Origin of the sequence: Micromonospora sp. RHAY321, assembly GCF_023896955.1 — a bacterium.
Lineage (GTDB): Bacteria > Actinomycetota > Actinomycetes > Mycobacteriales > Micromonosporaceae > Micromonospora.
Window position 1 is genome coordinate 115344 of the sequence record NZ_JAMHIW010000010.1, and the last position, 57671, is coordinate 173014.

Here is a 57671-nt window from a genome sequence, read left to right on the forward strand (position 1 = left end):
GCTGGCGCGCCGACGACGCCTCCGGACGCGTCATCCGCGGCCGCTACCCCGGCGGCAACCAGCCCACCGACGACAGCACCTACTACCTCGGCCAGCTGGACGGACCCATCGGACCGATCGCCGCCGACCCGACGGCACTCACCGCGCAGATCGACACCACGCAACCTCGATTCCTCGGACCCACCGCCGTCATCCGCGGCCTCGTCAGCCTGCTCGGCTGGCACACCTCCAACCAAGCCGCCCGCACCGCGATCCTCACCGTCCTACGCGGCACCCCCGGAATCACCTACCACCCATCGGTGACCGACCGGGCAGGCCGAACCGGCATCGGCGTCAGCGCCACCGCGGACGACATCCGCTTCCTGCTGATCCTCAACCCCAGCACTGGCGAACTACTCGCCTACGAAAGGGCCGCACTCACACCGCCAGCAGACAGCGACCGGAACGGCGCCTTCGTCGACGACTAGCACCTGTTCCTCGTCCACACCCACACCACGAGCAGCGACAACTCCTGACCCCGCCCACAACTTCAAGGGAAATGCCATGGACACTGTCCCGCGCATCCGCGCCGCCCGCTGGGCAGACAAAGACCACGTCGCCGCACTCATCGCCGACGCCCTCCATCCCAGCCCTCTCGCCACATGGCTAATCCCTGACCCAAGCCCACGGCGCCGGATCCTCACCGACGTCCTCGCCATCTGGATCGAACACGCCATGTTCTACGGCGACATCTACCTCACCGACGACGCCACCGCCGCCACCGTCGGCTTCCACCGATACCGGCCCATCCCACCCCCCGCGAACTACCCCACCCGCCTCAGCGACGCCGCAGGCCCCCACGCCGACCGCTTCGACCTACTCGACCGACTGCTCGCCAAGGAGCGACCCACCGAACCCCACTACCATCTCGCGTTCCTTGCCGTACAACCCACAGCCAGACGCTCCGGACGCGGCACGGCCTTGCTCAACCACCACCGCAGCCGACTCGACCACGTGAACCTCCTGTCCTGGACCAACACCACCACCGACGCCCAGAACATGCACATCCGTCACGGCTACGCGCCACAACCGACCATCAACCTGCCCGAAGGCCCAACCCTGAGCACCATGCGCCGAAACCCGCGCCATCACACCCCTGGCCAACCAAAGCCAGTCCCACCACAAGGCAACGAACCCGCGCCGCTCCATCCAGTTCCCTGAGCATGCGATCCGCAGGCCAACCGTCGACAGAAAGGACGACGACTCCCCCACCTCTCATCGTGAGCTGCCAGCCCAGTGCTTTGGGGGAACCAGCGCTGGCTCCCGCAGCCGCATCGGCCGATCGGGGAGCAGGTTCACGATCGCCGCGCCTTGTCAGCGGCGGCCCGCCTGGTTGAGATAGTCGGGCGGCGTGGTCACCATCGCTGCTGTGTGCGGCTGTCTGGCATACCGCCCTGCAGATCAGCGAGCCCTACACCGTCGCCTGCAAACAGTTCGCGGGCCACTACGTGCAGCACCGGCCGATCCTGACCGAGGCCATGCAGGACGGCAGCGCCGTCACCTACACACTCGCGGCGCTGCACGGGACCGGCTACCGGGGCGACATGGAATTCTGGGGCGGCGAGGCCAAGTCCTGCTGTCCGCCGAATCCACATCAGCCGGGCACGCAGCAGAGAAGAGACCTGATGCGTAGCGACTGGACCGCCCTGCCGGAGAGTGTCACGGCAGGGATCGCCAAACGGGTCGGCGGAACCTTGACGTCACCTCGGCTTCCAGTGGCAACCACGCCGAGATCGCCTCGACGGTGACCGGACCCGCCGGGCGGAACTTCGTCAAGGCTGCCTCCGGCGAGCTGAGCGTTCGGTCGCTGCGCTACGAACTCGCGGCCACCCAAGCCATCGACCGGCACCCGCCCGCGGTCCTGTGGCAGTTCCAATCCGACGGCTGGCTGGTGGTGGGGACCGAACATCTCGCCGGTCCCCACCCCGACCTGTCACCCGGCAGTAGGCACATCGATCTGCTCCTCGCCGCGCTCAAAGCACTTCAAGAGACGCCTGCGCCTGGCGAGATGTGGTTCACCCCGGCAGCCCGGCTCGGGTTCGCGCACCCGGCGATGAATGGCGAGACACTTATCCACTCCGACCTCAACCCGGCCAACTTCATCGTGACGCCAATCGGCCTACGGATCGTCGATTGGGCGTGGGCAACCAAGGCCGCCGCATGGGTCGAACTCGCGCTGCTCGTCCAGTGGCTGATCGGCAGCGGCCACAGCGCGGAACAGGCAGAAAAGTGGCTAACCCAGCTTCCCGCATGGACAGCGACTGACCGTCAGGTCCTGGACCACTTCGCGTCAAAGAACGCAACGAAGTGGGCCGTCAAGTCCCGGCAGAGCGCCGAACTCTGGGTACACGACCTCGAAATGTGGGCCGGCGAATGGGCCAACCATCGGACCTACGGCCACCAGTCAACCCATGAGCCATAACCGGGGCCACCCTCTTGCCGCGCGGCACCGGCAGCGGTCAGCCCAGCTCCTCAACTAGCCAGCAGGCCCGCTCCGGACCGCACATCAAGTCACTCAACCGGACAGGTCCATGGCGGCCCGAACAGAGAACCAGCCGCGCTGCTCCCAATCGGGACTGGATGGAAGTGCCGCCGACATGTCTGGCAAGTACTTATCCGATGAGGGTCGCGACCCGCCGGGCGGTCAGAAACTCGGTGAGCGCCTCGATCTGTTCGGGCTGAACGGCGATCGTGATCAGGCGCTGTGCCCGGGTGACCGCGACGTACCAGCCGCGTAGGGATTCGTCGGTGTCCGGGTCGCCGTTGATCCAGCGGCTACTCGCGTCGTTGTCGGGTATGAGCAGCATGACAGCTGGATGTTCGTCGCCTTTGACCTGATGAATGTTGTCGCAGCGAAACGACGCCGTTGCAGCGTCTGCGGCACGTGGCGTCGGTGATTTACCGCTGAGCCGGCCGGTGCCGCGGCTCGGTCGCGCGCCCGGCGGCTGCGGCGCGTTCTTGAGTTCGGCGTTCACGTCGGCGATCCAGCCTGCGTGCAGCTCGGGCAACCCGTACAGGAATCGGTACGCGCGCCGAATGATGCCGGTGAACTCCACACCGGCCGCAGTGCAGCGTGCTTCGACACTGCCGCGGGCGGGAGTGTCCGGGTACCAGTACCGCAGCAGCATCCTGGCGGCGAGCCGGCATGCGTCATCGACGAGGGCCTCGTCAGCGGTCCCGGAACGCACAACGTGCCGGGCGTGGGCAAGCATGGTGGCTTTGTTCCCGGACGGGCGCCGGTTCTTGGTGGGCAGGTAGGTCCGGCTGTGCGCGGTGATCAGGCAGTCCGCTGCCTCGATGCCGTTCGCCTGGGCGTGATCGAGGAACACGTCGATGACTGGCCGACCGCTCTGGACGTGCTTCGCTGTGCCGCCTCTCGGGAACCGGGTCGGCAGCAGGATCAACGGCGGCTCGAGCTGCGGCGGCCGGACCGCGGAGTCCGGCGGGCGGGCACCGGAGCGCAGGGTCGCGGCGGCCTGGCAGACCGTCCGGGAGCTGCGCCAGTTCCCAGCGAGCTCGACGGTCTGCCCGAGCTCGGCCGCCAGAGGCCGCAGTACCCCGAGTTCGGCGTTGCGCCAGTTGTAGATCATCTGGTCTGGGTCGGCGACGATGACCAGCGGGATCCCGACGCGGTGCAGTGCCGTCATGATTTCCAGGTCGGTCACCGAGCAGTCCTGCGCCTCGTCAACGACGATCTCGGCGAACCGTGAGCGCAGCGGACCGGTGACGCTCTCCCCGTCGGCGAGGTACTTCAGCGCCAGCAGCCGGCTCTCATGCCCGGTGATGTATCCGTCCTGGTAGTGGGCGTTGCGGACGGTGAACGCCTCCTGCGCCCACCGGTCCCACCCGTAGTTGCTGCCATTGATCAGCAGGGTGTGTTCCTGGGCGAGCAGGTCCTGCCGGATGGACTCCTGGCCGGTGCGCGGGTCCCGCACGAACGTGAATCCGTTCAGCGGAATCTGCCGGTCGAGTTTCACTTCGGCCTGCACCCGGTCCCAGCTGTCGATCAGTTGCAACGGCTGGTTCGACGGCAGGTTCGGTGTCACCAGGGCATCCCAGATGAAGGCGTCCAGGGTGCCAATGTAGTGGGGGAAGGCAGTTGCGTCGGGCCGGCCGTCGCGGTGGCAGCGGCGACGCATCTGGGTCGCCGCGGCCCGGGTGAACGACAGCAGCGCCCGCCCGCGGCGCAGCGTGACCGCAGGTCCGCGCAGGTGCCGGGAGACGATCACGTAGGTTTTCCCGGCGCCGGGGCAGGCTCGGACGAACAGCGGCGCCTTCGCGGTGATCGCCTGATCCTGCGCCGCGACCGCCTGCTCGAACGCCGTCGTCATTGGGCGCTCGTTGGCCAGATCGGAGGGGAAGCCTCGGCGATGTAGCGAATACCGTCCGCAAGGTTGTCGGGCACGACGAACCCGCATCCGGGAACCAGCAGGTCGGCTAGGGCGTGAGCGAACTCCGGCTTGGAGATGGCCGAGCCTTCAGCTGCCGCATTGTCGTAGCTGGAGATGAACAACATCCGAAACATCTCCGGCCGCTGGTCTACGGGAGCGGCAGCGATCGGCGCCCACCGGTGCTCCGACCTGGGCGCACACTCCAGGAACGCCTGGTGCAGCAGTTCCTCGTTTTGTGGGCACATGAGGGTCGGCTCGAGGGTGCGCGGTGCGACGAACCACTCGATGACCTCAGGCCCGGCCCCGAGTCGTGTGGCCTCCGCGCGAGCGTCGATGACCCGCTTCGGTTCGTCGTTCCCCGCCTTGTCGGAGTCGGTGATCACCGCGATCCGCTGGCCGATCCGGGCACCGTTGACGGCGGTCAGCAGCACCTTGAGGTAGGCGCCGAATCCCACGCCGTCGGCGAGGACGATTGTCGCGCCGTGGAAGCGGTCCATGGCCTCCTGCGCGGCCTGGAGTTGCGGTTCGTCGGCGCTGGCTGGCGCGGCCAGCACCAGGTCGCCGAGGGCCGGCAGCAGCAGCGCCTCGGACGGGCCCTCGACCAGGATGATCCGTGCCGCGTAGAGCAGCGCGTTCTTGGTGACGTCGAGGAACCGGTCGAGCTGTTTGATCTGCTTGACCCTGAGGCCCAGGTCGGCGACCGCCACGGCCTGGGCCTGCCATCCGGTGGTTTCCGTGAGCGGGCCGCGGGTCATCACGACGAGATCCTCGACACTGACCGCCGCGGACAGCACCGGTGAGTGGGTGGTCAGCACGACCTGGATGTGCCCGGCGGGCTGGGACGGATCAGTGCCCATACGCTGCCGGGAGGCTGCCGCCCGCCGTTTGAGGTAGCGCAGCAGCAGGGTCTGCAACTGCGGGTGCAGATGGGCTTCCGGCTCCTCGATCAGCAGCAGGGTCAGGTCGGACTCGCGGGCGGTCTCGAGTTCGGCCAGGACGGTGGCGATGTACAGCGCGTTCGCGTAGCCCAGCCCGGAGTTGTCGATCGACGCGGTCAGCGGCAGTTCCGCGTCGCCGAGCAGCATCCGCAGTGCCCGCGAGATCGACGCCAGGTTGGCATCCGTCACCGTGAGACCGGCCTGCTGACGGTGTGCCCCGGAGGTGATCGCCCCGAGTGAGCCGCTGACTGCCGAACCGACGGCTTGAACCGCCTCGTCCTGTGCGAGTGCAGTGAAGTGCCCGGCGGCACGGTCGACGAAGGCGTCGACCTTGTCCTGGCCGCCGAGCAGCGCCTCCAGCATCACCCGGATCCGGGTGCCGCCGGCGACGCCGAGGTCGCGGACGGCATCGCGCAGCGCGGGCAGGTGCACGTGCCGGATCGCGGTGCGCAGGGACGGCTCGCTAGGCGATTCCTTGTCCTCGCCGACCTGCCACTTCGTCGTGCCGCGACGGCGCCCCAGCGGCGGCCGGGTGTAGGTCAAGGCCCACGCCGCCGAGCGTTTGCCGTCGGCGGTCGCGCCGGGAAGAAACGCCGACAGGTAGGCGCCGGCATGGTCCGGGTCGATGTCGGACAGAACGGCCCGCAGCTGCACTTGATCGTCCGGGCCGGCACCGTCGAACATGTCACCGTCGGTCAGTGCCGGGCCGCGCCGTCCGTCGAGAGCATCGGTCAGCTGGCGCAGACTGTCGATCACCGTCGTCTTGCCCGCGTTGTTTTCACCGGCCAGGACAGTGACCTCGGGCCGCAGCCGGACGCTGACCTGCCGGCACGACCGAAAGTTCCCGATCGTGATGTTGGAAACGAACATGACCGTCCCTACGAGTACGAACGTCCATGATCGCAGCGAGCCCGATCATGGACGTCGGACATCAGGTCCGATCCCGGCACCGGACGCACGAGCCGTACTCCGCCACCTGCCGGCAACTATCCGTCTGACGTCTCGCCGACACACAGGCAACGGCAGGCAGCCGAGCGGCGACGGCGTAGACCGGGCCGAACCCCCGAGCGCACCTGGCAAACCGCCAAGTACAACAATGTCCGCCTCGCCATCCCGCTGCCGGGACAACACATGGACGTCGACACCCCGCCACCGGTTGAACCCTGGTGGCTCACCGCGGGCTGACTTGTGGGAACCCGGCTGCGCCGACAAGCGGTCTACGACGTCGAGGTTTGTCTTGCAACACCGTCCCCGCCCTACTTATCCACCGCGTCCGCCCCAGACTCGGCACCCTGCTGAAGAGGTCTCGAAGTCGAGATCCGGGCCAACAGCAAGGCGTAGATCTCGGTACCGAGTCTCAAGCTTGACCTCTTTTGCGACACTGAACTCGATGGATCCGCTCAAAGACTTCGGGCGCAATGACCCCTGCTGGTGCGGTGCACCCCGCAAGTACAAGGCCTGCCACGGATGGCAACACCCTCCGTCCGCACCCGGTCAACCGATCGTCCACCCCGACGACGAAGACCGCGTCTGGCTGTCACCGACCACCTCGATGGCTCGCGGCGCCCTGCGGCAACCGGGCGCAGGCGTCCCCCTGGTCCTGCCGCTCGGGCGTCCCCAGAGCCGCCCTATCGACATCGATGCCGCTGTTCAGGTGCTCCTCGACGCACCCAGGTTCACCACGCAACCGCTACCGGTTCTCGGTAAACACCGCTTCGAGGTTTTCGATCACACGGCGCACGACCGCGATGCCCTCGCCGATGGCGTCGCTGATATCGCTGTTGCTGTTTCTCAAGCCCTTGCTGAGCTAAGCCTTCAGCCCGACCCTCCGCCGACGATCCTCTGGAACGACGAGGTCGATGCTGACCGGTTCGTGGGTCAAACTCTGCTGTTCGCCGATCATGTCTGCGTCCCCGACCGGGTCTTCGCCGCCCTCATCGCCGACCAGGACGACGACGCGGTCCGTGATGCGATTGCTGAACAGCGCCGCCTGCGTCCGCTCATCGAAGCCGGCATCGTCGTGCCCGTCCCCGAAGCGCTCGGCATCGCCGCGCGAGCCGGTGCCGTCGACGCGATGACCCAACGCGACCTGCGGCGCCGCGATCTCACGGACTGGGTTCGCAGCCAACTCATCGTCGAAGGCCCCACCGCCCGCGAAGCCATGTTCATCAGCGCGATCGATGACTTCGACTCACCGCAGATGTGGCTTCTGTCCCGGCGTCTAGTCCTCGACGAGCAGCCCGACCGCAGGGGTGTGTTTACGGCGAGGCTCCTCGCCGCATACGACCCCGCCCACGACTACGAACCCTGGAAACAGCAGAACCTAGACAAGGCCGTTGGCGAATACCTCAGGCACGCCAACGAACGACTCATCGCCGGTAAGGTCTTCGCCGCCGATTACCTCACCACCTCACCCTTCCGGGCTCGGCTCCTTGCCCGCAAGGGTGCACTGCCCGATCAGCCGATTCACTCCGCGGTCTGGGCTGACATCCCCATCCTGCCCGGCGCCGATCCCGCCACCCTGGCACGCGCTGCCGCTGAAGAAGAAGCCGTCGAGGATCTTCGCCAGAAGGTCCGCAACGCTCTGCGCGGAGCCCGTGACCTCGGCACCGGAGCTGACGTCCTCACCGGGCTCGGCGACGAACTCGCCCACGCAAGCCGAAAACTTCAACACGCCGTCCGCACCGAGCGCCGCTGGAAAGTCATTGCCCCCACCCTCGCAGGACTCGGAGCCATCGCGCTGGGTGCGGCGGGCGGTACCGCCGCCATCGTCGGTGGTGTCCTCAGCGCAGTCGGTGGGCTTCTCCCCAACTTGGCTGACAGAGCGACGCGACGACGCGAGGCTGCCTACCTGTTCTACCTGGCCAACCGGACCCCTCGACCTCGGCGGTGACCGCCCCGGCGGCGTGCAGCAACTGGTGCCTCCCCCCGGCAAGCAGGTGGAACTGGCCGACGCCGTCCGTCGGCGTACCCGACAGGGCTAGACCCGTACCTGACGCTCTGGGAGGTGGATCTAACGGCACCTCTCTTTGTCAAGGCGTTGGCAGCAGAGAGGTCTCCGTGTCTTTGATCATGGTGCGGTAGACGACGTCGGACAGGCGCCGGTCAGGCAGCGCACGGCCTCCTTGTGGATGTTGCCTGCGGCTCGTTTGCGCTGGTAGTAGTCCCGGCCGGGGGTCGCTCGTTTGATCTGGGCCATGGCTCGGCGGCCCGACATGCCGGGCTGCGCTAGGCATGTTGGGAGCAGCGAGAAATGACCACTTCGCACGTCGCTGGGAGGTTACGCCGCACCGCTTGACCTCATCACCGCAGTTCAAGCCCTCGTCTCTGTCCAGCGTCGATGAACACTTCGAGCGCGGTGGCCTCTTCGCCAACCTGCACCCAATCTGTTCCCAGTTGCAAGGCGGGGCCAACCAAGGCTCCTTACCGTCTTGGCCTGCGCAAACTCCCCTACCAGCCCGAGCGCCGTCGACCACTGCTCAGAACCGCGGAGCACTCTGCGGTGAACGAAGCGCTCTTCACAGCAATACTGGGCCACCCGGACGCGCAGTAAGCCGCGCCATCGTGCGCTTGCCCCATCTAAGAGACTGCCAACCGGCCTGACAACCGCACAGACGAAACGCCCGCACTACTCAACGAGCGGCCGATGCCCGACGGCACCGGCCGCTTCTTCATGCCCGCCGGAGCAACCGGTACACGACCAACTTCCGAAGGACATCTCCCATGACAACCCACCCACCTGCCACGGCGCGAGTCACCGGCGCATCAAGCTACAGCGCCACGATCCCGCCCACCCACAAAGCCGATGCTGGCATCGCCCTACGGGCCGTCCCCTGTCACATCGAGGTGACTGCGGCCAAGGAGCGAACAATGCACGCCCACCGCCGCAGGTCTCGGCCGGGGCGACCGCCGGACGGAGGCGCATGACGCTGACGCCCGGCCATCAATCTCAACAACGCAAAGAGCCGAATTCGACCGCGCCCTCCGACGAGCGACTTGACCAGCCCAGCGAAGACAGCGGTTCATGGACGGTCGAGACCGTCGACGGCGGCGCAACGTCCGGGGTCAACAGCGTGGCGGCGCCCGTTCAGCCACCCGAGCTGCACCCCGGCGCCGCTGCCGCCCTACTGAAGCTACTCAGGCACGTGAACGACAGCCGCACGGATAACTCGAACCAGGAGAACCGATGACCACCCCTCAACCGAAACCCTTCGCCTTCTACGGCCGTGTGTCGACGGAGGACAACCAGGACCCCGAATCGTCCCGGAGCTGGCAACTCACCCGGGCAACCACACTCATCCTGCCCCACAGTGGACGCGTCGTCACGGAATATTTCGACGTCGGCCAGAGCCGCTCCCTCCCCTGGCAACGCAGGGTCCAGGCCAGTCTCCTTCTCGCGGCGCTGCGCGATCCACGGCGCGGGTTCTCCGCCGTCGTGGTCGGCGAACCCCACCGCGCCTTTTACGGCAATCAGTTCGGTCTTACTGTGCCGCTGTTCGCCCACTACGGCGTCGAACTTTGGGTGCCCGAGATCGGCGGCCCGATCGACCCCGACAACGAGGCCCACGAACTGGTCATGTCCGTCTTCGGCGGCATGAGCAAGGGCGAACGCAACCGGATCAAACTCCGCGTCCGCACCGCCATGGCTGCCCAGACCCTCCTCGAGGGCCGATACCTCGGCGGACGCCCGCCCTACGGCTACACACTCCGCGACCTCGGACCCCACCCCAACCCTGCCAAGGCCGCCGACGGCAAACACCTCAAGGGGCTCATTCCTGACGAGCAGACCGCGCCGATCGTCCGGCAGATCTTCACCGAGTTCCTTGCCGGTATTGGCATGTTCGCCATCGCCGAGGGTCTCACCGCAAATCACGTGCCCTGCCCATCAGCCCACGACCGCGCCCGCAACCGGCACCGCAGCGGCATCGCCTGGTCCAAGAGCGCCGTCCGCGTCATCCTCACCAACCCCCGCTACACAGGGCGGCAGGTGTGGAACAAGCAACGCACGGACGAAGTACTGCTCGACGTCGACGACGTGGCAATGGGTCACACCGGCGTCATGCGCTGGAACGCCCGCGACAAATGGGTGGTCTCCAAGGACATCACCCATGAGCCACTCATCGACGACGCGACCTTCGAGCAGGCCCAAGCGATACTGCAACGACGCGGACGGGGAACCGGCGGACAACACGTCCGGCAGAGCACCCGCAACCCGTACGTCTTCCGGGGCATGATCTACTGCGCCGCCTGCGACCGACGCATGCAGGGCCAGCACAACCACGGCGACGCCTACTACCGCTGCCGCTTCCCCCAGGAATACGCCCTCGCCAACCAGGTCCCACACCCCCGCAACGTGTACCTGCGCGAGGACGCCCTCACCGACCCGCTCGACACCTGGCTGGCCTCCGCCTTCGCGCCCCACCGCATCGAACAAACGATCACCGCGATGGCCGACGCCCAACCCCTAGATCAACCGCCCGCAACGGGCACAGCAGCCCAGACGATCATCACCGAGTGCGACGCCAAGCTGGAGCGCTACCGCGCCGCCCTCGACGCTGGTGCCGACCCAGCCGTGGTCACCGGTTGGATCGCGCAGACCCAGGCCGAACGCGCCCGCGCGGAAGCAGATCTACGCACAATCGCGGGCACCACCCCGCGCCGGATGAGCCGACCAGAAATCATGGCCCTGGTGACCGCGCTCGGCGACATCACCACCGTGCTCCGCGACGCCGACCCAGCCGACAAGGCCGAAGTCTACCGGCAACTCGGTCTCCGGCTGAATTACCAGCCTGAAACGCAAACGGTGCGCGCTGAAGTGGATCTCAGCGCGCACCGTGGGGTAATGGTTTGTGTCCGAGGGGGGACTTGAACCCCCACGCCCTATACGGGCACTAGCACCTCAAGCTAGCGCGTCTGCCATTCCGCCACCCGGACCTGCTCGTTCAGCCTACCTCGCCGACCCGGATGATCTTCACACCCGATGTCGGCCCGGCGGGCCACGGGGAGTTACTGTACACGGCACCCGTGGATCATGCACATCGCCTTCCGCCCCCTCCGTCGAGGCGTTCCCACCGCTGCTCAGACCGCCTCGCCAGCCGTCGCGGAAGCACCACCCAGGGCGTGTCCGGGTAGCGTCCGGCAGCCCTGTGGCGGCAGCATTGCCACCGTGCCCCATCCCTCTCCCCTGGCAGCCGCCCAGCACCGGGCTCTCGCCCTGCGTACCGCGGGCGACCTCAGCGCCGCCCGGCAACTGCTGGCGGAGGCCGTCGGCTCCGCCAGCCCGCCGTACGGCGAGGACCACCCCGAGGTGCTGCACACCGCACACCTGCTGGCCCGCCTGCACCGGGAGGCGGACGATCCGCTCGCAGCACGCCGGGTGCTGGAGGAGGCGTTCGCGGCGGGTGAGCGGCGCTGGGAACACTCCGACCCGGTGATGCTCGCGCTCGCCTTCGAGCTCGCCGAGGTCGCCGAGGAGCTGGGCAACCGGCACGAGGCCCGCCGCAACTACACCCGCGTCGCCACCGCCGGGCCCGCCGTGCTCGGGGAACACCACCCGGCGGTACACGCCGCCCGCCACTACCTCGGCGACGCCGCACCTGGGCGCGCCGAGCCGTACGACTCGCCGCCGACGCCACAGTCGGCCACCGCGCCGACCGATCCCGGCGTCCGGTCGGCGCTGTCCGGCCCGACGCTGTCTCTGGCGACCCTGGCCGCGATGCGTCCGGCAGCGGGCGGCCCACCAGCGGCCGCGTCGCCGTGGGCTCCGCCGCAGACACCGGCGACGCACCAGCCAACCCCACCGGTGGTACGCGAGCCCGCCACGCCCGGCAGCGCCAGCCGACCGCCGGTGGCGGCTCCCGCCCCGAGGATCTCGCCGGAGGCGCGACCGGCACCGAACCCCGTCGCGCCACCGCAGGCCGGTACGCCGCCCGCGACCCTCGCACCTGCCGTGCCGGCGCGCCCGCGTACCCCGGCGCAGCAGCCCTGGCCGACGGCGGATCCAGCACCCCGGCCACCGGCCGACGGCCAGCCGACGAAGCCGGCGCACCAGGTCGGCCAGCAGCCGCCACCTCGGCAGCCGTCCGCCTCGGCGATGCCGCCGCGTCAGCGGACAGGCGACCAACCGACCCGCCCGCCGGTGGACGCGCCGTCCCCGCCGCCACCGTCCTCCGCCCAGGTGTCGGCCGCGGCGCCACCCGCCCCGGCGGTGCCCCAGGAGCCGGTGCCCCGCTGGGACAACCCGACGATCCAGGTACGCCAGATCGAACCGCTGCTGGCCGAGGAGGCCGCTCGCGTCGCGGCCAACCGGACCGACGCGAGCGGGTCAGCCAGCACAGCCCCGGCCGCACCGGTGAGCGGACCGCCGAGCCATGCCCAGCCCGTCTCCGCACCACCCGGCCAGGCCCACCTGGTCTCCTGGCCACCGGCCCAGCCTGTGTCGGCAGCGCCTGCTCAGCCCTATCCGGTGTCCGGGCCGCCCGGCTACGGGCAACCCGTTTCCGCACCACCCGGGTACCCGGTCTCCGGGCCGCCCGGCTACGGCCAGCCAGTCTCCGGTGCGGGCCACCCCTATCCCGTGTCCGGACCGCCGGGTCAGCCCTACCCGGTGTCGGGGCCCCCCGGCTACGGTCACCCTGTCTCGGCGCCCCCGGTGAGCGCGCCACCCGTACCGCCATGGGGGTTGACCGCGCCGCCGTGGAGCCGCACCGCGCCGCCGCAACCGGTGCCCACGGCCGACGGCGAACGGGTGGGCCGCTCCGGGATGGACACGGACGGGACCGACGGAGAGGTGAAGCCGGACATCCCGCCGCAACAGGTGGACGTCGCCGCCTCCGCCCCGACCGAGGTCATCCCGGCCGTCCAGGCGTTCGCCCCGAGCAGGCCCGACGGTGACCCGGGCCAGCCGGTCAACGCCCCGTCGAACCCGGCCACGCGGCAGGCAGGCCCACCCGCGTACGCAGAACCGGTATCGACTCCACCAGCGGTCGGAGGGTCTGCCCCGGATTCGTTCGCGTCACCTGCCGAACCAGCCCCGATCTACCCCGCGCCCCGACCGGCCTCGGAGCCCTATCCATCCCACGAGCCGTACCCGGGCCAGCAGTACCACCCGGGCCAGGCGGTGTATCCGGGCCAGCAGTACCACCCGGGTCAGGGCGGGTATCGGCCGGCGTACGCCGACGAGGGTGGCTCGGCGGGCCGGAGCCGGGCGACGCTGATCGGCGCGGTGGTGGCGGCCGGGGTGGCCGTGGTCGCGGCGGCCGGTCTGGGTGCGGTGGTGCTGACCCGCGACGACCCGCCGCCACCGACCGGGACCGGGACCGCGCCGACGGCGACAGCGCCGACGGCAGCCGGGCCTCCGCCGGGCGACCTGAAGCTGCGGGACGACACGGTCACGATCACGCTGACCTGGACGGACCCGTCCGGCGGTGCGGTGCCGTTCATGGTCGCCGGCGGTCGGGCCGGGCAGGCGCTGGGGGTGATGGCCACCGTGGACCCCGGGCGGACCAGCCACACGATCAACGGGTTGAACTCCAGGGTGGACTACTGCTTCACGGTGTTGGCCGTCTACGCCACCGACAGCTTCGCCACCTCCGGGCAGGTCTGCACCGCGCGGGAGCGCGGCACCCCGACGAACTGACCGGGACCGGATCGACCGTCGCCGGGCTGAGCTGGGCGTCCACAGCGCACACGCTCAGTATCCACAGGGGTGACCGTGCGGGTTCCCCCGTCACCGGCAGGGCCATATGATGGCACCCGGCTCAGGGGAGGGGTCGCCGCGAGGCGCGCACCTGCCACGACTCAGGGGAGGCAGCCGGCTGTGGCCACCATCGACGATGCCGTGGAGACCGACGCCCCCCGTTCGCGGTCCCGGCTGCGCGGTGGGCTGGTGACCGTCGGCACGGTGACGGCGCTGCTGGCCGCCATGGGGCTGACCGTCCTCGGGCTGGGCGCGGCGGACAACGCGGTCGCCAACTACGACGCGAGTTCGTGGCTGTGGAGCGCGGTGCGCAGCGAGCTGGCCCGGGTCAACGGGGTCACCGCCCGGGTCGACACCCGCACCGAGGTCCCCGGCGCTCGCCGGCACCCCATGCAGGTCACCCAGACCGACCGGCTGTTGATCCTGCGCGACCTGCAGAGCGGGCAGGTCAGCTCACTGGACCTGGCCACGCTGCAGCTCACCGCGACCACCCCGACCACCCCCGGCCTGGGTGTGAGCGTCGCCCTGCACGAGGACGCGGCGTTCGTCGTCGACGCCGTGCAGGGCATCGTGCGGCAGCTCGACCCGCGTTCGCTGACGCCGGTGGGCGAGCCGGTGCGCTATCCCCCGGGCATCACCGGCGGCACCTTCGACGGCGAGGGTCGTCTCTGGATCGCGGTGCCGAGCGAGGGCACGGTGTCGGCGGTGACCGCCGCGAAGCTGCCGTCCGCGCCGGCCTCGGCCGCGCCCGCCGGGGGTGGGCTCAGCCCGGAGCGGGTCGAGACGTACGACGTCGCGGAGGCCAGCCACGAGCTGGTGGTCTCCACGCTGGACGACGGGGTGGCGGTGCTCGACCGCACCGCTGGGAAGCTGGTGCGGGTGCAGCGCGGCGAGGTGCGCCCGACGCCGTTGACGCTGTCCGGGCCGGCGGCTCTGCCGGCACGCACCAGCGGGCCGCGCGTCCCGGTCACCGTGCCCGCCGAGCGGCGGGTGCTGGTGGTGGGTGACGCCGGCGAGGAGCGGGCGTTCACCGTGCCGGGCACCGGTGACCGGCTCAGCCCGGCGGTGGCCTGGGCCGACAGGTTCTACTGCGCCGACGAGGCCACCGGCACCATCTACTCCTTCGACGCGGGTGGCCAGTTGGTCGACACCGTCCGCGGCCGGGCGAACGGGCCGTTGGAGTTGGAGGTGCGGGAGAACCACCTGTTCATCAACTCCCCCGACTCGGCGACCGCGCGGGTGGTGGACGACAAACACCAGGTGCGCGAGGTCAACAAGTACGCCAACGACGTGCTCGGCGGTGACCCGCCGCCGGCTCCCCCGCCGCCGCCTCCGCCGAAGAAGCCCCGGGTGGGCAAGCCGAGCGCGCCGCGCAGTGTCACCGCCGCCGCCGGCAACGCCCAGGCCCGGGTGAGCTGGCGGCCGGCCGCCGCGAACGGCGCCGAGATCATCCGGTACGTCGTGGAGGGCGCCGGCCAGCGCCTGGAGGTGGGCGCCAACCAGCGTGCGGTGGAGGTCAAGGGGCTGACCAACGGCGAGACGTACCGGTTCGCGGTGCACGCCGTGAACGCCAAGGGCGACGGCCCGTCGCGCAGCAGCAACCCGGTGACCCCGACGGCCGCGGTGCCGGATCCGCCGGCCAGCATCACGGCGCAGGAGCGGCCGGACGGCACGGTCCTGGTGAAGTGGCCGGCGGCGAACGGGCAGGGCAACAAGATCGCGAAGTACGCGGTGACGGCCAGCTCGGCGGGGACGAACGCGCCGGCCGGCGAGTCGACGAAGACGGAGCTGGTGGTGCCCGCCGGTGAACTGGAGTTCGGCACCCAGTACGCCTTCACGGTGGTGGCGGTCAACGACAAGGGCGCCGGCTCGGCGGCCTCTCCGGTCAGCAACACGGTGGTGCCGTTCGCGGCGCCCGGCCGGCCGGTCGACCTGCAGGCCGGCACGGTCGCCAACCAGCCGGGCGCGGTCACGGTGCAGTGGGCGCCGGCCGAGGCGAACGGCCGTCCGGTGACCAAGTACCTGGTGGACGTCGGTGGGCGCACCAGCGAGGTGACCGACACCCGCACCACCGTCACCGGCCTGGGCAACGGTCAGAACGTCACGGTGAAGGTGAAGGCGGTCAACGAGGCCGGGCCGGGTCCGGAGGCCACGGCCACGGCCCGTACGGTCGCCGAACCGCGGGTCACGGTGACCGGCTCGTCGGCGACGGCCACCTCGGCGACGGTGACGTTCACCGTGGACGCCGGCGGCGGTCAGGCCACCTGTTCGGTGAGCACGCCGGGCGAGCCGGCGAAGGCCGGGGCGTGTTCCAGCATCACGATGCCGGGCCTGACCCCGGGCACGAAGTACACGTTCACCGTGACCGCGAGCAACGCGGCCGGCAAGGGCACCGCGACGAGGGCGCAGGACACGGACGCGCTGTACGGCATCGCGACCTGCCGTAACGGGGCGTCCGGCCCGGAGGCGAGCTACTGCAGCCGGGAGATTCCCGGCGAGCGCAACGGCAACGAGATCTTCAAGGTCACCCGGCAGGACAACGACCAGCAGGCGGGCTGGGTGCCCAACGGCCGCCGGCTGAAGGCGTTCTGCAAGAAGTCGGGCGAAGAGGTCTTCGCCTACATCTACAACAACGACAAGCGCAGCACCTGGTGGGTGCAGGTCGAGTACGAGGGGAAGAACTACATTCCCTGGGCCTGGCTCAACCTGGAGGGCGGCGACAACATCAACGTCCTGCCCACCTGCTGAACCACCCAGGCAAGGAGCACCACCGACCGTGAACACCCACGAGCCGCTCACCCAGCCGGAGGTGCAGGGCTTCGCCGCCCTGGCCACCCGGCTGGCCGAGAACGTCAACGCGGTGGTGCTCGGCAAGCCGCAGGTGGTCCGGCTGGCGCTGACCGCGCTCTTCGCTCAGGGTCACGTGCTCCTGGAGGACGTCCCCGGGGTCGGCAAGACGACCCTGGCGCGGGCCATCGCCGCCACCGTGAAGGGTGAGTGGCGCCGGATCCAGTTCACGCCCGACCTGCTCCCCTCGGACGTGTCCGGGGTGACGATCTTCAACCAGGCGACCCGCGACTTCCAGTTCCATCCGGGGCCGGTCTTCGCCAACATCGTCATCGCCGACGAGATCAACCGGGCGTCGCCGAAGACCCAGTCGGCGCTGCTGGAGGTGATGGAGGAGCGCACCGTCACCGTGGACGGGGTGCGGCACCCGGTGCCGGAGCCGTTCCTGGTGGTGGCCACGCAGAACCCGGTGGAGATGGACGGCACCTACCGGCTGCCCGAGGCGCAGTTGGACCGTTTCCTGGTCAAGCTCTCCGTCGGCTACCCGGACGAGGCGGTCGAGGTGGAGGTGCTGCGCGGCGCGACCGTCCGCTCCCCCGAGGCGCTCGCCCCGGTCACGGACACCGCCACCGTCGGGGAGATGGTCCGGATGGCCCGCCGGGTGCACATCGCCGAGCCGCTCTACGCGTACGCGGTCCGGCTGGCCGCCGCCACCCGTACCCACCAGCACGTGCGGGTCGGGGTCAGCCCTCGGGGTGTGATCGCGTTGACGCGGGCGGCGTGCGCGTACGCGCTGATCGACGGTCGAGGTTGGATCATGCCGGAGGACCTGAAGGCGCTCGCCGAAGCGGTGTTCGCGCACCGGCTGCTGCTCACCCCCGACGCCCAGGTGCGCGGGTTGACCGCCGGGGAGGTGCTGCGCCAGGCCATCGCCTCGGTGCCGGTGCCGCTGCCGTCGGGGCAGCCGGCTCCGGTGCAGGGCTGACCGGCAGCAGCGGCATGGGGATCACCGCCCGGGGAATCGGGCTGCTCGTCGCCGCCGTCGTGCTGCTGGGCGTGGGTTTCCGGTTCGCGTACCCCGAGTTGACGCTGCTCGGCGCGGCAGCCGGCGCGGCCGTGGGCTACGCCGCGCTGACCGCGGCCTGGCGGCCCCGGCTGACGGTGACCCGCCGCGCCGAGCCGGACCGGGTGGCCCGCGGCGAACCGGCGAGCATGACGCTGACCGTCCGCAACACCGGCCGGCTGCGCTCGGCGAACCTGCTGGCCGAGGACCGGTGCGGGGCCCGCACGGTGCCGGTGCCGCTGCTGCGCCTGCGACCCGGCCGGGACACCGAGGTCCGCTACGACGTGCCGACGCACCGCCGAGGCGTGGTGCCGGTCGGGCCGCTGCGGGTGACCCGGCGCGACCCGCTGGGCCTGGTGGCGCTGGCCCGCCCGTACGGTGCGACGACGCCGGTGTGGGTGCACCCCCGGATCCACCCGCTGACGGCGGTGCCGACCGGGGCGGGACGCAGCCTCGACGGCCGGGTGGACGGGGTGCCGCACGGGTCGATCACGTTCGACTCGCTGCGGGAGTACGTGGTGGGCGACGAACTGCGTCGGGTGCACTGGCGGACCAGCGCCCGGGTCGGCGAGCTGATGGTGCGGGAGAACGTCGACACCAGCCTTCCCCGCCTGGTCGTGCTGCTGGACAATCGCGCCGCCGCGCACCCGCAGCGGGTGGACGGGGTGGCGGAGTCGTTCGAGTCGGGCTGCGAGGCGGCCGCGTCGATCGTCACCGCCGCGCACCGCGCGGACCTGCCGGTGCTGCTGCTGCTGGTCGCCGCGGAGCCGGCCGCCCAGCGACAGCGGGCCGACGATGACGTGGACGGCGACGACCCGACCGGCGGGCAGCCGCTCGGGCCACTGGACTGGCTCGCCGCCGCCGGGCTGTCCGGCGACGACGACGCGCTGCGCGCGGCCACCACCCGGCTGCGCCAGGACCGGCTCGGCGACACGCTGATCTTCCTGACCGGGCCGGGTGGCCGCGCCGAGCTGGGGCACGTCGGCGCGTTGCGCGGCGCGTACCCGTCGGTGGTGGTCGGGGTGTTCGGCGCGGCCGAGCCGACACCGCCGGGCACGGCGGGCCTGGTCGTGGTCGACGCGGCCGACGGCGCGCAGTTCGCCGCCGAGTGGGACGGGGTTCGCCGGTGGTGACGGGCGTCGGCCCGCAGCGGCACGGCGGTGCGGGCACCGTCGACCCGACGGACCGTGGAGCGGGCCCGGACGACCGTGGACCGGGGTCGGGCGCACCGCCGGACGGCTCGGCGGCGAGGCGCGCCGGCTGGGCCGGACGGATGCTGCGAGCGGTCGTCGTCCCGCTGGCGTTGATCGGCCTGACCGCGTTGGCCGGGGTGGTGCTCGGCCGGGTCTACGCGGGCAGCCTGCTGACCCTGCTGGTCATCGGCGCCGCGGCCGGTTCGGTGCTGGTCAGCGTTGCCGCGCGGCGGCTGCCGTCCTGGCTGGTCGCACCGGTGTCGGTGGCCGCGATGGCCGGTTGGACGCTCTGGTCGCTGCGGGTGGCGGCCTCCCGCGCGGACCTGCCGGGCGGCCTGCTGGAGGTGACCGCCGACGCCGCGCGCAACGGCATTCCCCGACTCCTCACCGCGATGATTCCGGTGGAGCCCACGCCGGACACGGTGCTGGTCCCGGTGGTCGCCGCCTGGCTGGCCGGGCTGGCGGGCGCGGAGGTGGCGCTGCGCACGGGCCGGGTGCTGCTGGGCTACCTGCCGGCGGCGGGGCTCTACGCCGCCGCCCTCTACGTGGTCGGCCCGAACGCCGAACCGGCGATCGGGGCGACGCTGGCGTTCGTCGCGGTCGCGGCGGTCGGCCTGGCGGCACCCACCGCCGCGTCACCGGCCGGTGGTGATCCGAGCGCCGACCTGGCTCCCCGGGTACGCGCGGCGGTGCGGGTGCGGCTCGCGGTCAGCGCGGCGCTCGGGGTGGCCGTGGTGGTCGGGTTGGTCGCACTGCTCGGCCCGGTGGTCGCCGACCAGGTCGACGGTCGGCCGGTGGATCCCCGCCGGTACGTGGAACCGCCGCAGGTGCAGACGCTGGACGAGAACCCGCTGATCCGGATCTCCGGTTGGGCGCTGCACCCGGAGCAGAAGCTGCTCGACGTGAGCACGGTCCGCTCCGGTGCCGCCGCGCCCAGCGCTGGTGCGGGTCCGGATGGAGGCACCGGCGAGGGGCCGGCCGCGCCGGGCGACGCCGCTGGCAGTGTGCGGATCCGGCTGGCGGTGCTCAGCGACTACGACGGGGTCACCTGGCGGGTCGGCGCGACGTACCGCAACGCCGGCCGGATCCTGCCGCCCTCGACGCCGGCCAGGGACAGCACCGTGGAGACGGTCCAGCAGCAGATCACCGTGGCCGAGCTGAGCGGCCGGCTGCTGCCCGCCGTGGCCACGCCCCGCGAGGTCAGCGGCGCCCGGGTGGCGTACGACCCGGCGACCGGGACGCTGATCCGGCCGGAGGGGTTGACCCCGGGGCTGCGGTACACGGTCACCTCCGCGCGCGAGCGCCCCGACAACAACCTCCTCGCCACGGCGAACGTGCCCGCCGGCACGGAGGTGGCCCGGGTGTTGCGGGTCGCCGACGGGGTACCCGACCCGCTGCGCCGGCTGGCCGCACAGCTCGCCGAGGAGAACGGCGCCCCCTACGCGCGGGCCGCGGCGATCGAGCAGTTCCTGGCCGAGCACTACCGCGTGGTGGCGGACGCCCCGAGCGGGCACGCGTACCCGAACCTGGGTTTCTTCCTCTTCGGGCCGCGCAACGCCGGCGGGCAGGAGGGCACCTCGGAGCAGTTCGCCGCCGCGTTCGCGGTGCTCGGGCGGCTCTCCGGGTTGCCCACCCGCGTGGTGGTGGGCTTCGAGTCCAGCGGGCAGGGGCCGGTACGGGCCGGCGACGCGTACGCCTGGCCGGAGGTGCTCTTCGACGGGTTGGGCTGGGTGGCGTTCAACCCGCTGCCCCGTCCGGACAACGAGCCGAGGCCGGTGGAGGAGGACTTCCGCCCGACGCCGGAGGACCCCCCACCCTCGGAGGCGCCGGCGCCCACCGTGGAGCCGACGGCGTCGCCGGAGCCGGTGGCCGCCCCCGACGGGCCGACCGACCGGGGCGGCGTGTCCACACCGGTGCTGGTGGCCGGGGGCAGCGGTGGCCTGCTGCTGCTGGTGGGGGCGGTGCTGCTCACCCTGCTGGCGATGCGCCGCTCCCTCACCCGCGCCCGACTCGGTCGGGGCGACCCCGGCCAGCGCATCGCCGGCGCCTGGCGGGAGGTCACCGACGCGTTGCATCTGGCCGGTCGGCCGGTCGGCGATGATTTGGCAGCCACCGAGGTGGCCGGCCAGGCCCGGCAGGCCCTCGCCGACGCCCTGATCGCCACCCGCCAGGGCAAGCCCAGTCCACGGGCCGGTGGCACAGCGACCGGCCGCAGCGCCGGTACGGCAGAGGCCGCGGGCATGGGCGCCGGTGGCGTCGACGAGCTGGCGGACCTGCTCAATGTGGTGGGCTTCGCCCCGGGCGCGGCGACCCCCGCCCAGGCGACCCGGGCCGCCGAGGTGGCCTCGGCCTACGTGGCCACGTTGCGCGCCGCCCGCCCCTGGTGGCGCCGCCTGCTCTGGTCCACCCACCCGGCGCCGCTACGCCGCCGCCCGACCGACCGCTCCCCACGGTGATCAAGAGCTTTGCGTCACCGCCGGACCCATCCCTGACGCAAACCTCTTGATCACCGGAAGGACGGTGGGGGCGGGGGCGGGCGTTAGGCCGTTAGGCGGCGGATGAGTTTGCGGAGGCCGGCCTGCCAGCCGTCGGGGTCCTCGGCGCGGCGGCGCGCGTAGTCGGCGACCTCCGGGTGCGGCAGGATCAGGAAACGCTCCTCGGCCAGCCCGGCGATGGCCGCCTCGGCCACCTGGTCCGGGGTGAGCACCGCGCCGGAGGCCTCGATCACCCGGGCGCCGAGATGGCCCGCACGGATCCCGTCGGCGAGCATCGGGGTGTCCACCCCCTGCGGGCAGAGCGCGCTGACCCGGATCCCCCGGTCCCGGTAGGTGATGGCCAGCCACTCGGCGAACCCCACGGAGGCGTGCTTCGTCGCGGTGTACGCGGCATCGCCCACCGCCGTCAGCACACCCGCCGCCGAGCAGGTGTGCAACAGGTGGCCGCCGCCGCGGGAGAGCATCCCGGGCAGCACCGCCCGGGCCGAGTAGACGTGGGCGAGGACGTTGACGCGCCACGCCCGGTCCCAGCCGGCGTCGTCGACCTCCACTCCCCCGCCGGTGGTCACTCCCGCGTTCGCGCAGAACAGGTCGATGCGGCCGTACCGCCGCTCGGTGTCGTCGACCAGCGCACGGACCTGATCCTCGTCGGTGACGTCGAGGGCGGTGGCGTGCGCGACCGGGCCGATGCCCTCGGCGACTGCGCGGGCTGCGTCGGCGTCCAGGTCGGCGATCACCACGGCGGCGGCGCCCTCGGCGGCGAAGCGGCGCGACAGTGCCGCCCCGATACCGCCGGCGCCGCCGGTGACCACCACGATCCGGTCGGTGAGGTTCACGTCGACGCTCCCACGGGGTCGGTGCCCAGCTGGGCGATGAGGGTGGTCAGTGCGGCCGCGCCGCCGGCGGTGACCTCCGGGGTGGGCAGCAGCGCGAAGACGGGTACGTCCACGCCGGCGTCGGCGTAGCGGCGCACCTGGGCGCGGCACTGCTCCGGTGAGCCGTGCAGCACCAGCGCGTCGACCACCTCGTCCGGCACGGCCGCGCTGGCACCACGCCGGTCACCGGCGGCCCAGGCCTCCCACATCGGCGCGAGCACCTGGTCGCGCCCGAGCCAGCGGTGGAACTCCGCGTACGCCGGGACGGTGAGGTAGCTGGTGATCAGCCGGCGGCCGAGTGTCCGGGCGTAGGCGGCGTCCTCGGTGGGGCAGACGAAGATCCGGGCGGCGACCTCGAAGCCTTCGCGGCGCTCGCCCAGCTCGGCGAGGGCGCGCGGCACGTCGTCGGCGCCGAGCCAGTTGAGGATGACGCCGTCGGCTTCCGCGCCGGCCAGCCGGAGCATCCCCGGGCGCAGCGCGGCGAGCAGGATCGACGGCGGCACCGCGGGCGGCCGCTCCAGGGTGAACCGGCGCACGGTGAAGGTGTCGTAGACCTCGTCCACGGTCTCGCCGCGCAGCGCGGCCCGCAGGAAGCGCAGGACGTCCCGGGTCCGCCGGAACGGCTCCTCGAACCGCACCGCGTTCCAGTCCCGGACCAGCACCGGCGAGGAGGCGCCGATGCCGAGCGAGAACCGGCCCGGCGCGGCCTCGGCCAGCGCCGCCGCACTCATCGCCAGCAGCCCGGGCCCCCGGGTGAAGACGGGAGTGATCGCGGTGCCCAGCCGCAGCCGGGGCTGCCACGCCGCGGCGAGCGCCAGCGGGGTGAACGCGTCGGTCCCGGCGACCTCGGACGACCAGACGTCGGTGAACCCGGCCCGGTCGAGCGTCGCGTAGACCGCGGCGTGGTCGGCCAGCGGGATCCCGCCCAGCGGCACCGTCATGCCCCATCGATTCGTCACCGATCGATCGTGCCCGTTGACGGGGTCCACGAGCAAGATCTCCGGGATGGCCGGATTTACCGGTACCGGGCCGCCCGGACACCGGGCGGTGCTACGACTGCCACGTGGAGCGAACCGACGGCGCAGGCCGCTGACCATGGGTTCTGAGGCATCGAGACGCCTGCAACCGGTGCGCGCGGGCGCCGCTCCCGACCGGGCGACCTTCCTGGAGCTCTTCTTCGACCTGGTCTACGTCTTCGCGCTCACCCGGATCTCGGCGCGCGCGTTCGAGGACCTGACAAGCGAGCCGGGCCGGGTGCACGGCTGGGCGGCGATCACCGGGAGCGGCAAGACACTGCTGTTGCTGCTGGCACTCTGGGCGCTCTGGCAGGGCACCGCGTGGACGACCAGTCGCTACGACCCGTACAAGGTGCCACTGCAGGCCGTCGTGATGATCGCGTTGGTGTGCAGCATGGTGATGGGGGTGGCGACCCCGCGGGCGTTCAGCCAGACCGGGTTGATGTTCGCGCTGGCGTACGTGGTGGCGCAGGTGTCCCGGCCACTGATCCTGTCGCTCACACTGGGACCGCACGAGTACCGCCGGCTGAAGGTGCGGATGACGGTGGTGTACGCCACCAGTGGCGTGTTCTGGATCGGTGGCGCGCTGCTGCCGACCAACGCGCAGGTGGTGCTCTGGACGCTGGCGCTGGCCATCGAGTACGTGGCGGGCCGGTTGGGCTGGCCCGTGCCGGGACTGGGCCGGTCGTCGATGTCGAAGTGGGACATCGCCGGAGAACACCTGGCCGAGCGTTACCAGCAGTTCTTCCTCATCGCGCTCGGCGAGACGATCCTGGTGGCGGGCTTCGCGTACAGCAAGGGGCCGTACCAGCCGGCGCACGCGGCGGCGTTCGCGTTCGCGCTTGCCAGCTCGATCGTGCTGTGGCGGATCTACTTCCAGCGCGCCGGGCAGATCCTGGGCGAGGCCGTCGCGCAGGCCCGGCACCCGGCCAACATCGGCCGGTCGGCGGCGGACACCCACCTGCTGATGGTGATCGGCCTGGCCGCCAGCGCCGTCGGCTACGAGCTGATCATCGAGCATCCGATGGAGCGCATCACCGGTTCGTGGCTGGCGATGGTGCTCGGCGGGCCGGCGTTGTTCCTGGCCGGCCGGGCCCGCTTCGAGTACGAGGTGTTCGGCCGGGTCTCCCCGTCCCGGTGGCTCGCCATCCTGGCGCTGGCGGCGGTGGCGGTGCCGCTGCTGTTCCTGCCCGGGCTGGCGGCGACCGGCACCGGGGTGGTGGTGCTGGCCGCCGTGGCGGTCACCGACGCCCGCCGAGCCCGTGGCACCCCGCCGGAGGCGGCGGCGACACCGTTCTGAGTCATCGATGCACGGCGATGTCATGTCCGGAGGGCAGGTTAATCTCGGCGGGTGACCTTCTCCCTCGTGGCCCGCTCTGCCGACGGCCGTACGCACGGCGTCGTCGTGGCCAGCAAGTTCCTCGCCGCCGGGGCGCTGGTGCCGGCCGCGGAGGCCGAGATCGGCGCGCTGGCGACCCAGGCGCACGTCAACCTCGCCTACCGCCCGCAGGGGCTGACCCTGCTGCGCACCGGGGTGCCGGCTGCCGACGTGGTGGCCGGCCTGGTCGCCGCCGACGCCGAGCGGGAGCACCGCCAGCTCGGCGTGGTCGGGGCCAGCGGGCCGGGCGCCAGCTGGACGGGGCCGGCCTGTCACCCGTGGGCCGGCGGTCGGACCGGCGACGGTTGGGCCGCGCAGGGCAACATCCTTGCCGGCCCGGAGGTCGTCGACGCGCTGGGCGACGCCTGGCTGGCCGGTGCGGCGCTGCCGTTCGCCGAGCGGCTGGTCGCCGCGCTGCGCGCCGGTGACGAGGCGGGCGGCGACCGCCGGGGCCGGCAGAGCGCCGGCCTGCTGGTGGTCGAGCGCGGCGCCGGGTACGGCGGCAGGAGCGACGTGCTGGTCGACCTGCGGGTCGACGATCATCCCGATCCGGTCGCCGAGCTGGGTCGGCTGCTCGCCGTGCACACCCTGCTGTTCAGCCGGCCCGACCCGGCCACGCTGCTCGACCTGAGCGGTGCCGTCGCCGACGAGGTGGCGACGTTGCTCACCGCGCTGGGCCACCCGGTGGCCGGCGACGGGCCGGAGGCGGCACTGGTCTCCTGGGCGGGGCTGGAAAACCTGGAGGAGCGGCTCGTGCCGGGTCGGATCGACCCGGTGGTGCTGACGCACCTGCGCCGCGTCGCCCCGCACGTGCCCGCACCGCGCTCCGCGAACTGATCGGGGTCAGCTGCCGAAGGCGAGCCAGCGGAAGCCGGCGGCGTCGACGGCCGCCCGTTCCGCGCCGCTGAGCGCCGCCCGCCCGGTGGTCTTGCGGATCAGTGTCAGCCGGTCCCAGCGCAACTCGGCCGGCACCGCCCGCCCACCGGTGAGCAGGTCGGCGATCACCTCCGCCGCGGGCGCGGTGAGCCAGGGCGGCCGGTCCAGCGCGGCGGCCAGGTCCAGGCCGTGCACGCCGACCTCGACGACCCGGGTCCGCAGGAACTCGGTGAGGCGCATCGCGTCACCGTGCCGGGTCCGTACCACCCGCTCGGGCGGGGCTGCGGCGACCGCGGCGTCGGCGGCCCGCCAGACCCGGTCGAGGTGGGTCAGCGCCTCCTGGTCCACCTGCCGGGCGTCCCGCCGGCCTCCGGCGATCCGGGCCGCGTCCACCTCCGGGGTGAACTTCGCCGCGCCGAAGTAGGCGGCGGCGTCCACCTGGGCAGTGGGCGGGGCGGGTGCGGCGAGCATGTCGGTGACCCGGCCGACGCCGGTGCGCACGTGCGCGATCAGCTCCCGCACCGTCCACGGCGGGCAGCCGGTCGGCCGGTCGAGGTCGGTCTCGTCCAGCTCGGTCAGGATCCCGGCCAGTCGGGCGCACTCGGCGCGGAACGCCGCACGGACCGGATCCACGCGCCGCTCAGCCCTTGACCCGCGGCACCAGCCGGTGCACGACGCTGAGCACCAGCGCCATCACCACGGCCATCGTGCCGGCGATACCTGCGGCGCTGCCCGCGTACGCGATGAAGAGCGGTCGGCGGCTCAGCTCGTCCGGCCCGGTGCCGCGCAGATCGACCAGCCAGGACAGGGCGAGCCCGCAGGTGATCAGGGCGAGCACGCCGGCCGCCCCGAGCAGCAGCGCGGCGAGCCGGTGCGCGTCGCCCGGGGCGACCTCGGCCTGCTCGCGCTGGGTGATCAGCAGGACCAGCCCGGCCAGCGCCGCCCAGACGCCCACGACCAGGTACGCGGCGACCGCGTCACTGGGCCGGTGCCAACCGGCGGAGAGGGTGGCCACCCCGGCGGCGGCGGCGTACGCGGCGGCGAGGAAGGCACCGACGGCCCGCACCTTGCGCGGCAGCACGAGAACCAGCGCGACCGCCACCGCCGCCGCGACCGTCGTGTGCCCGCTGGGCAGGCTGTTGCCCACGGCGGCCCGCTCGGGGTCGAGGCCGTAGTCGGGTCGGCTCAGCCCGTACTTGAGCAACTGGGTGGAGACGTTCGCTCCGGCGATCAGCAGGGTCGCGGTGATGGCGAGGGCGATCCGCCCCCGGATGAGGGCGATGAACCCGATCATCGCGGTGGCGGCCAGCAGGGAGACCACCGACATCGCGTTGAGGAGCTTGTCCACCGGGCCGTCGATGCGGTCCTGGCCGATCCGGTTGCCGGTCAGGGCGACGGTGTCGACCCACTGGCCGATCTCGGTGTGCACGGCCACCCGCCAGACGACGACGAAGATGACTGTCTGGACAAGGGCCAGCACGACCAACCAGACCGCCGTCCAACCCCTTGCCGTCGCACGCATCCGCACACCGTAGCGGCAGGTGTCGGCACGCCGGCGGGTGGCCCACCGACGGTCGGTGGATAGGTTGGAGCGGAGGCGAGGAGGTGGCGGTGGGCGGCACACCGGAGCAGGACGCCGGCCGGGCCGCGCCGGGCGCGGACAAGCAGACCGGGGTCCCTGGCGGGCCGGCTGGCGGCGAGTCGTTGGCGGATCTGCTGGGCGGCCGGCGGGGTGCCGTCGATGCCACGCTGCCACCGCTGGCGTTCGCGGCGGGCTGGCTGCTCGGCGGCGAGTCGCTGTGGGCCGGGGTCGGCGCGGCGGTGGCCGTCGGCGGGGTGGTGGCCGGTGTGCGGCTGCGTCGCGGTGACCGGCCGCGCTCGGTGCTGATCGGCCTGCTCGCCGTCTGCGTCGCGGCGTTGATCGCGCTGCGCACCGGCCGGGCCGAGAACTTCTTCCTGATCCAACTGCTCTCCAACGCCGCCAGCGCGTTGGCCTGGGCGGTCAGCATCGTGGTGCGGTGGCCGCTGCTCGGCGTGCTCGTGGGTGCGGCGCTGGGTCAGCGGACCAGGTGGCGGCGCGACCCGGTGCTGCTGCGCGGGTACGGCCGGGCGAGCTGGGTGTGGACGGCGACGTACGTGCTGCGGGTGGCGGTGTTCGTGCCCCTGTACCTGAGCGGGCAGGTGCTCGCGCTTGTGGTGGCCCGGGTCGCCCTGACCTGGCCGCTGGTCGCGGCGGCTCTGGCGCTGAGCTGGGTGGTGCTGCGCCGGTCGCTGCCGCCCGGGCACCCGGGGTTGCGTCACCCGGTCACCGATCAGCCGGCCCCACCTCCCGCGCCGAACCCGGGGGCGTTGCCGAGGGGCAAATAAGTGGAGAGGCCGCCACGGGGGGAGCGGCCTCTCCGGTGACGTACGTTACTCCGTCGCCGTCACCGGTGTGATCCCGTGACGGCCCGAATTTCTGGGCTTTTTCGCGGCAGCCTCCAGTCCGGGCGGTGGGGCGGGCCGACCGATCCGCTGCGTTGGCCGGATGGCCGGCCCACCCCGGCCTGACCGTGGGAGTCAGGCCGTTCGCCGGCCGGGTCCCGTTCCCCCGGCCCCGGCCGGACCCCGGGAGTGGGCGGCGCGCACGCCACCCACTCCCGGAGGGCTGTCAGCCGTTCGGGAACAGGTTGCCGTAGTCGGCGTACGCCATGGCGACGTCGGCCTGCGCCCAGAACCGGTGGTAGTTGAAGCTGGGCTCCGCCCCGCCGTTCAGGTACGCCTGCACCTTGGGCCAGTCCGGGTCGTTCTTGTAGAAGGACCGGATGTCGAGGAAGCTCTTGCCGGCGGCGATGGCGTCGCCGTTGGGCATCTTCCCGGTCCAGCCCGGCGGGACGTAGAGGCCCTGCCCGCTGGCGGCGTCGTAGGTGTCATCGAAGCGCCGGTAGTCGCCGCGCTTCTCGGTGGTGGAGACACCCTTGGCGTCGCTGGCCGCGTGGAGCGCGTCGAGCAGACCCTTGGCGGTGTTCTTGGCCGCCACGTTGCCCGACCTGGCGGCGTACGCGATGAGGGTTCGGGCGTAGGCGGCGGCGACGCCGACGTCCTGCCCCTTGACGGTGACCTCGACGTGCAGGTCGGTGTTGGGTTGCGGGCTGGCCGGGTTCCAGGTGGTCGGCTGGCCGGTCCACTTCATGTCCGACGGGATCGACCAGTTGGCGCCGACGGTGGTGTTGGCGATCGCCCAGGGCACCCACTTGTCGAGCAGCGCCTTGGCCTTGGCGTTGCCGGTCTGCTGGTACAGCTCGGCGATCCGCTGCATCGACCAGGCCTGCATGCCGAACCACTGGTTGGACGGCGGGTCGTTGTAGACCGGGTCGACGTCGTAGTACATGCCGTAGAAGGTGCTGGTGCCGGCTGGCGGCTGGCCGTAGTTGCCGCCCCAGCTGTTGGTCGCGCCGCCGGCGATGCCGCCCTCGGCGGACTGCAGCCAGGTGTAGAACTCCAGCTGCCGTTCGAAGCTCTTGGTCCAGTCGGCGACGGCGGTCGGCGACTGGGGCTTGAGCTCCGGGGTGTTGGTCAGCGCCCAGGCCGCGAACGGGTTCTGGTAGCCGAAGTGGTTGTGGCTGGAGCCGATCCGCCAGGACCAGTTCTGGCTGGTCTCGTACGCTCCGCCCCAGGCGTAGTACCAGGACATCAGGTAGTGCGCGGAGTCCTTGCCGCTGCCGGCCGGGCAGGCGCTGGCGCCGACGCAGTTGCCGATCTTCTTGAAGTACTTGTCGAACATCGAGTAGCGCAGGTAGTCGCCCATCTTGGCGGCCTTCGCCACGGTGGCCGCGACGTCGGCCTGCTTGCCCTGCGCCTTGGCCCAGGTCAGTGCCCAGTACGCGGCCTGCACGGCGCGGGCGTCGGCGTCCGGGGCGTTGGTGTACTTCCACTGCTTGGCCGGGGCCGCCGACTCCTTGACGAACAGGTCGAGGTAGCCGTACTGACCGCCGGCGGTGAACGTGTCGCAGGACGGCTGCGGAACGGTCTCCCAGACCGACTCCTGGGTGCCCCGCTGGAACGTGTTGATGTACGCGGGCCGGGTGGTCTTGTCGCCGCAGCGGCCGAAGCCGTACGTGTTGTCCACGTCGATCAGCCAGTGCATGCCGTAGATGTCACCGGTGCCGTAGGTGGACTGGAGTTCGCCGCGCAGCGGGTCCTGACCGACCGGCACGTTCGCCTCCAGGGCGGACGGGTACTGGCTGGGCAGGTCGTGCTCGGCGGCGTACTGGGCCGTGCCCGCGGCGCCGGCCGTGGGCTGATCGGCGTGGGTCGGGATGATGTACTTTTCCATCACCGTCCAGGCGTTGTTGAACGGTGCCCAGTTCTGCGTGACGCGGCCGTACTGGGCCTCCAGCCAGAGCCAGAAGCTGAACGCCTCCGAGGTGGTCTCGTGCCCGTGGTCGGGCGCCTCGACGATCAGCGTCTCCACCGAGTGGTACGGCACGCCCTCGGGGCTGAAGTACCCCGAGTTCTTGATCTTGCCGTACTGGTCGAGGAAGCGCGCGGTGTAGACGTTGTCGCCGCCCGGAACGTCGTTGTCCGCCTCGGTCGCGGTGACGGCGAGCGGGGCGTAGCCGGTCGCCGAGGCGGTGACGGTGGCGGTGCCGCCGGCGGTGTCGGCGTCCTCGGCCGCCGCGACGGTGACCGCGACCCCGGTGTTCCAGTTGCTCGGGGTGAGGCTGACCGTGGCGGGCGAGACGGTGATGTCGGCGTCGCCGGTGCGGGTCAGGGTGACCGGCACGGTGGCCGCCGGGGCGGCACTGAGCTTGAGGTTGACCGTGGAGCTGCCGCCCTCGGCGACGGTGACCGCCGACGGCGTGGCGATCAGGGTCGGCCCGGAGGCCGCGCCCACGGTGAACGACTTCTCGGCGGTGGCGCTGAGGTTGGCGTTGTCGTACGCCTTGGCCTGGACGGTGTAGGCGCCCGCCGGCAGGTCTTCGAGGGTGTAGCCGTACGGGGCGGTGGTGTCGGTGTTGACGAGCAGGCCGTTGCGGTAGAACTCGACCTTGCTGATGGTCCCGTCCGGGTCGCTGGCGGTGGCGGTCAGCGGCACGTCGGCCGGCGCCTCGAACGGGCCGGCCGGCACGGTGAGGCCCACGGTCGGCGGCTGTTGCGGCGCGCCGCCGCAGGTGACCCCGTTGACGGCGAACGAGGTGGGCTTGGCGTTGGTGCCGGTGTAGGAGCCGTTGAAGCCGATGTTGGTGCTGGCACCGGTACCGAGGTTGCCGTTCCACGACTCGTTGGTCGCGGTGACCTGGTTGCCGGTCTGGCTCCATCGCGCCGACCAGCCCTGGGTGACCCGCTGGTTGCCGGGGAAGGCGAACGTCAGCGTCCACCCGGTGACCGGGTCGCCGAGGTTCCTGATCGTCACGTTGGCGCTGAAGCCGGTGCTCCAGTCGTTGGTCGCGTAGACCACGTCGCAGGCGGGTGCGGCCTGCGCGGCGCCGGCGGGCAGGGTCACCCCGCCGGCGGCGAGCGCGGCGGCGGCGATGATCGCCACTCGACGGCGTCGTGCCAGATGTCTCATGTGCGCGGTGTCTCCTCGGACCAGGCCGGGTTGGTCCCGGCGAGGCGCCTGCCCGCGAGGGTGGTGGTGCGCGGGGAATTCGAGGCGCCGGGAAGGTGGTCGCCCCGGGCCCGGCCGGGGATCGGCGGTGCGGCCGGCGCGGGACGGGTCCCGTCGGCCGTGTTCGGGTGACCGTGACCGGAGTACGTGCTCCCGGCTGCCCTCGGTGGACCCGCGCCACGCGATGTGGCTCCTGTCGCGTTGAATCGACAGTCTGCCATGGAAGCGCTCCCACAACAAGCGCGCGACGGGACGCAGCAGAGCCTTGTTTCGATCTCGTTTTGGGTCTTTCACAAAGCCGTGACGGGGGTTACAGTCGCAGCATCGTCGATGGGAGCGCTTCCATCGATGAAGGTTCCAACAAGAAGATCACCGGGACCGTCTCTGACGGGCCCCGGGGAACCAGCCCGAGGGCCGACGACGGGCCAGCCCGGACGCCGTCGTCAGCCATCATCCCGCCACAGGGAGGGAGGTGGAACCAGAGCCACTCGCGTGGCCCGGCTCCCGCGCGACACGCACGGCAGGACCGACATTCCGCCCGTGTGTGTGCAGTTACGGTGGGGACGGGGGTTGCCCTCCCCCGTCCCCACACTAAACCCCCGTACACGATGGGAAAAGAGGCCGACGGGACAGGCGCACCGCGCCGCCCGGTCGGCCTCGTTCGCTGTCCGGGGTCCGCAGCACCTCAACCCGCCACTGCCGGCCGACACGACGGCCGGCTGACCGGGCTCGCCGCCCCTGGCCTATCCTGGGAGCGCTCCCGAATCTCGGCGGTGGCCCCGTATCCACGAGGAGAATCCATGTCGATACCTACCGGGCCCGCCGGCCCGCTGCGTTTTCCCCGCGACTTCGGCTGGGGCGCGGCCACCTCCGCGTACCAGATCGAGGGCGCCGCCAAGGAGGACGGCCGCGGCGAGTCGATCTGGGACACCTTCAGCCGCGCCCCCGGGCGTACCCGCAACGGCGACACCGGCGACGTCGCCGCCGACCACTACCACCGGTACGCGGAAGACCTCGACCTGATGCGCGACCTCGGGCTGCGCAGCTACCGCTTCTCGATCTCCTGGCCGCGGATCCAGCCCGACGGCACCGGCACGCCCAACCAGCGCGGGCTCGACTTCTACCGCCGCCTCCTGGACGGTCTGCACGAGCGCGGCATCGCGCCGATGGCCACCCTGTTCCACTGGGACCTGCCGCAGGCCCTGCAGGACGCCGGCGGCTGGGAGTCGCGCGACACCGTCCACCGCTTCGCCGACTACGCCAACGCGGTCTTCCGTGCCCTCGGCGACCGGGTGCCGGTCTGGCTCACCGTCAACGAACCCAAGACCGTGGTGCAGAACGGCTACCTCAGCGGCCACCACGCGCCCGGCCGGCAGGACCCGGACGCCGCCTACCTCGTCGCCCACCACCTGCAACTCGCCCACGGGCTCGCGGTCCGCGCACTGCGCGCCGCCGGCGGCACCGGCCGGATCGGACCGGCGCTCAACCTGCACCCCTGCTACGCCGCCGACGACTCGCCGCAGGCCGCCGCGGCCGCCCGGCTCTACGACGGGTACGAGAACCGCCTCTACCTCGACTCACTGCTCAAGGGCAGCTACCCGCAGGACGTGCTGGCCGACCTGGGCCCGCAGAGCCGAATGGTCCGCGGCATCCAGGACGGCGACCTGGCGATCATCTCCTCGCCGGTCGACCTGCTCGCCGTGCAGTACTACACGCCCATCTACGTCACCGCCGACGGCGGCACCGAGCACCGCTGGTCGACCTCCGAGGCCGAGTGGCAGCAGATCTACCCCGACGGGATGTACGACATCCTGACCCGGGTCACCCGCGACTACGGCCCGATCCCGCTCACCGTCACCGAGAACGGACTGCCCACTCCGGACACCCTGGCAGCGGACGGCACCGTCGACGACACCGGCCGGATCACCTTCCTGCGCGACCACCTCGCCGCCGTCCATCGGGCCATCGCCGCCGGGGTTCCGCTGGAGAGCTTCCACGTCTGGTCGCTGCTGGACAACTTCGAATGGGCCGAGGGGTACGACCAGCGCTGGGGACTGGTCTATGTGGACTACGCCACCCAGCGGCGGGTGCTCAAGCGCAGCGCCCACTGGTACCGGTCGGTCATCGCCGCCGGCGGCCTCTGAACGGGGCCGCCCGGTGCGGCCGGACCCGGACGGCTCGGCTCAGGTGAGCCGGTGACCGTCCGGGGCACGGCCGGGCCTTCTCAGCGGGGCAGCGCCTGCTGCAACTCCGCGCGCAGCGCCGGGGTGAGCATCTCCCCCGCCTGCTTGGCCAGCCGGGCCATCTCGTAGCCGACCACGCCGATGTCCGCGTCACCCGCGGCCAGCGTGGCGAGGATCGACCCGTCCCGCACCTGCATCACCAGGAAGTAGCCCCGGCCCATCTCGACCACCGTCTGCTTGACGACGTCACCGTCGAACATCTGGGCCGCGCCCGCGGTGATGCTCATCAGGCCGGAGGTCACGGCGGCGAGCTTGTCCGCGTTGTCGCGGGGCAGGTTGTCGGAGATCGCCACCAGCAGCCCGTCGGAGGAGACCACCACCGCGTGCGCCACGCCCGGCACCCGCTCCGCGAAGGCGCTCACCAGCCAGCTCAGGTCCCGTGCCTCCTGGCTCAACGTCGTCACTGTCGTCGTCCCCCTTCATCGTGCCCCCCGGACGGTGGCACGGGTATCTCGGTGGTGTCCTCGGCCTCGGCACGCCGTACCCCGTTGTAGAGCCGGGAAAGCATGCCACTGACCGCTTCCGGGTCCAGGTCGTCGCGCACCGGCGCCGATTCCGGGCGGGCCGGGCGGGTGACCGCCGAGAGCTGTGCCATCGGCACCCGGACCGGCAGGCCCCGCTCGTTCGTGCCGGCCGTCACCGGGGTGGCCGGCGGCACGAGCGGCTCCCGCCTCGCCGGCTCGGCCGGACCCTCCCCGGACCACCAGCCGCCACCGTTGCCGGCCGGGGCCGGAGCGAGCACGTCCTCGGCGCGGACCGGTACCCCGCGGCCCTGGCGCGGCACGGCGACCCCCGGCGGCCGACCCGCCACCGGCAGGTCCAGTGGCGCCATCGCCGGCCCCGGCACACCGCCCGCACGGGTGGCCCCGGGCACCCGCTGCGCTCCCACGCCCCGAGTGCCGCTCGCCGCCAGCATCCGGGCCGGCGCCGGTGGATCCAACTCCACCGCGCCCCGCGGGGCCAGCAACGCGGCGGGCAGCATGAGCCGGGCGACGAGACCGTCCTGGCCACCGTCCAGCCGCACCCGCACGCCCAGCCGGGCGGCCAGGTGGCTGACCACGAACAGGCCCATCCGCTCGACCGCCGCGACGTCCGCGGCCGGCGGGCTGGCCAGCACCGCGTTCGCCTCGGCCAACGCGGTCGGGCTCATGCCCAGGCCGCGGTCGGCGATCTCGATCAACGCAGCGGCGGCCTCGACCCGGGCGGTCACCACCACGACGGTGTCGGGGCGGGAGAACGCCGTGGCGTTCTCCAGCAGCTCGGCCAGCATGTGCACCAGCTCACCGACGGCGTGCCCGACCACGTGCACGTCGCCGACCGACTCCAGGCGGACCCGCTGGTACTGCTCGATCTCGGCGGCGGCGGCCAGCAGCACCGCACCCAGGCCCACCGGCCGGTTCCAGCGGCGGGTCGAGTCGGTGCCGGCCAGCACCAGCAGACTCTCGTCGTTGCGGCGCATCCGGGCGGCCAGGTGGTCCAGCTTGAACAGGTTCTCCAGCTGGTCGGGGTCGCTCTCCTCGCGCTCCAGATCGTCCAGCAGCTCCAACTGGCGCTCCACCAGCACCTGGCTGCGGCGGGCCAGGTTGACGAACATCGCGTTGACGTTGCGCCGCATCGTCGCCTGCTCGACGGCGACGGTGACCGCGCTGCGGTGCACCGCGACGAACGCCTCGGCCAGCTCGCCGATCTCGTCGAGCGAGCGGACCACCGCCGGTGCGACCTCGATGCCGGGAACCCCGCCGGTGACGGTCCGCAGCCGGTCCAGCGCGTCGGGCAGCTCGACCTGCGCGATCCGCAGCGCCTGGCTGCGCAGCAACCGCATCGACCGGGCGACCGACCGGCCGACGAGCAGTGAGATCAGCAGAGCCACCAGCAGCACCGCGACGATCCCGCCGACCACCAGCAGCGTGGTCCGCAGCTGCCCGGCGCTGACGTCGTCGGCCTGCCGTACGGCGTCGTCCAGCACCCCCGCCTCGACCTGCCGCAGCAGCTCCTGACGCTGCTGGCTGGCCGCCCACCACTGCTCCGACGGCAGCACCTCGGGCGGCGCGTCACCGGCCGGCAGGCTGCGCTCCTCCAGCCGGGTGGCGACCAGGAACATCGGATCCACCGAGCTCTCGTCGTACCGGCGGATCTGGTCGGTGGTCGCGGCCACCCGGAACGCGCCGAGCGCGGTCAGTTGCTGGGCGCGCAGGTCGGTGAGGAGCACGCGGTCCTCGGTGCCGTACCGGCCGGCCCGCGAGGCGGCGTAGAGCTGGGCCCGCACCCGGGAGGACAGCTCCTTGACCCGGGCGAGCTGGACGTAGCGCAGCACCGCGTCGCTCAACGCCGGCTGCTCCTGACCCGGCGTCGGCTCCGCCAGCAGGTCGAGCAGCGCGTCGACGGCCCGGTGGTAGTTGCTCAGGATGGTGTCGTTGCTGAGCACCGCGGGCGGGATGGCCGGACGGATGTCCTCCACCTGGTCGTACGCCTCGAGCACCTCGGAGAAGGCGACCCGCCAGGACGCGTCGGCGTCGGCCAGCGGCTCGGCCGCCCGGCGCAGGTCCACGATGGCCCGGTCGGTGGCCGACTGCAACGGCTTCAGGGCCGTGGCCGCGGCCTCCCGGTCGCCGCCGCGGCGCAACTCCCCCAACTCCCCCGCCGAGCGGTCCCGCTCCTGCTGGAGCTGGTGCACCACCGCGGTGATCTGCCGGCCGATGCCGACCTGCCGGGCGAAGTCGTTCAACGCGGTCGTCCGCCCCACCAGTGCACTCGTCTGCACGCCGGCGAGCACCAGGAACGCCACCGACGGCACCACCAGCACGGTGGCCAGCTTGGTGCTCATCCGCCAGTCCCGCAGCCGGAACGGCGAGCGGCGGCGGTGCGGGACAACACGGACGTCGAAGCGGCGCCGGCGATGGTTCGACACCGCGCCGTTCGCCGGGTCGGGACCTACCGCCACCCCTGCCTCCTCCGTCCTGCCGCGTCCACCGCGGTCCGGGGAGCGCAGTCCATCCAACCAGGCTCGGGAGCGCTGTCAACGGCCCGAACGTGGGGGAAGTTCAGGAAGGATACTGCGGGTGGGAACGTCATGTCGTGGTCGGTAAGACCAGCTCGTCCGTCCGGCCGATGTCGGCGAGCTCGACGGCCTCCTCGTAGCGCCCCAGCGCCACCAACGCCGCGCCGGTCGCACCGATCTCCGGGTTGCGCTGGTGTGACACCGGTCGCGGCGCGAGGGCGCTCGCGAAAGCCTGCCGCCACCACACCGAGGCGGCCATCGCGCCGCCGCCCAGCACCACGTCCACACCTCTGTCGATCGTGGACTCCAGCACCGTGAGGTCCTCGGCGACCAGCTCGCACAGCCCCTGCATCAGACCGGCCAGGATGTCCACCGCGGTGGTGCCGAAGCTGAGCCCGCGCAGCTCACCCGTCCCCGCCGGGGCCAGCCCGGGCGCCCGGTCGCCACCGAAGCGGGGATCGGCCGGCCGACCGCCGCCGGCGGGCACCAGCGCCAGCGCCGCGTCCAGCTCGGCGCCCCGGGGCAGCCGCAGCTCCCGGTCCGCCCAGGCGAAGAGGTTGCCGCCACTGGAGTACGCCGCACCGGTCACCACGTGGTCGTGGTCGACGCGGTAGCGCCAGAGCCGTTCGGGCAGCCGGGGCAGCGGCTCGCCGGCCGGGATCCGCTGCATCAGGCGTACGGCCGCGGAGGTGCCCACGGTGACGGCGACGCGGCTGGGGTCCACGCAGCCCGAGCCGACGTTCGAGGCCCCGCCGTCGCCCACCGGCGGCGACCAGCGGGCCTCCGCCAGCTGCGGCCAGCGGCGGGCGCGCTCGGGCCGTAGCCGGCCGTGCCAGTCCAGCTCGCCCAGGTGCGGCAGCTCCTGCGGACGCGCCCCGGCCAGCGCCAGGGCCTCGTCGTCCCAGGTCAGGCTGCCCAGGTCCAGCAGGCCGGTCCCCGACGCCTGGGAAACGGACATGGGTGCCGCGACGAGCAGCTCGCCCAGCACGTACTCGGGCAGGCCGACGAACCGGGCGATCGGCGTGCCGGACCGCTCACGCAGCCAGGGCAGCCGCACCGTCCAGTAGTTGCGGTGCCACCAGCAGCCGGTGCGCTGGTGGAAGTCGTCCGGCTCGGCCGGGCCGGGCGCCCCGTCGAGCGGCGTCGGCCGGGTGTCCAGCCAGGTGAGCACCGGGCCCAGCGGGGTGCCGTCGCGGTCCAGCGGAAGCACCGAGTGCCACTGCGCGGACACCGCGACCAGCTCGACGTCGCGCAGGTACCCCGCGGCGGCCAGCTCGTCGAGGCACTCGACCAGGCAGGCGAGGTAGGCGGGGCCGGAGAGGGTGCCGGTGCCGTCCTGGCCGATCGTGAGGCTGACCTTCCGCCGGGCCAGGGCGCCGGGCAGCGGTTGGGTGTCCCCGTCCAGCACCAGCCCGCGTACCGAGGAGGTGCCCAGGTCGAGCGCGAGAATGTTCATCGCCGGTCAAGTTACCCGGTGCCGACCGTGCCGGAACGTCGGTCGGGCGGGGAGCGCCGGGACACGCTGATCGGGTTCCGGGGCGGGCCTCGGGCGCGTAGGGTGATTGGCATGCTCGCGCACCTGACCTGCTGGTGGCCCGCCGACCCGGCGGCCACCCCCCGCGCGTAGCTCCATCCACGCGGCCGCCATCGAGGCGGCCGCCGGATCTCCCGGCCCGGATGGCCGCCCCGCTGGCGGCGCCCGGCCCGACGGAGAACCCGATGACCCACCTGTCCGACCTGCTCGCCGCCGTCGCACGCGGCGTCGACCCCGGCCCCTTCGCGCTGTTGCGCCGCGAGGGCACCGACGAGCTGGAGCTGTTCACCGGCCCGGTCGACACCGTCGACCGGCTGGCCGACATCCCTCTGCCGCCGGGCGCGCCCGGGGCGCGGACGCTCGCCCTGGTGCCCTACCGGCAGATCACCGAGCGTGGTTTCGCCTGCCGCGACGACGGATCACCGCTGGAGTGCCTCCAGGTCCGCGAGCACCGACGGATCCCCCTGGCCGACGCGCTGGCCGCGCTGCCCGCCGAGCCGGTACGCACCGTGGGCGCCGCGTTCGACGTCAGCGACGAGGAGTACGCGCGGACCGTGCAGCGGGTGCTGACCGAGGAGATCGGCCGCGGCGAGGGCGCCAACTTCGTCATCCACCGCACCCTGCACGCCACCGTGCAGGGCGCGCCGCTGGTGGCGGCGCTGGCCGCGCTGCGCCGGCTGCTGGTCGCCGAGCGCGGCGCGTACTGGACGTTCGTGGTGCACACCGGCTCCCGGACCCTGGTCGGCGCCAGCCCGGAACGGCACGTCAGCGTCGACGACGGCCTGGTGATGATGAACCCGATCAGCGGCACCTTCCGGCCGGCCGGCGGCACGCCGGACCGGGAGGCGCTGCTGCGCTTCCTCGCCGACCCCAAGGAGGTCGAGGAGCTGTACATGGTGCTCGACGAGGAACTGAAGATGATGGCCACCGTCGCCGAGCACGGCGGCCAGGTCATCGGCCCGTACCTCAAGGAGATGTCGCACCTGGCGCACACCGAGTACCTGCTCGCCGGGCGGGGGACCCGCGACGTGCGGGAGGTCCTGCGGGAGACGATGTTCGCACCCACTGTCACCGGAAGCCCGATGGAGAACGCCTGCCGGGTGATCGCCCGGCACGAGCGCGTCGGCCGGGGCTACTACGCGGGCGTGCTGGCCCTGCTCGGTCACGACGAGGCGGGCCGGCAGACGCTGGACGCGCCGATCCTGATCCGTACCGCGGAGATCTCCCCCACCGGCCGGCTGCGGGTGCCGGTGGGCGCCACCCTGGTCCGGCATTCGACGGCGGCCGGTGAGGTGGCCGAGACGCACGCCAAGGCGGCCGGGGTGCTGGCCGCGCTCGGCCTGGGACCGGCGGCGTCCGCCGGCGGCGGCGGGCCGGTGGCGCGCCTGGCCGACGACCCGGCGGTACGCGAGGCGCTGGCCGCGCGGAACGCGCCGCTGGCGCGGTTCTGGCTGGACCAGCGGGCGCCGGACGCGCCAGGGCTGCCCGGGTTGGTCGGCCGGCGGGCGTTGATCGTGGACGCCGAGGACACCTTCACCGGCATGCTGGCGCACCAGTTGGGCGCGCTGGGTCTCGCGGTCACGCTGCGGCCGTGGCACGCCAGCGGCCCCGTCGACGGCTACGACCTGGTGGTGGCCGGCCCCGGGCCGGGCGACCCGGGCAGCGCGGACGCGCCGAAGATGGTGGCGTTGCGAGGGTTGCTGACCGGGCTGCTGGCCAGCGGTCGGCCGACCCTGGCGGTGTGCCTCGGCCACCAGGTGCTGGCCGGCCTGCTGGGGCTGCCACTGCACCAGCGGGAGGCGCCCTACCAGGGGTTGCAACGGGAGGTGTCGCTGTTCGGCCACACCCGTCGGGTGGGTTTCTACTCCACGTTCACCGCCCGCGCCGAGGTCGACCGGCTGGGCACCGCGTACGGGCCGGTGGAACTGGCGCGGGACCCGCGCGACGGCGCCGTGCACGCGCTGCGCGGGCGTGGCTTCGCCGGGGTGCAGTTCCACCCGGAGTCGGTGCTCAGCCCGGACGGACTCGCCGTGCTGGCCGAACTGCTGGGCGACCTGCTGCCGTCTCCGCACCCGGACGAGCTGTCCGCCACGGGCGGACGGGCATAGTCACCCCCCGCGGGGGTAGGGGCTGGGTGGACCGGTGGTGCGGGCGGGCCGAGAGCCCCCGTTCGCGCCGCCGGTCGCCGGTCGTCGTCAGCCGGCCATGCCCTTCTTCAGCGCGGTGCCGATCTGCACCGCCCGCCGGGCGGTGAGCGCGGCGGCGCCCAACGCGACGGCGTCCGGGGCGATCTCGCCGTTGTTGCTGGTGTGCGAGGCGCCGTACGGGTTGCCGGCGATGAACTGGCTCGTGTCGGTGTAGCCGGGGGTGACCACGATGCCACCCCAGTGGTAGAAGACGTTGAACAGCGAGGTCAGGGTGGTCTCGTGACCGCCGTGCGCCGTCCCCGTCGAGGTGAATCCGGCGTAGACCTTGTTGACCAGGCCGCCCTGGGACCAGAGCGGACCGGTGGTGTCGATGAACTGCTTCAGCTGGGCGGCGATGATGCCGTACCGGGTGGGCGCGCCGAGGATCGCCACGTCCGCCCAGGCCAGGTCGTCGATCATCGCCTCGGGCACGTCCTGGGTCTCCAGCTGGTGCGCCTGCCAACCGGAGTTGGAGCGGATCGCCTCCTCCGGAGCCAGCTCGCGCACCTTGCGAAGGCGGACCTCGGCGCCCGCGTCCCCGGCGGCCTCGCACACGGCCTGCGCCAACTGGTACGTCGTGCCGGTGGCGCTGTAGTAGATCACCGCTACCTTGGTCTGGGCAGCCATCAGATGTCCCCTTCTCGTCTGAGTCAGCTCCGGCGACTACCCCTTGCTTGCACCGTCAAACGCCAGCCGGCGCTCGCTGCCCCGGCCGGCGGATCGGTCCCCTGCTCAATTTTTCCGCAAGTTCCGCAGCCTTCCGGTCCTCCGGCCCTCACGGACGGCGATCCTGATGTCACCGGCGCGGACGGGAGCGATCCGCCACCCCGCGCCGGGGCACCTGAACGGGGGATCGCGCTCCGCCCGCAACGGAGCTGGCGTAGCGCGATCAGGGGCTCGTCGCCCGGCCGTCGCCGCTCAGTGGACCAGCGCCGCCATCAGCCGCTCCAGCTCGGCCGCCGGGTCGGCGGTGAGCCCGGTGTGCACCGGCCCGGTCTGGATCATCGTGCTGCGCGGCGCGACCAGCCAGTGGAACCGCTCGCCGAGCCGCATCCGGGTCGCCGGTCCGTCGCCCGAGCAGGTCCGGTCCCAGGAGTCGAGCACCGCGGCCACCGCCGGCAGGTCCACGTCGGGCGCGAGCGCCCGGACCCGGTCGGCGTCCAGGTGCGTCCGCGCGGCCAGGAAGTCACGCTGCTGGCAGTAGAGCAGCACGCCGACGTTGATCTGCTCGCCCCGCTCGATGCGGGGCACCAGTCGGATGACGGCGTACTCGAAGGGCTGCCTCACGCCGTGCCTCCCTGCGGCAGCCAGTCGACGGTGCGGGCGACCCGGGCGGACAGGTGGGTCAGGTACGCCTCCCGCGCCGCGTCGGCGGACTCGAAGTCGGCGGCCGTCAGCCACTCCCCCGGCACCAGCGCCAGCACCTCGCGGAGCAGCTCCGGGGTGACCCGGGGGGCCAGCTCGGCGTCGGCCTCGGCGAGCCGGTCGGCGTACGGCGCCAGCACGTGGTCCTCGGCCCGGTACGCCCGGTGCACGGCGGCACCGGCGCGCGGCCAGTTGTGATGGAAGTACAGGCAGGCGCCGTGGTCGATCAGCCACAGCTCGCGGTGCCAGACCAGCAGGTTCGGGTTGCGCCAGCTTCGGTCGACGTTCTCCACGTACGCGTCGAACCAGAGCACCCGCGAGGCCAGCGTCGGGTCGACCGGATGCGCCACCGGGTCGAAGCCCAGCGCCCCGGGCAGGAAGTCCATCCCCAGGTTGGCGCCGCCGCTGTTGCGCAGCAGCTCCTGCACCTCCTGGTCGGGCTCGGCCCGCCCGATCACCGGGTCGATGTCGAGCACCACCAGTGGCGGTACGCGCAGCTCCAGGCGACGCGCCAGCTCACCGCAGATCACCTCGGCGATCAGCGCCTTGGGCCCCTGCCCGGCGCCGCGGAACTTCGCCACGTACGTGCCGAGGTCGTCGGCCTCGACCACGCCCGGCAGCGAGCCACCCTCGCGTAGCGGGGTGACGTAGCGGATCGCGGTGACCTGGCGGAGCACGCCGCCCACCCTACTGTGATCTCCGGCCGCACCCGCGGGACGTGTCGAGCGGGGCGGCCCGGCGAGCGGGCCTTCGCCCGGCGCACCGCTGGTGCGCCGGCGACGGAGACCCGGTTGGTGGCTGTCAGTCCAGCCTGTCCCGCAGGTCGTCGACCTGCTGCTGGAGGCGGTCCACCGCACTCTCGTTGTTGATGAAGGTGGTGATGCCCGCGGCGAGGCCCAGACCGATGAGCACCGCCAGGATGCTCAGCACCAGGCCGCCGATCGCCACGCCCCGGCCGGTCACCCCTGGCCGGCGGGCCATCTTCAGCCCCACGATGCCGAGGATGATCCCGATGATGCCGAGCACCAGCCCGAGCCAGGCGAGGATGGCGGTCAGCACGCTGATCAGTCCGGACACGCCGAAGACCAGCGCGAAGGTGGCGGCCGCGCTCGTCTTGGCGCTGGTGCCCGCCCGATGGGTCTGGGACCCGGCGGTCACTCCGGAACCCCGGGCCGGTTCGCTTGCGGCAGTCATGACACTCCCTTCCGCACGCGCGGCGCGCGCACTTCCGGATGGGCGGCTTCCCACTGCGCGGGCCGTTATGCCCCGAGCGGCGGTCGTACGCCGGGGGTCGCCTCCGGAGGAGACGTCGGTGGTTGGTCCTAGGCTGACGGCCCGGCAACCGGAAGGGGCGACCGATGCCTGTCGACCTGAGCGCTACCGACGCTCTGGCGATGCGGATGAGCAGCCTGCTGCTGCGCCCGCACCCGAGCGTCCGGCCCGGCGGTGTCGCCGAGGTGGTCGAGTGGTTCGGCGGGATGCAGGCACAGGACCTGGCCAGCGGGTTGTGGTCACTGGGCGCCCGGCTGCCCGGGCGGACGGTGGCCGACGTGCAGGCGGCCCTGGAGCGGCGGGAGGCGCTGCGCACCTGGCCGATGCGGGGCACCGTGCACCTCGTTCCGCCCGCTGACGCGCGCTGGATGCTGGAGCTGACCGGCGTCCGGTCGCTGGCCGGCGCGGCGACCCGCCGGGCGCAGCTCGGACTCACCGACGCCGACGCGGACCGGGCGGTGGACGTGCTGGGCTCCGCCCTGGCCGGCGGCGGCCGGCTCACCCGGGCGCAGTGCCTGGCCGCCCTTCGCGCGGCCGGCCTGGCCACCGACAGCCAGCGCGGCTACCACCTGCTCTGGTACGCGAGCGTCCGCGGGGTGACCTGCCTCGCGCCGAACATCGGCACCGAACAGACGTTCGCGCTGCTCGACGAGTGGGCGCCCGACTCCCGGCGGATGGACCGGGACGAGGCGCTGGCGGTGCTCGCCCACCGCTACGTGCGCGGGCACGGGCCGGTGACCGCCCGCGAGTTCGCCGGCTGGACCGGCCTCACCCTCACCGACGCGCGGCGCGGGCTGGCCGCCGCCGGCGAGGCGCTGACCGTGGTCCGGGTCGACGGCGAGGAGATGTCCGTCGACGCGGCGCTGGCCGACGCGCCGCGCGCCCCGGTCGACGACGTGCTGGCGCTGCCCGGCTTCGACGAGTATCTGCTCGGCTTCCGGGACCGCGCGTTGATGCTCGACCCCGCGCACCAGGCGGCCGTCGTGCCCGGCAACAACGGCATCTTCCAGGCCACCGTGGTCCGCGCCGGCCGGGTGGTGGGCCTGTGGAAGCGACGCGTCGCCCGGGCGGCGGTCACCGTGACGATCCAGCCGCTGACGCCGCTGGACGTCGTCCAACGCGCCCGGGTGGAGCAGGCCCTGGGCCGGTACGCCGACTTCCTCGGGTTGCCGCCGCGCTTCGACTGGCCGGCCTGACCGGCGGGCGTTCAGTCCTCGGCTGCGCCGGTCTCCCGCGGGCGGGCCGGTCGCGGGCGGGCGGCGGTGAGCAGGTCGACGATCCGGGCCACCCGGGGGTCGGACCGGATCTCGGCCACGGTCGTGGGCAGCGGCAGTCGCCAGTTCGGATACTCGTCCACCGTGCCCGGCATGTTCGGCTGCCGCACCTCGCCGAGCACGTCGTACAGGGAGACGCCGAGCAGGCGGGTCGGGCTGCCCGCGAGGGCGGCGTGCATGGCGACCACCACCGCGTTGTCATCGGGCACGCCCTCGTCGGGCAGCAACCCCTCGGCGCGCAGCATCGCCAGCAGCCGCTCCCGCTCGTCGACGGCCCGGGCCCGCTCCACCGCCACGTCGGTGCTGAGCAGCTTCAACTCGTCGCGCACCCGGACGTGCTCGCCCGTGAGGAACCCCGGCGCGGTCGGTAGGTCGTGGGTGGAGATGGTGGCCAGCGCGTTGCGCGGCCACCGGGACGGCGGGACGAAGTCCCCGTCGCCGTCGCGGGCGAACCACAGCACGGTCGAGCCGAGCATGTTGCGCCCGCGCAGACCCCGGGTCACCGCCGGCTGGACCGTGCCGAGGTCCTCACCGACCACCACCGCCCCGGCCCGCTGGGCCTCCAGCGCCAGGATGCCGAGCATCGCGTCGGCGTTGTACCGGACGTAGGTGCCCTCGGCGGCCCCGGCACCCGGCGGCACCCACCACAGCCGCCACAGACCGGCGACGTGGTCGACCCGCAGGCCGCCGGCGTGCCGCAGGGTCCGCCGCAGCATGTCGCGGTAGGCCGCGTAGCCGGTGGCGGCGAGCCGGTCCGGCCGCCACGCGGCGAGCCCCCAGTCCTGCCCGAGCTGGTTGAAGTCGTCCGGCGGGGCGCCGACCCGCACGCCCTGGGCGAGCACGTCGGCGAGCTGCCAGCCGTCCGCGCCACCCGGGTCGATGCCGACGGCGAGGTCGTGCACCACGCCGACCGGCATCCCGGCCGCCCGGGCCGCCGCCGTGACGGCGTCGAGCTGCTCGTCGCAGAGGTGTTGCAGCCAGGCGTGGAAGGCCACCCGGTCGGCGAGCTGGCGGCGCTGCTCGGCGACCGCCGGGCCGTCCGGGTGGTGCAGCTCCTCCGGCCAGGCCCGCCAGTCGTTGCCGTGTCGTTCGGCCAGGGCACACCAGGTGGCGAACGTGGTCAGCGCCGGGTCCGCGTCCAGGTCCAGTGGCCGGGCGTACGGGTGCAGCAGCTCCAGGGCGTGCCGCTTGGCGGTCCACACCTCGTCGTAGTCGATCAGGTCACCCCGGTCGGGGCGCAGCGCGTCGACCACCGCCCGGGTCGCCGGGTCGGCCGCCTGGTAGGCGGCGGTGTCGCTGACCCGCAGGTAGAGCGGGTTGACGAAGCGCCGACTGGCCGGCGAGTAGGGAGAGGCGGCCACCGGGTGCGCCGGCCCGACCGCGTGCAGGGGGTTGAGCAGCACCAGGCCCGCGCCGCTGTCACCGGCCCAGCCGGTGAACTCGGCGAGGTCGCCGAGGTCGCCCATGCCCCAGGAGCGCTCCGAGGTGAGCGCGTAGAGCTGGAGCATCCAGCCCCAGGTGCGCGGCGGGACGGGCAGCCGGCGGGGCACCACGACCAGTGTCGCCTCGCGGTCGGCGCAGGCCAGCCGGTGCCAGCCCAGCGGCAGGTCCGCCGGCAGCTCGCCGTCGACCGCGCGGCGGCCGCCGTCCTCCAGGGTCACCACGCCCGGGCCGGGGAGCACCCGGGTGGCGCCGTGGGTGAGCACCACCGTCTCCGGCAGGGCCGTCCGGTCGACCGCGCGGGCCGTGGCGAGCGCGTCGGCGATGGCCGCCGGGCTGGTGGCGTCCACACCCAGCAGGCCGAGCACGCCGACGACGGTCTCCGGCGCGACCTCGACACGGCGGTGCCGCCAGTCCTCATACCAGGTGGACACGCCGTGCGCGTTGGCCAGCGCGACCAGTCGTCGGTTCATCCGTCCCCCGCTTCACGACGCGACCTGCGACCACCTTGCCACGACCGGAGGCACGGCGCAGGACACGACGGGGCCGGCGGGTGGAACCCGCCGGCCCCGCCACGGTGGACGTCGTCAGTCGGCGAGCGCGCCGGCCGCCCGGCCCTCGTGCAGGGTGAGGTTGCGCCCGTTGGCCGGGTCGAACAGGTGGATCTTCTCCAGGTTGAACCAGACCCGGCGCGACTGCCCCTCGGCCACCGGTGACTCGGCCGACAGCCGGGTGACGAGATTGCTGCCGGCGCCGCTGAAGTCGGCCGCGCCCGCGTCCGCGGCCAGCTCCTCCAACTCGGCGGCGCTGGCCTTCTCACCCTCGACGGTGAAGTAGACGTACTTGTCCGAGCCCATCGACTCGACGATCTCCACCGGCGCCTCGAACTCCAGGCCCCGGCGGCGGCTCTCCTCGTCCACCAGCTCGGCGTCCTCGAAGTGCTCGGGGCGGATGCCGAGGATCAGCTCGCGCGGCGCGTCCGCGGCCTCCAGCTCACGGCGGACCCGGTCGCCCAGCGGCACGTCGCCCAGCGCCGTCCGCAGCCCACCGTCCTGCACGGCGGCGTGCAGGAAGTTCATCGACGGCGAGCCGATGAAGCCGGCCACGAAGAGGTTGCGCGGGTGGTCGTAGAGCTCCTGCGGCGGGCCGACCTGCTGCACCGCCCCGCCGCGCATGATCACGACGCGGTCGCCGAGGGTCATCGCCTCGGTCTGGTCGTGGGTGACGTAGACGGTGGTGGTGCCGAGCTGCTTCTGCAGGCGGGACACCACCGTGCGCATCTGCACCCGCAGCTTGGCGTCCAGGTTGGACAGCGGCTCGTCCATGAGGAACGCCTTCGGCTGCCGGACGATCGCCCGCCCCATCGCGACCCGCTGGCGTTGCCCGCCGGAGAGGTTGGCCGGCTTGCGGTCCAGCAGCGGGGTCAGCTCCAGCACCTTCGCCGCCTCGTCGACCTTCTGGTTGATGGTCTCCTTGTCGAGCTTCGCCAGCCGCAGGGGGAACGCCATGTTCTCCCGCACGGTCATGTTCGGGTAGAGCGCGTACGACTGGAACACCATGGCGATGTCCCGGTCCCGGGGGGCCTTGTCGTTGACCCGCTGGCCGCCGATGCGCAGCTCCCCGGAGCTGATGTCCTCCAGCCCGGCGATCATGTTGAGAGTGGTGGACTTGCCGCAGCCCGAGGGGCCGACCAGGATCACGAACTCGCCGTCGGCGATCTCCAGGTCGACGTCCTGCACGGCGACGGTCCCGTCCGGGAACTTCTTGTTCACCTTGTCGAGCACGATGTCAGCCACGAGTACCCACCTATCCCTTGACTGCGCCGGAGGTCAGGCCGGACACGATGCGGCGCTGGAAGAAGAGGACGAACAGAATGATCGGAATGGTGATCACGACGGCGGCTGCGCAGATCGCCCCGGTGGGGTCCTCGAACTGCGACTCGCCGGTGAAGAACGACAGCGCGACCGGCACCGTACGAGCCCGCTCGGTGGAGGTCAGCGTGATGGCGAACAGGAAGTCGTTCCAGCAGAAGATGAAGACCAGGATCGCCGTGGTGAACAACCCGGGCGCGGCCAGCGGCGCGATGACCCGCCGGAACGCCTGCCCCTGGGTGGCCCCGTCCATCTTCGCCGCCTTCTCCAGGTCCCACGGGATCTGCTTGAAGAACGCCGACAGCGTGTAGATCGCCAGCGGCAGCGCGAAGGTGATGTACGGCAGGATCAGCCCGGGCCAGGTGTCGAAGAGCCCGAGCTGCCGCTCGATCTCGAACAGCGGTGACACCAGCGACACCTGCGGGAACATCGCGATCAGCAGGGACACGCCGACCAGCAGCCGCTTGCCGGGGAAGTCCAGCCGGCTGATCGCGTACGCCGCCATCGCGCCGAGCACCACCGCGACCAGCGTGGCGATCAGCGCGATGCCGATCGAGTTGACCAGCGCCCGGACGAACTGGTCGGTGTCGAAGATCGTCTTGTAGTTGTCCAGCGTCCACTCCCGGGGGATGAAGTTCCCGTCGGTGAGGGTGGCCGGCGTCTTGAACGACAGCGACGCGATCCACAGCACCGGGACCAGCGCGAAGACGACCACGAAGACGTCCAGGAGGCCCCAGCGCAGCCGGGCGCGGGTGGTGGTTTCGGTACCGGTGGCCATGTCAGCGCCTCTCCCCGTCGTCGCTGCCCGGGGCAGCGGTGCCGAACAACTTCACGAAGACGAACGCGATGATCGCCACGGTGATGAAGATGAGCACCGACATCGTCGAGCCGATGCCGAGGTTCAGACCCCGGATCAGGTTGTTGTAGGCGAGCATCGACACCGACGAGGTCTCGTTGCCGCCGGCGGTCAGCACGAAGATGTTGTCGAAGACCCGGAACGCGTCCAGCGTGCGGAACAGCAGCGCGACCAGGATCGCCGGCTTCATCACCGGCAGCATCACTTTGGTGAACCGCTGCCAGGCCGTCGCGCCGTCGGTGGAGGCGGCCTTGAGCAGGTCCTCCGGGACCAGCGCCAGCCCGGCCATCAGCAGCAGCGCCATGAACGGCGTGGTCTTCCAGATCTCCGCGAGCATGATGATCGCCAGCGAGCTGGCCCGCTCGGTGAGCGGCGCGCCGTCACTGAACAGGTTGGCCAGGTAGCCGGTGCCCGGCGTCCAGGCGTACCGCCAGGAGAACGCGGCGACCACGGTGACGATCCCGTACGGGATCAGCGCCGAGGTCCGGACCAGGCCGCGGCCGATGAGGGTGCGGTGCATGATGATCGCCAGCCCCATGCCGAGCACCAGCTCGACGGCCACGGTGACCACCGTGATCAGCATGGTCACACCGAACGCGGTCCACCAGAACTCGTTGGTGAGCACGGTGACGTAGTTCTCCAGCCCGATGAACTCGCGCTGGTCGGGGAAACGCAGGTCGAAGCGCTGGAGTGACAGCCAGACCGAGTAGATGATCGGGTACGCGGTCACCGCGAGCATGACCAGCGCGGCGGGCGCGCAGAGCAGCCAACCGAGCTTGCGTTCGGCCTTCTTGTTCTCGCTCAGCGGCGCCTTGCGACGGCCGCTGCGCTGGGTGGGGACGGTGGCGTGCCGGCCGCCGGGCCGCTCCGCCCCGGCGCTCACCTCGGCGCCGGCCGGTGTGGCGTTGATGCTCACGGTGCCACCTTCTTTCGCGACTGCGGGGCTCGCAGGATCGGCTCACTCCTCGCGCTCACGGTGCCACCTTCTTTCGCGACTGCGGGGCTCGCAGGATCGGCTCACTCCTCGCGCTCACGGGAGCACACCCTTCGACTGGAGGGCGTCGGCGATGGCGCCGCGCAGCTCGTCCGCGGTCTGCTGCGGACGGATCGCCGACGGCGGCGACAGGATCGCCGACATCACCGTGGAGATGCTCTGGTAGGCCGGGGTCAGCGGGCGGGTCGCCGGCTCCTTCAGCTCCTCCAGAATGGTGTCCTTCATGGGGTACGCCTCGGCCATCTCCGGTTCGTCGTAGACCGCCTCGATGGTGGGCGGCACGCCGTCGTTGATCGCGGAGAACTTCTGGTGCTCGGCGTTACGGATGCAGCGGGCCGCCTCGAAGGACAGCTCCGGGTGCTTGGAGTAGGAGCTGACCGCCATGTTCACCCCGCCGATGGTGACCTTGCTGGGGGTGTTCTCGTCGATGCCCGGCACCCGGGCCCAACCGACCTGCTTGGCCAGCTCCGGGTTGGCCTCCTGCAGCGCCGGGTAGACGAACGGCCAGTTCACCTGGAACGCCCCCGCGCCGGACTGGAACTCCAGCCGCACCGGGTCCTCGGTGGCGTTGCTGAACGACGGCGAGGTCACGCCCGACGCGGCGAAGGTCTGCAACTGCTCCAGAGCCCGGACCGTGCCGGCGTCCATCACGGCCTTCGTACCGTCGTCGTTGAGGATCTTTCCGCCGGCGCTCTCGGCCAGGGTGTTGTAGAGGACGACCAGACCCTCGTACTGGGCCCCCATCGTGAGCACCTGGTACGGCTTGCCCTGGTCCTTGAGCTGCTTCGCCGCCGTGATCATCTGATCCCAGGTCGTCGGCGGCTGCGGCACCAGGTCCTTGCGGTACCAGAGCAGCTGGACGTTGGTGTTCTTCGGCGCGGCGTAGAGCTTGTCCTCGTAGCGGGCGGTCTCCAGCGGCCCGGCGAGGGTGCCCTGCTCCACCTCGGCCTTGTCCTGGCCGGTCCACTCGCGGATCCAGTCGGCGCTGGCGAACTCCTGGGTCCAGGTGACGTCCAGACCGAGCAGGTCCATTCCGCTGTCCTCGGCGGCCAGCCGGCGCACCATCTGCACCCGCTGGTCGTCGGCCTGTCGGGGCAGCACCCGGTAGGCGATCTCGTAGCGCCCCTGGGCCTGCGCGTTGCAGTCGTCGACGACCTTCTGCAGGTTCTGCTCGGGTGGGTAGTACAGGTTGAGCGTCGGTGGGCCACCAGCGTCACCGGAACCGCAGGCGGCCATGGGCGCCACCAGCGTCAACGCGGCGGCAGCCGCGACCGCACGCACCCGCGGTCGCCGTCGACGTCGAGCCTCGTCAGGGTCGCTCATCACCCCTCCCCTCTTTGTCGGCCAGCAGCCGGGGGAAGGCACCGTGCCCCGGCGCACGGCGAAACAATCGGGACCCTGCGGTTGCGTCGCGACGGCCCCGGACGTTTCGTGGCCTTCACACTGCCCGAGCTGGGAACTCGCGAAACCTGACGCTGGCGGGACGGGGTCCGCCCGGGTGCGTGTGCGCCAGATCACGCCGCTCGGTGGTAACCGGCGGGCGCCCGGGCTTCGGACCGGGCATCCTGAACCGGTGATCGCGCACTTCAAGGACCTCTGCCTGGACGCCACGAACGCCCGCCTGCTGGGCGCCTTCTGGGCCCGGATCCTCGACGCGGACGTGGCCGACGCCGGCGGCGACGACACCCGGGTGGACCCCCGTGCCGCGCGCTCGGGCGCCGAGTCGATCTGGGTCAACCAGGTGCCGGAGCCACGCACCGGCAAGACCCGCGTCCACCTGGACCTGCGGCTGGCCGGCGCGGAGCCGTCCGCGCTGATCGCGGCCGGCGCCCGGCTGCTCCGCGAACCGTCCGGCGACGTGACGTGGTGGGTGCTGGCCGACCCGGAGGGCAACCCGTTCTGCGCGTTCCCGGCCCGCGACGGCACCCGACCGGGCCCCTTTGAGCTGGTCGTGGACTCCGCCGACCCGGCCGCCCAGGCGGCCTGGTGGGCCGGCGTGGTCGGCGGCACCGTCGAGTACGGGTCGGGGACCGCGTCGGTGGCCGGCGCGGCCGGGTTCCCCTGGGACCACTGGGTGTTCGACGCGGTGCCCGAGCCCAGGACGGTCAAGAACCGGCTGCACTGGGACGTCGACCTGGTCGAGCCGGAGCCGACGGCGCTCATCGGGGCGGGCGCGACGCTGCTGCGCGAGCCGACCGACCAGAGCCGCTGGTGGGTCCTGGCCGACCCGGAGGGCAACGAGTTCTGCGCCTTCGCACCGCGTCCCACCGGGTGAACGACCGACTACCCTCCGCGCCCGCGGCGGACTAGCCTTTCCCTAGCTCCGCAGCCAGCGCGTTCGCCGCCGACGTCGACACGCCTCCGGCCGACCCCAGCCCGCCCGAACGGTTGGTAATCGCGGGAACGTCCCACTGCCGCTCCACCGGTTGGGCAGGATCGTCCCCAACGAGGAGGTGCCGTCGTGCAGGACACCCGCGCTCTCGCCCTGACGTTCGAGGTGAGCGGCCTGCCACCGGTCAAGACCGAAGCGCTGTCCATCTTCGCCGCCGGGCACCGGCAGGCGACGAGGGTCCGCACCCTGCTTCAGGCCGCCCTGATAGCGGCCCAGCGCACCGGCTGGACGCCGCTGCCCGGGCCGATCGAGGTCGACCTGGTGCTGCGCTGCCCGCCCGGGCACCGCACCGCCGACGCCAGCACCCTGCTCGGCGGCGTGTGCGCCGTGCTGCAGGACAAGAAGCGGGTGTCCAGCATCGGCCTGGCCCACCTCGGCGTCCTGGTGGACGTCGCCCTCTACGACGACGACCGGCAGATCCGCCGGCTGTCGTACCAGGAGGAACCGGCGGAGGACTTCTCGTACCAGGTGCGGGTCGCCGCCGTACCGACCGGGGTTTGACCGACGCCCGCGGTGGGGTACCGCGGACGCCGACGAAGGGAGCACCGATGTCGGAGCCACATGTCACGCTCGACCCGCGCGGGCTCGATCCCGTGCAGCAGAAGCTGCGCGGCCCGCTGGAGGATCAGCTGACCTCGGCGCTCCAGGCGGCCATCGACCGGGTCCGCGGCGACTACGCCGGTGAGCCGGTCGAGCAGGTCTGCCAGCGGCTGCTGGACGAGACCCGCTCCGGGCTGCATCCCGACATCGCCGCCGGGTTCAACCCGGACATGGACGAGTTCTGCCGGGTGGCGGTGGCGATCGTCCGGGGCAACGACGGCTGACGCCGTCGCCGCCCCGGCCGATCGTTGTCCGTCAGTAGCGGCCGAGCTGGGCGTAGGGACTGAGCACGATGCGCGGCGACAGCGTCGGGTCCAGCCAGCTCAGCACGTCGACCAGGTTGTCGTGGGAGAGGGACACGCAGCCGGCGGTGGCGTTGCCGGCGCTGGTGCTGAACTGGTGCAGGAAGATGCCGCTGCCCGCGTTCGGCACCGGCTTCGCCACGTTCGGCACCATGTTGTAGGTGATCACCGCGAAGTGGGTGTACGCCGGCACCTCCGTCCACAAAGCCTCGCTCGCCCCGCCGGGGTTGGTCGAGGTGTGCTGGAAGGAGTTGTACTGCGCGGACGACGGGTTCTCGTTCCACCAGTCGCCACTGACCAGACGGTGGTACGGGTAGCGGACGCCCGGGTTCGCGGCGATGCCGTACATGGTCGGGCCGATGGAGTAGACCCCGGTGGGAGTGGTCGGCACACCCTCGACGTGGTTGTCGCTGAAGCCCTTGGAGCCGATCCGGGCGGGCAACGATGCCGAGGCGGGCTGCCAGCGACCCCGGACCTTCACGTACGCCTCCAGGGTGGCGTAGGTGGTGGTGTAGCTGGTGGAGCCGACGACGATGACCTGCTTCGTCTGCACCGGCAGGGTGGTCAGCTGGGCGGCCAGGTTGCGGCGCGGCATCGTCGGCCGGGTGGAGTGCGGAACCGGCGCTGTGCCCCAGGCCGGCCCCGGCCGTGTCGCGCCGAGCGCGGGAGCCGTCGGGGCGAGCACGGCCGGTGCCGCCAGGCCCACAGCAGTGCCGAGCAGGAGGGATCTGCGCTTCATTCCGTCATCCTGACAGTCGACCCGGCTCACGGTCTGCCCCGCTCACCGGGGGTGGTCGATTCGTGGGCCGGGTCAGGACCGGGTCCGCAACTACCCGGCCCTGACCCCCGGCGGACCGGCAGGAGAGCGGACAGCTCCGGCATCCTCGTCGCACCACGCGGGGCGCGGCACGACGCCTCGCGGCACGACGGGGAGAGCCGGCCGCTCTGCACTCAGCTCCACGGTGCCCACCTGCCGGACGCCGGTGCGCCCCCGGCACACCCCGAAGGGCCGTGAGCGCCGGCCCAGGTTAGGCGGGCCACGACGGCCCGGACAAGCCACAGCGAGGCGTTGACGGCGTGACTGATCTCAAGGTGAAAAAGCGGCATGTCGGCGTAACGCGACCATGATCGCGAGCGCTGTTCCCGGTCGGAAGGTCAGAAGTGCCGCAGGAGGTCGCGGAACTCGGCCAGCCGCAGTACGCCCGCGTCGGTCGGGTCCAGTTCGTCGTCCTCCAACACCCAGGTGTTCTCGTTCGGAATGAACACCGCGTTCAGCCCGGCCGCCCGGGCCGGCAGGATGTCCGACTTCGGGGAGTTGCCGATCATCCAGGCGCCGGCCGGGTCGAAGCCGTGCTCCCGGAGCAGCCACTGGTACACCTCGACGTTCTTCTCGGCAACGATGTGCGCGGCACGGAAGTGGTGCAGCAGCCCGCAGGCGTCCAGCTTGCGTTGCTGCTCCACCTGGTCCCCCTTGGTCAGCAGCAGCAGCTCGTGCCGGCCGGCGAGTTCGTCGAGCGCGTCGGCCACCCCGGGCATCAGCTCCACCCGGTGCTCGACGAGGGCAACGGCCAGCCGGTCGATCTCCTGGCGCTCGGCGTCGGTGGCCGGTCGCTCACGCAGTCGCTCCAGGCACTCCCCGAGGCTGCGCAGGAAGACCTTGCTGCCGTAGCCGTGCGCCACCGCGTTGGCCCGCTCGATGTCGTCGAGGACGGCACGGATCTGCACCCGGTCCAGGGTGGGATGGTCGAGCCAGGCCAGGAAGTCGTCGATCACCCGCTCGAAGACGACGTTGTTCTCCCAGAGGGTGTCGTCCGCGTCGAAGATCAGCACCTGCGCCTGCCGCCGCGCCGTCGCGTCCACCGTCATGCCGCCAACTCCTCGTGATCAACTCCTCCGACGATCGGGGACTTTAGGGCATATCGTCCGACGTACCCAACGACTTTCCGCCCACCGGGCGGGGCCACCGCAGCAACCGTTCCGCGATCATCGTCTCCCGTTCCTCCTGCGCCTCGGGGCGCAGCCGACCGCCCCTGGTCAGCATCACCACACCGTGCAGCAGGCTCCAGCCCATCTCGGCCAGCGCGTCCGGGTCACGCCCCTCGGCCAGCGGGGTCAGGGCCGCCCGCAGCTCGGCGAACACGGCCCGGGGCGCGGCCGGCACGCCGTCCACGCCGAGGGCGAGGTCGGGGGTCAGCGCGAGCATCGCGTCGTAGACCTCCGGGTTCGTGTACGCGAAGTCGAGGTACGCGCTGACCACCGCCGGCCAGGCCCGTTCGGGATCCCCGGCTGCCTCCGCGTGCGCCTCGGCCAGATCGGCGGCCAGGTCGGCGAAGGCACACACCGCGACGGCCGCGAGCAACGCCTCCTGATCGGCGAAGTGCCGGTAGAGATCGCCGACGTCGACCTCGGCCCGCTCGGCCAGCCGCCGCGGGTTCATCCCCGCCCAGCCCTCGACCTCGGCCAACTCCCGGGCCACCGTGACGATGAGGTCACGTCGGTCCTCTTCGGTGGCTCCCTCGGCTGGTCCGGACACGCCCACGAGCGTAAGTGGCGGACACGCCTCGTAGCGACGCGGTGACGGATTGGTGACTACGTCCCGGCTCGGCATTCGGGATGGTCAGGACCGGGCGCGGGCCCAGGAGAGGAACCGATCGGTCAGGTCCGGCACCTGATGGGCGTTGAGCTGGGCGAACTGCTGAGCCGCCTCGGCCATCACCGTGCCCAGATGGATCAGCAGTGCGGTCCGGTCGTACCGGAACTGGCTGAGCAGCGACAGCCGCGCCGGCTGGCACGGCCAGTCGGCGCCGCAGTTGCGGCACCGCCAGAGTGGACGCATCGGGGTGTGCGGGCGACTCGGAGGGGCGGTCATCGGCGCAGCCTCAGGGCCGTGGCGCGCGCCTCCTCGGGCGTTGAGGTCCAGGAACCACAGGAAACGCTGCACGATCTGTGGCGGCCGGGGACCTTCCGGCCGGCCACGCAGGTCGTGGATCGCCTGCCGCAGCACCGGCACCAGACCGGGCAACAACCGGCCCGCCCACTCTCCCGGCGCTGGCGGCAGCGCACGGAACGCCGGACACGGCCACGGATCGGCACAGCGGACGCACAGCCAGTCCGGCCGGCATGCGAGATGACCGTCGGCCGCCTCGACCAGCAGCCTGGGTGACGGCTCGATGGTGGCGCATCTCGACCACCAGGTCCGCGCGCAGGTAGTGAACCACACCGATGACCTTGCTACTCTCCAGCGGACCTGGGTAGCGATCCGGAGTGAGGCCCTATCCCGTCGGCAGTCACTCGACCTGACGAAGGAAGCGGCGCAGACATGGACATGACCGAAGCCCGGTGGCACAAGTCGACCCGCTCCGGCTCAAATGGCGGGTCCTGCGTGGAGGTCGCCGACAATCTGGCCGGCGTCGTACTTGTGCGCGACACCAAGGACCAGGACGGCGGCATCCTCCAGTTCGACCCTGCCGCCTGGCGGTCCTTCGTCGCCTTCGCCAAGCGGCACTGACCGCACCAGCCCCCGTCAGGCTCCTCGTTCGAGGACACGTTCGCGGCCAGCGGCAGGGCGTGTCCGCGTCCGCACCCGGTCACGCTGAGGAGGCGGGGATGGTTCAGGTCGGGCCTCATGGCGCGTTCTCCGTGAACAGCATGGGACTCGACCGCGCACCCTTCCCTCTGAGCTTCAGCGTTCACGAGGCCATGGGGTGCGGCATCGTCTACGCGGCCGCCGCGCAGGCCGCAGAGCTGGCCGATGTCCTCATGTCCACGGCGAATGGCACGTTCATCGTCGTTGGCCTGGAAACGAACAGCTTTCTGGACGACGAGTACCTCCCCTGGCGGCCGTCGCGGATCGCGGCGGAGCAGGGTGTCGACTGCGAGGTCCACTCCCTCGATGTGCTGACGTCCGGCGTCATTGGCCTCAGCGAGGAGGCCCTCGTGATCCGCCGGGACGATCTACCCCGATTCCTGGCCGGCTGGTCACCGTACGAACTGACGCTGATCGACGTTCCGGGCACACCGACTGCCGAGCGTGTGGACGAGATCGTCCTCGCCCTCGGCACGGCCTTACACGGGGAACCGGTCCTGCCCGCCCTCGCCGGCTCGCGCCTGTGGTTCTCCGGCCACGACGACTGCTACGTCGCTGTGGAGTCGACGGACCCGGTGATGCCGGCGGCAGTCCTGAGCCGTCTGCTGGCCCTGCTGGCCGGTTCGGCCCTGTTCGACGCGTCGGCGGTGGACGTGACCGATCCCGACGTTGAGACGATGGAGAGCCTGATCGAGGAGAGCCCGCACTGGATAGGCGTACTCGGCACCCGGTCAGACGGCTCGATAGCTGTTGATCTCTCCGCCACGTCCGAGCCGTGGCGGCTCGGTCAGTCGGCCCCGGAACAGGTCGATCGCACCGCGATCTACGACATCGCGTACGGGGCCTGGCGGCTCACCGGTCCACTGCACCGGTGATGGACACATAGGCTGCGCGGCGTGCTTGAAGGTCTTGAGGCGATCGCCTGGGGTGAGCTGTCACATGCGTACGGCAGCGCGCACGATACGCCGGGACTGCTCCGACAGGCAGGCTCGGCGGACAGCGAAGTGGCGTCAAAGGCGATCTCCGAGCTGCACGGCAGCGTCTTCCATCAGGGCACGGTCTACCCGGCCACGGTGGCTGCGGTGCCATTTCTCGCGGAGCTTGCCGCAGGGGCCGCGAACCGCCGTGACGAGGTCGTCTGGATGCTCGGCATGCTGGCCGACGAACGGCATGCCTACGGTGTCGATTCCGCGAAGGTGCGGGCAGCGGTCGCCGACCAATTGGAGTCTCTGGTGGCCCTGCTGGACGACGCCGACCCCCAGGTCCGCGAGGCTGCGGCCTACGCCACAGCGAAGGCCGGTGTGACAGCCGAACCGTTGTGGCGGCGGTGGGCTGCGGAGGATCATCCGGCGGCGCGAGCGGCCCTGGCACTCGCCTTGGGCGAGGTCGATTCCGCTGCCGCCGAGACGGTGCTGAGTG

Annotated in this window: 46 protein-coding genes, 1 tRNA gene and 1 pseudogene (2 of these 48 cut by a window edge); 24 read left to right on the forward strand and 24 right to left on the reverse strand. The window is 72.1% G+C overall.

Annotated elements, in window-relative coordinates; genetic code table 11:
- The 3 genes from M8C17_RS21165 to M8C17_RS21175 all read left to right on the forward strand — a co-directional run.
- On the forward strand, positions 1 to 467 hold the 3' portion of the coding sequence (locus M8C17_RS21165) for a hypothetical protein (RefSeq protein WP_252418258.1). 367 nt of this gene lie to the left of the window's left edge; the window shows 467 of its 834 coding nt (coding positions 368-834); its start codon lies off the left edge, out of view; it ends in the stop codon at positions 465 to 467.
- Positions 468 to 543: 76 nt separating this feature from the next.
- Complete coding sequence (locus tag M8C17_RS21170) at positions 544 to 1200, forward strand: GNAT family N-acetyltransferase (RefSeq protein ID WP_252418259.1); 657 nt, start codon at positions 544 to 546, stop codon at positions 1198 to 1200.
- A gap of 583 nt (positions 1201 to 1783) precedes the next feature.
- Complete coding sequence (locus M8C17_RS21175; protein WP_252418260.1) at positions 1784 to 2461, forward strand: aminoglycoside phosphotransferase; 678 nt, start codon at positions 1784 to 1786, stop codon at positions 2459 to 2461.
- Positions 2462 to 2651: 190 nt separating this feature from the next.
- Here the strand turns inward: M8C17_RS21175 and M8C17_RS21180 are convergent, their stop codons facing one another.
- Complete coding sequence (locus M8C17_RS21180; protein ID WP_252418261.1) at positions 2652 to 4457, reverse strand: UvrD-helicase domain-containing protein; 1806 nt, start codon at positions 4455 to 4457, stop codon at positions 2652 to 2654.
- Complete coding sequence (locus M8C17_RS21185; protein WP_252418262.1) at positions 4367 to 6238, reverse strand: ATP-dependent endonuclease; 1872 nt, start codon at positions 6236 to 6238, stop codon at positions 4367 to 4369. The genes M8C17_RS21180 and M8C17_RS21185 overlap by 91 nt, the downstream gene beginning before the upstream one ends.
- Positions 6239 to 6758: 520 nt before the next feature.
- Here M8C17_RS21185 and M8C17_RS21190 point away from each other — a divergent pair.
- From M8C17_RS21190 to M8C17_RS21200, 3 genes are all read left to right on the forward strand, one after another.
- On the forward strand, positions 6759 to 8261 hold the full coding sequence (locus M8C17_RS21190; RefSeq protein ID WP_252418263.1) for an SEC-C domain-containing protein: 1503 nt from the start codon (positions 6759 to 6761) through the stop codon (positions 8259 to 8261).
- A gap of 1030 nt (positions 8262 to 9291) precedes the next feature.
- Positions 9292 to 9558 (forward strand): hypothetical protein, encoded by a 267-nt coding sequence (locus M8C17_RS21195; protein ID WP_252418264.1) that lies wholly within the window; start codon positions 9292 to 9294, stop codon positions 9556 to 9558.
- Positions 9555 to 11237, forward strand: coding sequence for a recombinase family protein (locus M8C17_RS21200; protein WP_252418265.1), 1683 nt, complete (start codon positions 9555 to 9557; stop codon positions 11235 to 11237). Before M8C17_RS21195 ends, M8C17_RS21200 begins: the two co-directional genes overlap by 4 nt.
- On the opposite strand, the gene M8C17_RS21205 is transcribed toward M8C17_RS21200, so the two are convergent.
- Positions 11219 to 11302 (reverse strand) — tRNA-Leu (locus M8C17_RS21205). The two genes, M8C17_RS21200 and M8C17_RS21205, sit on opposite strands and share 19 nt — an antisense overlap.
- Positions 11303 to 11534: 232 nt before the next feature.
- Between M8C17_RS21205 and M8C17_RS21210 the strand changes: the two genes are divergently transcribed.
- The 5 genes from M8C17_RS21210 to M8C17_RS21230 all read left to right on the forward strand — a co-directional run bounded on the left by M8C17_RS21210 (position 11535) and on the right by M8C17_RS21230 (position 21565).
- Positions 11535 to 14006: a tetratricopeptide repeat protein gene (locus M8C17_RS21210; RefSeq protein WP_252418266.1), complete on the forward strand. Its 2472-nt coding sequence runs from the start codon at positions 11535 to 11537 to the stop codon at positions 14004 to 14006.
- Positions 14007 to 14186: 180 nt separating this feature from the next.
- Positions 14187 to 16814, forward strand: coding sequence for a fibronectin type III domain-containing protein (locus tag M8C17_RS21215; RefSeq protein WP_374558780.1), 2628 nt, complete (start codon positions 14187 to 14189; stop codon positions 16812 to 16814).
- 28 nt (positions 16815 to 16842) lie between these two features.
- Complete coding sequence (locus M8C17_RS21220; protein ID WP_252418267.1) at positions 16843 to 17838, forward strand: MoxR family ATPase; 996 nt, start codon at positions 16843 to 16845, stop codon at positions 17836 to 17838.
- A gap of 14 nt (positions 17839 to 17852) precedes the next feature.
- Positions 17853 to 19049 (forward strand): DUF58 domain-containing protein, encoded by a 1197-nt coding sequence (locus tag M8C17_RS21225; RefSeq protein ID WP_252418268.1) that lies wholly within the window; start codon positions 17853 to 17855, stop codon positions 19047 to 19049.
- A 140-nt stretch (positions 19050 to 19189) separates the two neighbouring features.
- Positions 19190 to 21565 carry a transglutaminase domain-containing protein gene (locus tag M8C17_RS21230; protein WP_252418333.1) on the forward strand — a complete coding sequence of 792 codons (2376 nt, stop codon included), beginning with the start codon at positions 19190 to 19192 and terminating at the stop codon, positions 21563 to 21565.
- 83 nt (positions 21566 to 21648) lie between these two features.
- Here the strand turns inward: M8C17_RS21230 and M8C17_RS21235 are convergent, their stop codons facing one another.
- Together M8C17_RS21235 and M8C17_RS21240 are read right to left on the reverse strand one after the other, a co-directional pair.
- Complete coding sequence (locus tag M8C17_RS21235) at positions 21649 to 22440, reverse strand: SDR family oxidoreductase (RefSeq protein WP_252418269.1); 792 nt, start codon at positions 22438 to 22440, stop codon at positions 21649 to 21651.
- On the reverse strand, positions 22437 to 23420 hold the full coding sequence (locus M8C17_RS21240; RefSeq protein ID WP_252418334.1) for an LLM class F420-dependent oxidoreductase: 984 nt from the start codon (positions 23418 to 23420) through the stop codon (positions 22437 to 22439). Before M8C17_RS21240 ends, M8C17_RS21235 begins: the two co-directional genes overlap by 4 nt.
- A 154-nt stretch (positions 23421 to 23574) precedes the next feature.
- On the opposite strand from M8C17_RS21240, the gene M8C17_RS21245 reads away from it, so the two are divergent.
- Together M8C17_RS21245 and M8C17_RS21250 are read left to right on the forward strand one after the other, a co-directional pair.
- A complete protein-coding gene (locus M8C17_RS21245; RefSeq protein WP_252418270.1) occupies positions 23575 to 24795 on the forward strand; it encodes a low temperature requirement protein A in 1221 nt (406 codons plus the stop codon).
- A 51-nt stretch (positions 24796 to 24846) separates the two neighbouring features.
- On the forward strand, positions 24847 to 25710 hold the full coding sequence (locus tag M8C17_RS21250) for a DUF1028 domain-containing protein (protein WP_252418271.1): 864 nt from the start codon (positions 24847 to 24849) through the stop codon (positions 25708 to 25710).
- A 6-nt stretch (positions 25711 to 25716) separates the two neighbouring features.
- Here the strand turns inward: M8C17_RS21250 and M8C17_RS21255 are convergent, their stop codons facing one another.
- Both M8C17_RS21255 and M8C17_RS21260 read right to left on the reverse strand, forming a co-directional pair.
- The gene (locus M8C17_RS21255; protein WP_252418272.1) at positions 25717 to 26382 is read right to left on the reverse strand and encodes a maleylpyruvate isomerase N-terminal domain-containing protein; all 666 of its coding nucleotides are present in this window, start codon (positions 26380 to 26382) and stop codon (positions 25717 to 25719) included.
- A gap of 7 nt (positions 26383 to 26389) precedes the next feature.
- A complete protein-coding gene (locus M8C17_RS21260; protein WP_252418273.1) occupies positions 26390 to 27277 on the reverse strand; it encodes a phosphatase PAP2 family protein in 888 nt (295 codons plus the stop codon).
- A 185-nt stretch (positions 27278 to 27462) separates the two neighbouring features.
- Here M8C17_RS21260 and M8C17_RS21265 point away from each other — a divergent pair, with 185 nt between their 5' ends.
- On the forward strand, positions 27463 to 28116 hold the full coding sequence (locus M8C17_RS21265; protein ID WP_374558812.1) for a DUF3159 domain-containing protein: 654 nt from the start codon (positions 27463 to 27465) through the stop codon (positions 28114 to 28116).
- Positions 28117 to 28399: 283 nt separating this feature from the next.
- On the opposite strand, the gene M8C17_RS21270 is transcribed toward M8C17_RS21265, so the two are convergent.
- Positions 28400 to 31300, reverse strand: coding sequence for a glycoside hydrolase family 48 protein (locus tag M8C17_RS21270; protein ID WP_374558786.1), 2901 nt, complete (start codon positions 31298 to 31300; stop codon positions 28400 to 28402).
- 839 nt (positions 31301 to 32139) lie between these two features.
- On the opposite strand from M8C17_RS21270, the gene M8C17_RS21275 reads away from it, so the two are divergent.
- Positions 32140 to 33483, forward strand: coding sequence for a GH1 family beta-glucosidase (locus tag M8C17_RS21275; protein WP_252418274.1), 1344 nt, complete (start codon positions 32140 to 32142; stop codon positions 33481 to 33483).
- 80 nt (positions 33484 to 33563) lie between these two features.
- On the opposite strand, the gene M8C17_RS21280 is transcribed toward M8C17_RS21275, so the two are convergent.
- The 3 genes from M8C17_RS21280 to M8C17_RS21290 all read right to left on the reverse strand — a co-directional run bounded on the left by M8C17_RS21280 (position 33564) and on the right by M8C17_RS21290 (position 38036).
- A complete protein-coding gene (locus M8C17_RS21280) occupies positions 33564 to 33977 on the reverse strand; it encodes a roadblock/LC7 domain-containing protein (protein WP_256483091.1) in 414 nt (137 codons plus the stop codon).
- A gap of 5 nt (positions 33978 to 33982) precedes the next feature.
- Entirely contained in the window at positions 33983 to 36523 is a 2541-nt protein-coding gene (locus M8C17_RS21285) for a nitrate- and nitrite sensing domain-containing protein (RefSeq protein WP_252418276.1), read from the reverse strand.
- Between the two features lie 127 nt (positions 36524 to 36650).
- Entirely contained in the window at positions 36651 to 38036 is a 1386-nt protein-coding gene (locus M8C17_RS21290; protein WP_252418277.1) for an FGGY family carbohydrate kinase, read from the reverse strand.
- A gap of 263 nt (positions 38037 to 38299) precedes the next feature.
- Here M8C17_RS21290 and M8C17_RS21295 point away from each other — a divergent pair, with 263 nt between their 5' ends.
- On the forward strand, positions 38300 to 40222 hold the full coding sequence (locus M8C17_RS21295) for an anthranilate synthase family protein (RefSeq protein WP_252418278.1): 1923 nt from the start codon (positions 38300 to 38302) through the stop codon (positions 40220 to 40222).
- An 87-nt stretch (positions 40223 to 40309) separates the two neighbouring features.
- Here the strand turns inward: M8C17_RS21295 and wrbA are convergent, their stop codons facing one another.
- The 4 genes from wrbA to M8C17_RS21315 all read right to left on the reverse strand — a co-directional run bounded on the left by wrbA (position 40310) and on the right by M8C17_RS21315 (position 42859).
- Positions 40310 to 40927, reverse strand: coding sequence for an NAD(P)H:quinone oxidoreductase (gene wrbA / locus M8C17_RS21300; RefSeq protein WP_252418279.1), 618 nt, complete (start codon positions 40925 to 40927; stop codon positions 40310 to 40312).
- A 291-nt stretch (positions 40928 to 41218) separates the two neighbouring features.
- Positions 41219 to 41587 (reverse strand): DUF3037 domain-containing protein, encoded by a 369-nt coding sequence (locus M8C17_RS21305; protein WP_252418280.1) that lies wholly within the window; start codon positions 41585 to 41587, stop codon positions 41219 to 41221.
- Positions 41584 to 42342: a HipA family kinase gene (locus M8C17_RS21310; protein WP_252418281.1), complete on the reverse strand. Its 759-nt coding sequence runs from the start codon at positions 42340 to 42342 to the stop codon at positions 41584 to 41586. Before M8C17_RS21310 ends, M8C17_RS21305 begins: the two co-directional genes overlap by 4 nt.
- Before the next feature lie 124 nt (positions 42343 to 42466).
- Complete coding sequence (locus tag M8C17_RS21315) at positions 42467 to 42859, reverse strand: hypothetical protein (protein ID WP_252418282.1); 393 nt, start codon at positions 42857 to 42859, stop codon at positions 42467 to 42469.
- A 164-nt stretch (positions 42860 to 43023) separates the two neighbouring features.
- Here M8C17_RS21315 and M8C17_RS21320 point away from each other — a divergent pair, with 164 nt between their 5' ends.
- A complete protein-coding gene (locus M8C17_RS21320) occupies positions 43024 to 44133 on the forward strand; it encodes a winged helix DNA-binding domain-containing protein (protein ID WP_252418283.1) in 1110 nt (369 codons plus the stop codon).
- A gap of 11 nt (positions 44134 to 44144) precedes the next feature.
- Here M8C17_RS21320 and malQ read toward each other — a convergent pair whose 3' ends face one another.
- The 5 genes from malQ to M8C17_RS21345 form a co-directional block, all read right to left on the reverse strand.
- Complete coding sequence (gene malQ, locus M8C17_RS21325) at positions 44145 to 46124, reverse strand: 4-alpha-glucanotransferase (protein WP_252418284.1); 1980 nt, start codon at positions 46122 to 46124, stop codon at positions 44145 to 44147.
- 114 nt (positions 46125 to 46238) lie between these two features.
- Positions 46239 to 47447: an ABC transporter ATP-binding protein gene (locus tag M8C17_RS21330; RefSeq protein ID WP_252418285.1), complete on the reverse strand. Its 1209-nt coding sequence runs from the start codon at positions 47445 to 47447 to the stop codon at positions 46239 to 46241.
- Between the two features lie 10 nt (positions 47448 to 47457).
- Positions 47458 to 48300 (reverse strand): carbohydrate ABC transporter permease, encoded by an 843-nt coding sequence (locus M8C17_RS21335; RefSeq protein ID WP_252418286.1) that lies wholly within the window; start codon positions 48298 to 48300, stop codon positions 47458 to 47460.
- A 1-nt stretch (position 48301) separates the two neighbouring features.
- Positions 48302 to 49294: a sugar ABC transporter permease gene (locus tag M8C17_RS21340; RefSeq protein WP_308209576.1), complete on the reverse strand. Its 993-nt coding sequence runs from the start codon at positions 49292 to 49294 to the stop codon at positions 48302 to 48304.
- Between the two features lie 114 nt (positions 49295 to 49408).
- Positions 49409 to 50695 carry an ABC transporter substrate-binding protein gene (locus M8C17_RS21345; RefSeq protein ID WP_252418287.1) on the reverse strand — a complete coding sequence of 429 codons (1287 nt, stop codon included), beginning with the start codon at positions 50693 to 50695 and terminating at the stop codon, positions 49409 to 49411.
- Positions 50696 to 50945: 250 nt separating this feature from the next.
- Between M8C17_RS21345 and M8C17_RS21350 the strand changes: the two genes are divergently transcribed.
- The 3 genes from M8C17_RS21350 to M8C17_RS21360 all read left to right on the forward strand — a co-directional run bounded on the left by M8C17_RS21350 (position 50946) and on the right by M8C17_RS21360 (position 52588).
- On the forward strand, positions 50946 to 51647 hold the full coding sequence (locus tag M8C17_RS21350; protein WP_252418288.1) for a VOC family protein: 702 nt from the start codon (positions 50946 to 50948) through the stop codon (positions 51645 to 51647).
- 186 nt (positions 51648 to 51833) lie between these two features.
- A complete protein-coding gene (locus M8C17_RS21355) occupies positions 51834 to 52265 on the forward strand; it encodes a hypothetical protein (RefSeq protein WP_252418289.1) in 432 nt (143 codons plus the stop codon).
- Between the two features lie 47 nt (positions 52266 to 52312).
- Positions 52313 to 52588 (forward strand): hypothetical protein, encoded by a 276-nt coding sequence (locus M8C17_RS21360; RefSeq protein WP_252418290.1) that lies wholly within the window; start codon positions 52313 to 52315, stop codon positions 52586 to 52588.
- Between the two features lie 31 nt (positions 52589 to 52619).
- Here M8C17_RS21360 and M8C17_RS21365 read toward each other — a convergent pair whose 3' ends face one another.
- The 4 genes from M8C17_RS21365 to M8C17_RS21380 form a co-directional block, all read right to left on the reverse strand.
- Entirely contained in the window at positions 52620 to 53405 is a 786-nt protein-coding gene (locus tag M8C17_RS21365; protein WP_252418291.1) for a L,D-transpeptidase family protein, read from the reverse strand.
- Positions 53406 to 53821: 416 nt separating this feature from the next.
- The gene (locus tag M8C17_RS21370; protein ID WP_252418292.1) at positions 53822 to 54532 is read right to left on the reverse strand and encodes an HAD family hydrolase; all 711 of its coding nucleotides are present in this window, start codon (positions 54530 to 54532) and stop codon (positions 53822 to 53824) included.
- Between the two features lie 43 nt (positions 54533 to 54575).
- Positions 54576 to 55199, reverse strand: coding sequence for a TetR/AcrR family transcriptional regulator (locus M8C17_RS21375; RefSeq protein ID WP_252418293.1), 624 nt, complete (start codon positions 55197 to 55199; stop codon positions 54576 to 54578).
- An 84-nt stretch (positions 55200 to 55283) separates the two neighbouring features.
- On the reverse strand, positions 55284 to 55535 hold the full coding sequence (locus tag M8C17_RS21380; protein WP_252418294.1) for a flavin reductase: 252 nt from the start codon (positions 55533 to 55535) through the stop codon (positions 55284 to 55286).
- A 280-nt stretch (positions 55536 to 55815) separates the two neighbouring features.
- On the opposite strand from M8C17_RS21380, the pseudogene M8C17_RS21385 reads away from it, so the two are divergent.
- The 4 genes and pseudogenes from M8C17_RS21385 to M8C17_RS21400 form a co-directional block, all read left to right on the forward strand.
- Positions 55816 to 55995 (forward strand): annotated as a pseudogene (locus M8C17_RS21385) (Scr1 family TA system antitoxin-like transcriptional regulator); the annotation flags it as partial.
- The gene (locus tag M8C17_RS21390; RefSeq protein WP_252418338.1) at positions 55992 to 56174 is read left to right on the forward strand and encodes a DUF397 domain-containing protein; all 183 of its coding nucleotides are present in this window, start codon (positions 55992 to 55994) and stop codon (positions 56172 to 56174) included. The pseudogene M8C17_RS21385 and the gene M8C17_RS21390, both read left to right, overlap by 4 nt.
- Before the next feature lie 98 nt (positions 56175 to 56272).
- Complete coding sequence (locus tag M8C17_RS21395) at positions 56273 to 57127, forward strand: hypothetical protein (protein WP_252418295.1); 855 nt, start codon at positions 56273 to 56275, stop codon at positions 57125 to 57127.
- A gap of 21 nt (positions 57128 to 57148) precedes the next feature.
- Positions 57149 to 57671 carry the start of a HEAT repeat domain-containing protein gene (locus M8C17_RS21400; RefSeq protein WP_252418296.1) on the forward strand. It continues 1505 nt past the right edge of the window, so 523 of the gene's 2028 nt are visible here — the first part of the coding sequence; its start codon is at positions 57149 to 57151; its stop codon lies off the right edge, out of view.

Excerpts from the sequence above, each read along its gene's own strand:
- M8C17_RS21170 (WP_252418259.1), top strand. The coding sequence starts at position 544 with ATGGACACTGTCCCGCGCATCCGCGCCGCCCGCTGGGCAGACAAAGAC.
- M8C17_RS21180 (WP_252418261.1), bottom strand. The coding sequence starts at position 4,457 with ATGCGGGTTCGTCGTGCCCGACAACCTTGCGGACGGTATTCGCTACAT.
- M8C17_RS21185 (WP_252418262.1), bottom strand. The coding sequence starts at position 6,238 with ATGTTCGTTTCCAACATCACGATCGGGAACTTTCGGTCGTGCCGGCAG.
- M8C17_RS21190 (WP_252418263.1), top strand. The coding sequence starts at position 6,759 with ATGGATCCGCTCAAAGACTTCGGGCGCAATGACCCCTGCTGGTGCGGT.
- M8C17_RS21195 (WP_252418264.1), top strand. The coding sequence starts at position 9,292 with ATGACGCTGACGCCCGGCCATCAATCTCAACAACGCAAAGAGCCGAAT.
- M8C17_RS21200 (WP_252418265.1), top strand. The coding sequence starts at position 9,555 with ATGACCACCCCTCAACCGAAACCCTTCGCCTTCTACGGCCGTGTGTCG.
- M8C17_RS21225 (WP_252418268.1), top strand. The coding sequence starts at position 17,853 with ATGGGGATCACCGCCCGGGGAATCGGGCTGCTCGTCGCCGCCGTCGTG.
- M8C17_RS21230 (WP_252418333.1), top strand. The coding sequence starts at position 19,190 with ATGCTGCGAGCGGTCGTCGTCCCGCTGGCGTTGATCGGCCTGACCGCG.
- M8C17_RS21240 (WP_252418334.1), bottom strand. The coding sequence starts at position 23,420 with ATGACGGTGCCGCTGGGCGGGATCCCGCTGGCCGACCACGCCGCGGTC.
- M8C17_RS21245 (WP_252418270.1), top strand. The coding sequence starts at position 23,575 with ATGGGTTCTGAGGCATCGAGACGCCTGCAACCGGTGCGCGCGGGCGCC.
- M8C17_RS21270 (WP_374558786.1), bottom strand. The coding sequence starts at position 31,300 with ATGAGACATCTGGCACGACGCCGTCGAGTGGCGATCATCGCCGCCGCC.
- M8C17_RS21275 (WP_252418274.1), top strand. The coding sequence starts at position 32,140 with ATGTCGATACCTACCGGGCCCGCCGGCCCGCTGCGTTTTCCCCGCGAC.
- M8C17_RS21290 (WP_252418277.1), bottom strand. The coding sequence starts at position 38,036 with ATGAACATTCTCGCGCTCGACCTGGGCACCTCCTCGGTACGCGGGCTG.
- M8C17_RS21295 (WP_252418278.1), top strand. The coding sequence starts at position 38,300 with ATGACCCACCTGTCCGACCTGCTCGCCGCCGTCGCACGCGGCGTCGAC.
- wrbA (WP_252418279.1), bottom strand. The coding sequence starts at position 40,927 with ATGGCTGCCCAGACCAAGGTAGCGGTGATCTACTACAGCGCCACCGGC.
- M8C17_RS21315 (WP_252418282.1), bottom strand. The coding sequence starts at position 42,859 with ATGACTGCCGCAAGCGAACCGGCCCGGGGTTCCGGAGTGACCGCCGGG.
- M8C17_RS21320 (WP_252418283.1), top strand. The coding sequence starts at position 43,024 with ATGCCTGTCGACCTGAGCGCTACCGACGCTCTGGCGATGCGGATGAGC.
- malQ (WP_252418284.1), bottom strand. The coding sequence starts at position 46,124 with ATGAACCGACGACTGGTCGCGCTGGCCAACGCGCACGGCGTGTCCACC.
- M8C17_RS21335 (WP_252418286.1), bottom strand. The coding sequence starts at position 48,300 with ATGGCCACCGGTACCGAAACCACCACCCGCGCCCGGCTGCGCTGGGGC.
- M8C17_RS21345 (WP_252418287.1), bottom strand. The coding sequence starts at position 50,695 with ATGAGCGACCCTGACGAGGCTCGACGTCGACGGCGACCGCGGGTGCGT.
- M8C17_RS21360 (WP_252418290.1), top strand. The coding sequence starts at position 52,313 with ATGTCGGAGCCACATGTCACGCTCGACCCGCGCGGGCTCGATCCCGTG.
- M8C17_RS21365 (WP_252418291.1), bottom strand. The coding sequence starts at position 53,405 with ATGAAGCGCAGATCCCTCCTGCTCGGCACTGCTGTGGGCCTGGCGGCA.
- M8C17_RS21370 (WP_252418292.1), bottom strand. The coding sequence starts at position 54,532 with ATGACGGTGGACGCGACGGCGCGGCGGCAGGCGCAGGTGCTGATCTTC.
- M8C17_RS21380 (WP_252418294.1), bottom strand. The coding sequence starts at position 55,535 with ATGACCGCCCCTCCGAGTCGCCCGCACACCCCGATGCGTCCACTCTGG.
- M8C17_RS21390 (WP_252418338.1), top strand. The coding sequence starts at position 55,992 with ATGACCGAAGCCCGGTGGCACAAGTCGACCCGCTCCGGCTCAAATGGC.
- M8C17_RS21395 (WP_252418295.1), top strand. The coding sequence starts at position 56,273 with ATGGTTCAGGTCGGGCCTCATGGCGCGTTCTCCGTGAACAGCATGGGA.